The sequence below is a fragment of the Nesterenkonia sphaerica genome, from assembly GCF_005771565.1.
Lineage (GTDB): Bacteria > Actinomycetota > Actinomycetes > Actinomycetales > Micrococcaceae > Nesterenkonia > Nesterenkonia sphaerica.
Map to the genome: position 1 here is coordinate 115,344 of NZ_VAWA01000004.1, position 57,502 is coordinate 172,845.

General features: G+C 65.9%; 49 protein-coding genes and 5 tRNA genes (2 of these 54 only partly in view). 41 read left to right on the forward strand and 13 right to left on the reverse strand.

Going from position 1 to position 57,502, the window contains the following annotated elements:
* The 8 genes from serA to FEF27_RS04660 form a co-directional block, all read left to right on the forward strand.
* A protein-coding gene (gene serA, locus FEF27_RS04625; protein WP_138169686.1) for a phosphoglycerate dehydrogenase crosses the window boundary here: on the forward strand, positions 1-1,073 show its 3' portion. 523 nt of this gene lie to the left of the window's left edge; the window shows 1,073 of its 1,596 coding nt (coding positions 524-1,596); its start codon lies beyond the left edge, outside the window; the stop codon is at positions 1,071-1,073.
* 9 nt (positions 1,074-1,082) lie between these two features.
* Positions 1,083-2,696, forward strand: coding sequence for a methionine--tRNA ligase (gene metG / locus FEF27_RS04630; RefSeq protein ID WP_138169687.1), 1,614 nt, complete (start codon positions 1,083-1,085; stop codon positions 2,694-2,696).
* Positions 2,693-3,766, forward strand: coding sequence for a 3-isopropylmalate dehydrogenase (locus FEF27_RS04635; RefSeq protein WP_138169688.1), 1,074 nt, complete (start codon positions 2,693-2,695; stop codon positions 3,764-3,766). Before metG ends, FEF27_RS04635 begins: the two co-directional genes overlap by 4 nt.
* Before the next feature lie 12 nt (positions 3,767-3,778).
* Entirely contained in the window at positions 3,779-4,852 is a 1,074-nt protein-coding gene (locus tag FEF27_RS04640; RefSeq protein WP_138169689.1) for a branched-chain amino acid aminotransferase, read from the forward strand.
* 30 nt (positions 4,853-4,882) lie between these two features.
* Positions 4,883-5,656, forward strand: a complete 774-nt coding sequence (locus FEF27_RS04645) for a fumarylacetoacetate hydrolase family protein (RefSeq protein ID WP_138169690.1) — start codon at positions 4,883-4,885, stop codon at positions 5,654-5,656.
* 71 nt (positions 5,657-5,727) lie between these two features.
* Positions 5,728-7,263 carry a glutamate--tRNA ligase gene (gene gltX / locus FEF27_RS04650; RefSeq protein WP_138169691.1) on the forward strand — a complete coding sequence of 512 codons (1,536 nt, stop codon included), beginning with the start codon at positions 5,728-5,730 and terminating at the stop codon, positions 7,261-7,263.
* 65 nt (positions 7,264-7,328) lie between these two features.
* Positions 7,329-7,400 (forward strand) — tRNA-Gln (locus FEF27_RS04655).
* A 118-nt stretch (positions 7,401-7,518) separates the two neighbouring features.
* Positions 7,519-7,594: transfer RNA gene (locus tag FEF27_RS04660), tRNA-Glu, on the forward strand.
* Between the two features lie 66 nt (positions 7,595-7,660).
* Here FEF27_RS04660 and FEF27_RS04665 read toward each other — a convergent pair.
* The 3 genes from FEF27_RS04665 to FEF27_RS04675 are packed head-to-tail and all read right to left on the reverse strand — an operon-like array spanning position 7,661 to position 11,498.
* Positions 7,661-9,703 (reverse strand): PTS fructose transporter subunit IIABC, encoded by a 2,043-nt coding sequence (locus tag FEF27_RS04665; protein WP_138169692.1) that lies wholly within the window; start codon positions 9,701-9,703, stop codon positions 7,661-7,663.
* Positions 9,700-10,713 carry a 1-phosphofructokinase family hexose kinase gene (locus FEF27_RS04670; RefSeq protein WP_138169693.1) on the reverse strand — a complete coding sequence of 338 codons (1,014 nt, stop codon included), beginning with the start codon at positions 10,711-10,713 and terminating at the stop codon, positions 9,700-9,702. The genes FEF27_RS04665 and FEF27_RS04670 overlap by 4 nt, the downstream gene beginning before the upstream one ends.
* On the reverse strand, positions 10,710-11,498 hold the full coding sequence (locus tag FEF27_RS04675; protein WP_138169694.1) for a DeoR/GlpR family DNA-binding transcription regulator: 789 nt from the start codon (positions 11,496-11,498) through the stop codon (positions 10,710-10,712). The genes FEF27_RS04670 and FEF27_RS04675 overlap by 4 nt, the downstream gene beginning before the upstream one ends.
* A gap of 190 nt (positions 11,499-11,688) precedes the next feature.
* On the opposite strand from FEF27_RS04675, the gene FEF27_RS04680 reads away from it, so the two are divergent.
* The 4 genes from FEF27_RS04680 (at position 11,689) to FEF27_RS13300 (ending at position 18,319) form a co-directional block, all read left to right on the forward strand.
* Entirely contained in the window at positions 11,689-14,154 is a 2,466-nt protein-coding gene (locus FEF27_RS04680; protein ID WP_138169695.1) for a LuxR C-terminal-related transcriptional regulator, read from the forward strand.
* Positions 14,151-16,772: a LuxR C-terminal-related transcriptional regulator gene (locus FEF27_RS13465; protein ID WP_208009675.1), complete on the forward strand. Its 2,622-nt coding sequence runs from the start codon at positions 14,151-14,153 to the stop codon at positions 16,770-16,772. The genes FEF27_RS04680 and FEF27_RS13465 overlap by 4 nt, the downstream gene beginning before the upstream one ends.
* A 265-nt stretch (positions 16,773-17,037) precedes the next feature.
* Complete coding sequence (locus tag FEF27_RS04690) at positions 17,038-18,096, forward strand: glycosyltransferase family 2 protein (RefSeq protein ID WP_138169696.1); 1,059 nt, start codon at positions 17,038-17,040, stop codon at positions 18,094-18,096.
* Between the two features lie 61 nt (positions 18,097-18,157).
* The gene (locus tag FEF27_RS13300; protein WP_166429912.1) at positions 18,158-18,319 is read left to right on the forward strand and encodes a hypothetical protein; all 162 of its coding nucleotides are present in this window, start codon (positions 18,158-18,160) and stop codon (positions 18,317-18,319) included.
* Between the two features lie 59 nt (positions 18,320-18,378).
* On the opposite strand, the gene FEF27_RS04695 is transcribed toward FEF27_RS13300, so the two are convergent.
* Together FEF27_RS04695 and FEF27_RS04700 are read right to left on the reverse strand one after the other, a co-directional pair.
* Positions 18,379-19,554: a trans-sulfuration enzyme family protein gene (locus FEF27_RS04695; protein WP_341805673.1), complete on the reverse strand. Its 1,176-nt coding sequence runs from the start codon at positions 19,552-19,554 to the stop codon at positions 18,379-18,381.
* Between the two features lie 10 nt (positions 19,555-19,564).
* Positions 19,565-20,785, reverse strand: a complete 1,221-nt coding sequence (locus tag FEF27_RS04700) for an aminotransferase class I/II-fold pyridoxal phosphate-dependent enzyme (RefSeq protein ID WP_138169697.1) — start codon at positions 20,783-20,785, stop codon at positions 19,565-19,567.
* A gap of 59 nt (positions 20,786-20,844) precedes the next feature.
* On the opposite strand from FEF27_RS04700, the gene thiL reads away from it, so the two are divergent.
* On the forward strand, positions 20,845-22,020 hold the full coding sequence (thiL, locus tag FEF27_RS04705; RefSeq protein WP_166429913.1) for a thiamine-phosphate kinase: 1,176 nt from the start codon (positions 20,845-20,847) through the stop codon (positions 22,018-22,020).
* Positions 22,021-22,036: 16 nt separating this feature from the next.
* Here thiL and FEF27_RS04710 read toward each other — a convergent pair whose 3' ends face one another.
* Both FEF27_RS04710 and FEF27_RS04715 read right to left on the reverse strand, forming a co-directional pair.
* On the reverse strand, positions 22,037-23,386 hold the full coding sequence (locus FEF27_RS04710; RefSeq protein WP_138169699.1) for a UDP-glucose dehydrogenase family protein: 1,350 nt from the start codon (positions 23,384-23,386) through the stop codon (positions 22,037-22,039).
* A 64-nt stretch (positions 23,387-23,450) separates the two neighbouring features.
* Positions 23,451-24,254: an IclR family transcriptional regulator gene (locus tag FEF27_RS04715; protein WP_424991667.1), complete on the reverse strand. Its 804-nt coding sequence runs from the start codon at positions 24,252-24,254 to the stop codon at positions 23,451-23,453.
* A 166-nt stretch (positions 24,255-24,420) separates the two neighbouring features.
* Between FEF27_RS04715 and leuC the strand changes: the two genes are divergently transcribed.
* The 9 genes from leuC (at position 24,421) to FEF27_RS04760 (ending at position 34,540) form a co-directional block, all read left to right on the forward strand.
* Complete coding sequence (gene leuC, locus FEF27_RS04720) at positions 24,421-25,878, forward strand: 3-isopropylmalate dehydratase large subunit (protein WP_208009683.1); 1,458 nt, start codon at positions 24,421-24,423, stop codon at positions 25,876-25,878.
* Between the two features lie 77 nt (positions 25,879-25,955).
* A complete protein-coding gene (leuD, locus tag FEF27_RS04725; RefSeq protein WP_138169700.1) occupies positions 25,956-26,555 on the forward strand; it encodes a 3-isopropylmalate dehydratase small subunit in 600 nt (199 codons plus the stop codon).
* 105 nt (positions 26,556-26,660) lie between these two features.
* Complete coding sequence (murA, locus tag FEF27_RS04730) at positions 26,661-27,983, forward strand: UDP-N-acetylglucosamine 1-carboxyvinyltransferase (RefSeq protein WP_138169701.1); 1,323 nt, start codon at positions 26,661-26,663, stop codon at positions 27,981-27,983.
* Positions 27,984-28,011: 28 nt separating this feature from the next.
* Positions 28,012-28,773, forward strand: coding sequence for a lysophospholipid acyltransferase family protein (locus tag FEF27_RS04735; protein ID WP_138169702.1), 762 nt, complete (start codon positions 28,012-28,014; stop codon positions 28,771-28,773).
* On the forward strand, positions 28,770-29,831 hold the full coding sequence (locus FEF27_RS04740) for an NAD(P)H-dependent glycerol-3-phosphate dehydrogenase (protein ID WP_138169703.1): 1,062 nt from the start codon (positions 28,770-28,772) through the stop codon (positions 29,829-29,831). The genes FEF27_RS04735 and FEF27_RS04740 overlap by 4 nt, the downstream gene beginning before the upstream one ends.
* Positions 29,821-30,969 carry a D-alanine--D-alanine ligase family protein gene (locus FEF27_RS04745; RefSeq protein ID WP_138169704.1) on the forward strand — a complete coding sequence of 383 codons (1,149 nt, stop codon included), beginning with the start codon at positions 29,821-29,823 and terminating at the stop codon, positions 30,967-30,969. The genes FEF27_RS04740 and FEF27_RS04745 overlap by 11 nt, the downstream gene beginning before the upstream one ends.
* A gap of 9 nt (positions 30,970-30,978) precedes the next feature.
* Positions 30,979-31,317 (forward strand): DUF3039 domain-containing protein, encoded by a 339-nt coding sequence (locus FEF27_RS04750; protein ID WP_208009677.1) that lies wholly within the window; start codon positions 30,979-30,981, stop codon positions 31,315-31,317.
* 3 nt (positions 31,318-31,320) lie between these two features.
* A complete protein-coding gene (locus FEF27_RS04755; protein WP_243729094.1) occupies positions 31,321-33,102 on the forward strand; it encodes a DEAD/DEAH box helicase in 1,782 nt (593 codons plus the stop codon).
* A gap of 361 nt (positions 33,103-33,463) precedes the next feature.
* Positions 33,464-34,540 (forward strand): type IV toxin-antitoxin system AbiEi family antitoxin domain-containing protein, encoded by a 1,077-nt coding sequence (locus FEF27_RS04760; protein ID WP_138169705.1) that lies wholly within the window; start codon positions 33,464-33,466, stop codon positions 34,538-34,540.
* Positions 34,541-34,605: 65 nt separating this feature from the next.
* Here FEF27_RS04760 and FEF27_RS04765 read toward each other — a convergent pair whose 3' ends face one another.
* Positions 34,606-35,259, reverse strand: a complete 654-nt coding sequence (locus FEF27_RS04765; RefSeq protein WP_138169706.1) for an isochorismatase family protein — start codon at positions 35,257-35,259, stop codon at positions 34,606-34,608.
* Between the two features lie 140 nt (positions 35,260-35,399).
* Between FEF27_RS04765 and FEF27_RS04770 the strand changes: the two genes are divergently transcribed.
* The 7 genes from FEF27_RS04770 to FEF27_RS04800 all read left to right on the forward strand — a co-directional run bounded on the left by FEF27_RS04770 (position 35,400) and on the right by FEF27_RS04800 (position 41,036).
* Positions 35,400-36,677, forward strand: coding sequence for a nicotinate phosphoribosyltransferase (locus tag FEF27_RS04770; RefSeq protein WP_243729102.1), 1,278 nt, complete (start codon positions 35,400-35,402; stop codon positions 36,675-36,677).
* Positions 36,678-36,780: 103 nt separating this feature from the next.
* Complete coding sequence (clpS, locus tag FEF27_RS04775; RefSeq protein WP_138169707.1) at positions 36,781-37,086, forward strand: ATP-dependent Clp protease adapter ClpS; 306 nt, start codon at positions 36,781-36,783, stop codon at positions 37,084-37,086.
* A gap of 6 nt (positions 37,087-37,092) precedes the next feature.
* Positions 37,093-37,719, forward strand: a complete 627-nt coding sequence (locus FEF27_RS04780) for a DUF2017 family protein (protein WP_138169708.1) — start codon at positions 37,093-37,095, stop codon at positions 37,717-37,719.
* 18 nt (positions 37,720-37,737) lie between these two features.
* Complete coding sequence (locus FEF27_RS04785; RefSeq protein WP_138169709.1) at positions 37,738-38,523, forward strand: MBL fold metallo-hydrolase; 786 nt, start codon at positions 37,738-37,740, stop codon at positions 38,521-38,523.
* Between the two features lie 27 nt (positions 38,524-38,550).
* Positions 38,551-39,285, forward strand: a complete 735-nt coding sequence (gene rph / locus FEF27_RS04790; protein WP_138169777.1) for a ribonuclease PH — start codon at positions 38,551-38,553, stop codon at positions 39,283-39,285.
* Positions 39,282-39,917, forward strand: a complete 636-nt coding sequence (gene rdgB / locus FEF27_RS04795) for an RdgB/HAM1 family non-canonical purine NTP pyrophosphatase (RefSeq protein WP_138169710.1) — start codon at positions 39,282-39,284, stop codon at positions 39,915-39,917. The genes rph and rdgB overlap by 4 nt, the downstream gene beginning before the upstream one ends.
* Complete coding sequence (locus FEF27_RS04800) at positions 39,918-41,036, forward strand: exonuclease domain-containing protein (RefSeq protein ID WP_243729095.1); 1,119 nt, start codon at positions 39,918-39,920, stop codon at positions 41,034-41,036. It begins immediately after the preceding gene.
* Here the strand turns inward: FEF27_RS04800 and FEF27_RS04805 are convergent.
* A complete protein-coding gene (locus tag FEF27_RS04805; protein WP_138169711.1) occupies positions 41,017-41,769 on the reverse strand; it encodes a hypothetical protein in 753 nt (250 codons plus the stop codon). The two genes, FEF27_RS04800 and FEF27_RS04805, sit on opposite strands and share 20 nt — an antisense overlap.
* On the opposite strand from FEF27_RS04805, the gene FEF27_RS04810 reads away from it, so the two are divergent.
* The 3 genes from FEF27_RS04810 to FEF27_RS04820 are packed head-to-tail and all read left to right on the forward strand — an operon-like array spanning position 41,768 to position 46,517.
* A complete protein-coding gene (locus FEF27_RS04810) occupies positions 41,768-42,991 on the forward strand; it encodes an exonuclease SbcCD subunit D (protein WP_138169712.1) in 1,224 nt (407 codons plus the stop codon). The two genes, FEF27_RS04805 and FEF27_RS04810, sit on opposite strands and share 2 nt — an antisense overlap.
* Positions 42,988-46,014: an AAA family ATPase gene (locus FEF27_RS04815; RefSeq protein ID WP_138169713.1), complete on the forward strand. Its 3,027-nt coding sequence runs from the start codon at positions 42,988-42,990 to the stop codon at positions 46,012-46,014. Before FEF27_RS04810 ends, FEF27_RS04815 begins: the two co-directional genes overlap by 4 nt.
* Positions 46,011-46,517: a hypothetical protein gene (locus FEF27_RS04820; RefSeq protein ID WP_138169714.1), complete on the forward strand. Its 507-nt coding sequence runs from the start codon at positions 46,011-46,013 to the stop codon at positions 46,515-46,517. The genes FEF27_RS04815 and FEF27_RS04820 overlap by 4 nt, the downstream gene beginning before the upstream one ends.
* A 6-nt stretch (positions 46,518-46,523) precedes the next feature.
* On the opposite strand, the gene FEF27_RS04825 is transcribed toward FEF27_RS04820, so the two are convergent.
* The 4 genes from FEF27_RS04825 to bcp all read right to left on the reverse strand — a co-directional run bounded on the left by FEF27_RS04825 (position 46,524) and on the right by bcp (position 50,398).
* Complete coding sequence (locus FEF27_RS04825; RefSeq protein WP_138169715.1) at positions 46,524-48,020, reverse strand: malate:quinone oxidoreductase; 1,497 nt, start codon at positions 48,018-48,020, stop codon at positions 46,524-46,526.
* Positions 48,021-48,106: 86 nt separating this feature from the next.
* Positions 48,107-49,759: an ABC transporter substrate-binding protein gene (locus FEF27_RS04830; protein WP_138169716.1), complete on the reverse strand. Its 1,653-nt coding sequence runs from the start codon at positions 49,757-49,759 to the stop codon at positions 48,107-48,109.
* Position 49,760: 1 nt separating this feature from the next.
* A tRNA-Leu gene (locus FEF27_RS04835) sits at positions 49,761-49,842 on the reverse strand.
* 88 nt (positions 49,843-49,930) lie between these two features.
* On the reverse strand, positions 49,931-50,398 hold the full coding sequence (gene bcp / locus FEF27_RS04840) for a thioredoxin-dependent thiol peroxidase (RefSeq protein ID WP_138169717.1): 468 nt from the start codon (positions 50,396-50,398) through the stop codon (positions 49,931-49,933).
* Between the two features lie 55 nt (positions 50,399-50,453).
* Here bcp and FEF27_RS04845 point away from each other — a divergent pair, with 55 nt between their 5' ends.
* The 9 genes from FEF27_RS04845 to FEF27_RS04885 all read left to right on the forward strand — a co-directional run.
* Positions 50,454-50,996: a hypothetical protein gene (locus tag FEF27_RS04845; RefSeq protein WP_138169718.1), complete on the forward strand. Its 543-nt coding sequence runs from the start codon at positions 50,454-50,456 to the stop codon at positions 50,994-50,996.
* 112 nt (positions 50,997-51,108) lie between these two features.
* Positions 51,109-51,181, forward strand: a tRNA-Lys gene (locus FEF27_RS04850).
* Between the two features lie 183 nt (positions 51,182-51,364).
* Positions 51,365-51,438: transfer RNA gene (locus tag FEF27_RS04855), tRNA-Pro, on the forward strand.
* Positions 51,439-51,570: 132 nt separating this feature from the next.
* Positions 51,571-52,971, forward strand: coding sequence for a trigger factor (tig, locus tag FEF27_RS04860; RefSeq protein WP_138169719.1), 1,401 nt, complete (start codon positions 51,571-51,573; stop codon positions 52,969-52,971).
* Between the two features lie 177 nt (positions 52,972-53,148).
* Entirely contained in the window at positions 53,149-53,757 is a 609-nt protein-coding gene (locus FEF27_RS04865) for an ATP-dependent Clp protease proteolytic subunit (protein WP_138169720.1), read from the forward strand.
* Between the two features lie 46 nt (positions 53,758-53,803).
* A complete protein-coding gene (locus tag FEF27_RS04870; RefSeq protein WP_138169721.1) occupies positions 53,804-54,415 on the forward strand; it encodes an ATP-dependent Clp protease proteolytic subunit in 612 nt (203 codons plus the stop codon).
* A gap of 117 nt (positions 54,416-54,532) precedes the next feature.
* Positions 54,533-55,825, forward strand: a complete 1,293-nt coding sequence (clpX, locus tag FEF27_RS04875) for an ATP-dependent Clp protease ATP-binding subunit ClpX (protein ID WP_138169722.1) — start codon at positions 54,533-54,535, stop codon at positions 55,823-55,825.
* 140 nt (positions 55,826-55,965) lie between these two features.
* Positions 55,966-57,249 carry an extracellular solute-binding protein gene (locus tag FEF27_RS04880; RefSeq protein WP_208009692.1) on the forward strand — a complete coding sequence of 428 codons (1,284 nt, stop codon included), beginning with the start codon at positions 55,966-55,968 and terminating at the stop codon, positions 57,247-57,249.
* Positions 57,246-57,502: the 5' end (the start) of a carbohydrate ABC transporter permease gene (locus tag FEF27_RS04885; RefSeq protein ID WP_243729097.1), read on the forward strand. Its footprint extends 724 nt past the window's final position; the window shows 257 of its 981 coding nt (coding positions 1-257); the start codon lies at positions 57,246-57,248; its stop codon lies off the right edge, out of view. Before FEF27_RS04880 ends, FEF27_RS04885 begins: the two co-directional genes overlap by 4 nt.

The window sequence follows — 57,502 nt, forward strand, 5'->3', positions numbered from 1 at the left end:
TCACCTCAGCCAGGGCCCACCAGCTCGGCGCCAAACTGGTCTCCCTGGACGAGCTCTACGCCCGGGCCGATGTGGTCACCATCCACATGCCGAAGACCCCGGAGACCATCGGCATGCTCAACGCCGAGGCCTTCGCGAAGATGAAGGACTCGGTCTTCATCGTCAATGTCGCCCGCGGGGGACTTATCAACGAAGCCCACCTTGAAGACGCCCTGTCAGCGGGCACCATCGGCGGCGCCGCAGTGGACGTCTTCGCGTCAGAACCCGCCACTGATCTGCCCTTCTTCGCCCACGAGAACGTGGTGGTCACCCCGCATCTGGGTGCCTCGACACATGAGGCACAGGAGAAGGCCGGGGTCTCGGTGGCGCGGTCGGTCCGGCTCGCCCTGGACGGGGAACTGGTCCCCGACGCCGTCAACGTCGCCGGCGGGGCGATCGACGAACTGGTCCGTCCCGGTATTCCGCTGATGGAACGGCTCGGTCGGGTGCTGACCGCACTGTCCTCTGAGGCGCTGACCGACATCGAGACCGAAGCTGCCGGCGAGATCGCCGAGCTTAACGTCTCTGCTCTGCAACTGGCCGCGCTGAAGGGCATCTTCACCGATGTGGTCAATGACCCCGTCAGCTACGTCAACGCCCCAGTCCTGGCTGAGCAGCGGGGCATTTCCACCCGGCTGAGCACCACCACTGAGGTGGAGGACTACCGCAATGCACTGACCATCCGGGCCGCGACCTCTTCCGGGCAGCACCTCTCTGTCCGCGGGACGCTCACCGGCCCGAAGCAGATTCAAAAGATCGTAGGCATCAATGGCTACGACCTGGAGATCACCCTGACCGACCACCTGGTCGTCTTCGAATACGGGGACCGGCCCGGCGTGGTGGGGACCCTGGGCCGGATCCTGGGCGAGCACCAGGTCAACATCGCTGGTATGCAGGTCAGCCAGAACACCAAGGAAGGCCGCGCCCTGGCTGTGCTGGCAGTCGATGTGGCGCTGCCGTCCGGAGTGCTGCAAGCCATCGCCAGCGAGGTCGATGCCGCACTGGCCGCTGAAGTCGACCTGGAAGAGAGCTAGCGAGCACCCATGGCCCTCCGCCCGTCCTACTATCTGACCACCGCAATTACCTACCCCAACGGGGAACCGCACATCGGCCACGCCTATGAGTACATCTCGGCGGATGTGATGGCCCGTTTCAAACGCCTTGACGGATTCGACGTCCGGTTCCTCACCGGCACCGACGAGCACGGCCAGAAGGTGCAGCAGACTGCGCAGCGGGAGGGGCTGACCCCCTACGAACTGGCCACCCGCAACGCCTTGGCCATCAAGCGGGTCGATGATGAGGTGCTCGGCGTCTCCTACGACAGGTTCATCCGTACCACCGACCCGGACCATTACCTCGCCTCACAGGCCATCTGGCGCCGCATGGTGGAGGCCGGCGACATCTACCTGGACAAGTACGCCGGATGGTACTCGGTGCGCGATGAGCGGTTCTTCGCCGATGATGAGACCGAGGTCCGCGAGGACGGGCAGCGCTACGCAGCGGAAACCGGCACCCCGGTGACCTGGACGGAGGAAGAGAGCTACTTCTTCCGGCTCTCCGCCTACCAGCAGAAGCTGCTCGACCTCTACAGCAGTCACCCCGAATTCGCCGCACCGGCCAGCCGGTTCAACGAGGTCATCCGATTCGTCGAAAGCGGACTGGAGGACCTGTCCATTTCCCGCACCACGTTCGACTGGGGTGTCCCGGTGCCCAAAGAGCTCACCTCCGGTGAGACCGACCTCGACCACGTGATGTATGTCTGGGTGGACGCACTGACCAACTACCTCACAGGCGTGGGCTTCCCAGACACCGACTCCGAGGAGTTTCAGCGGCGGTGGCCGGCGGACCTGCACATCATCGGCAAGGACATCTCCCGCTTCCACTGCATCTTCTGGCCCGCCTTCCTGATGAGCGCCGGTCTGGAGCTTCCACGCCGAGTGATGATCCATGGGTTCCTGCACAACGCCGGGGAGAAGATGTCGAAGTCCGTGGGCAACGTGGTGGCCCCGGCCGCCTGGACCCAGACCTACGGGCTCGACGCGGTTCGCTTCTTCCTGCTGCGCGAATTCCCCTATGGACAGGACGGCTCCTACACCCATGACGCGGTAGTCGGCCGGAAGAACTCGGATCTGGCCAACAATCTGGGGAATCTGGCCCAGCGGTCACTGAGCATGATCGCGAAGAACTGTGCTGGAGCCATCCCGGAGCCGGGGGAGCTGCGGCAGGCTGATACGGAGATCCTTCAGCAGGCAGACTCCCTCTTGGAGGTCTCCCGTGAGGCCTACCAGGGCCAGCAGTTCCATCGGGCGTTGGAGCGCACCTGGTTCGCACTGGGTGAAGCCAACGCCTATTTCGCCGACCAGGCGCCCTGGCAGCTGAAGAAGACCGATGAAGCCCGAATGCGCACCGTGCTCTACGTCACCGCTGAGGTCCTGCGTCGGGTGGCGCTGCTGATCCAACCGGTGATGCCCGGCTCGGCCACACAGCTTCTCGACGCCCTAGGGGTCGCCCCCGGCGGTGACGCCGGAGCCACCAACGCCTCCAACACCGGCCCGCGTGCCTTCGCCGCCTTTGCGCAGAAGCTGGCCCCGGGCACGCCCATCAGCAAGCCCCAGCCCATCTTCCCCCGTCACGAAGATCCCCAGGAGACCACATGAGCCAGACATTCAGCATTGCCGTCATCGGCGGCGACGGGATCGGCCCTGAAGTGATCGCCGAGGCGCGCCGGGCGCTCAACGCCGCGTTGGCGCACGAGGACACCACGCTGCAGTACACCGACTACGAACTGGGCACCAGTCACTGGCTGAAGACAGGGGAGACCCTGCATGAGGAGACCCTGGAGAGCCTCCGCGCACACGACGCCATCCTCTTCGGCGCCGTCGGGGCTGATCCCCAGGACAAGCGGATTCCCTCCGGAGTGATTGAGCGCGATCTGCTGCTGAAGCTGCGCTTTGAGCTCGACCACTACATCAATCTGCGCCCGACCCGCACATATCCGGGAGTCCCCACACCCTTGGCGGCAGCTGAGGATTTCGACTTCGTGGTGGTGCGCGAAGGCACCGAAGGGCCCTATGTCGGCAACGGCGGAACTCTGCGCCGCGGCTCGGAGCACGAGATCGCCACCGAGGTCTCGGTCAACACCGCTCATGGTGTGCGGCGTGTGGTTGCCGACGCCTTCCGGCGCGCCGCCTCCCGCCGAGGCCGCCTGACGCTGGTGCACAAACACAACGTCCTCACCCACGCCGGAAACCTCTGGCGGCGGGCCGTCGAAGAGCATGCTGCGCAGTACCCGCAGGTCAGCTGGGACTACATGCACGTCGACGCCGCTACCATCCACATGGTGGCCGACCCGCAGCGCTTTGACGTCATCGTCACCGACAACCTCTTCGGCGACATTCTCACCGACCTGGCCGGGGCCGTCTCCGGTGGCATCGGCCAGGCTCCCTCGGCCTCCATCAATGGTGAAGGCACCGCACCGTCGATGTTCGAGCCTGTCCACGGCTCCGCCCCCGATATTGCCGGGCAAGGGATCGCCGATCCCACCGCTGCGGTGCTGTGCGCCGGACTGATGCTGGACCACCTGGGACTGGATCAAGCTGCGGCGCGCATCGAGCGGGCCGTGCACACCCAGCTCAGCCAATGGGCCGAACAGGACACGGGACAGGGCCTGAGCACCACCGAGCGCGGAGAGGCATACGTCAGTAGAATCAAGGCACTGACGGACTAGAAAGGGCCCCACATGCAGTTCGAGATCGTCGACCACCCCGCTCCACGTTCAGCTGAACAGATCAAGAGCATCTTGGCCGACCCAGGCTTCGGCACCAACTTCTCCGACCACACCGCAGTGATCGACTGGACCGAACAGCGCGGGTGGCACCACGCGCGGGTAGAGCCGTACGGTCCTATTGCTCTGGACCCGGCGGCCTCGGTACTGCACTATTCGCAGGAAGTCTTTGAGGGCATGAAGGCCTACCTGCACAGCGACGGCAGCATCTACACCTTCCGCCCCGAGGCCAACGCCGCGCGGTTGAACAAGTCAGCTCGCCGCATGGCGCTGCCCGAGCTCGATGAGCAGCTCTTCATCGCCTCACTGGAGCAGCTGGTGCGCGCAGACAAGGCATGGGTACCCGGCGGGGAAGGTGAGGCGCTGTACTTGCGTCCCTTCATGTTCGCCACCGAGGCGTTCCTCGGTGTCCGCGCGGCCAAAGAGGTCACCTACCGAGTCATCGCCTCACCTGCGGGCAATTATTTCGGCGGCGAGTTGAAACCGGTGCGCATCTGGGTCTCCCGGGACTATGTCCGCGCTGCCCCCGGTGGCACCGGCGAAGCAAAGACCGGCGGCAATTACGCCGGGTCACTCATCGCTCAGCAGCAGGCGGCAGAGCACGGCTGCCAGCAGGTGCTGTTCCTGGACCCGCTCCACGAGAACGCAGTCGAAGAACTGGGTGGAATGAACGTCTTCCTGGTCACCAACGACGGCCGACTGCTCACGCCTGAGCTGACCGGCACCATCCTCGAAGGCATCACCCGATCATCAGTGATCCAGCTGGCCAAGGATCGAGGGCTCACGGTGGAGGAACGGCGGATCACGCTGGACGAGTGGGACCGCGGTGTGCGCAGCGGGGAGATCACCGAGGCCTTCGCCTGTGGCACCGCCGCCGTCATCACACCGATCGGTGAACTGGTCGACGGCGACCACCGCATCGCCTCCACCGGCACCGGCGAGGTGACCCAGTCCCTGCGCGATGAACTGCTGGGCATCCAGACCGGTACCGTCGAGGACCGCCACGGCTGGCTCCACCGGTTGGCCTGAGGCGCAGCGCCCGACCGATAGAGTGTCTGCATGCGCATTGCACGATTTGTCACCGATTCTGACCCCGCCTACGGCCTCGTCACCGGAGAACCCGGCGAGGAGAAGATCATCCAGCTGGCTGGTGATCCCTTCTATCAGGGCATCCAGGAGACCGGCCAGACCCACCAGCTCGACGACGTTCGCCTCGTCGCGCCGATCATCCCGCGGTCAAAGATCATCGGCGTGGGCAAGAACTACGCTGATCACGCCGCCGAGATGGGCGGTGAGCTGCCGGCCAGCCCTCTGCTGTTCCTGATCCCCAACACTGCGGTCGTGGGACCCAATGAACCGGTGAAGCTGCCCAGCTTCTCCGACGAGGTCAGCTATGAGGCCGAGCTGGCCGTCGTCATCGGGCGGATCTGCAAGGACGTGCCCCTGGACCGCGTCCCGGAAGTGGTCTTCGGCTACACCGTGGCCAATGACGTCACCGCCCGGGACGCCCAGCGCACCGACAAACAGTGGGCCCGCGCCAAAGGCTTCGACGGCTCCGCCCCACTGGGCCCGTGGATCGAAACCGAACTGGACCCGGAGAACCTGCGGATCACCGGCACACACAACGGCAAGACCGTCCAGGACGGCAACACCTCACAAATGGTCTTCGGGGTCCCTGAGCTGGTCTCCTACATCTCGGAGGCGATGACCCTGCTGCCCGGAGACGTGATTCTCACCGGCACCCCCGCGGGTGTGGGACTGCTGGCCGACGGAGACAGCTTCGAGGCAGCGGTCGAGGGCATCGGCATCCTGCGAAACACCTTCCGGTCCTAGTTCGCGCCCCGACCGCAGCACCCCAGAGGTCTGCGGTCCGACATAATTCTCAAGGAGAGCACCACGACGTGATGAGCACACCTGCCGCCGGACCCTCAGAGATCCCCACCGTGGACCCCAGCACACAGGTGCGGGTGAGGTTCTGCCCTTCGCCGACCGGCACCCCCCATGTAGGGCTGATCCGCACTGCCCTGTTCAATTGGGCATATGCTCGGCACACGGGAGGCAAGCTTGTCTTCCGCATCGAGGACACCGACGCGCAGCGCGACTCTGAACAGTCCTACCAGCAGCTGCTGGAGGCGCTGCAATGGCTCGGAATCGACTGGGACGAGGGTGTGGAGACTGGCGGTCCGCACCAGCCGTACCGCCAGTCCCAGCGCATGGACATCTACCGCGATGTGCTCGATAAGCTCCGGGACGGTGGGTACGTCTATGAGTCATACTCCACCCCCGAAGAGGTGGAGCAGCGCCACCGCGCGGCCGGCCGGGATCCCAAACTGGGGTATGACAACTATGACCGGGACCTGACCGCGCAGCAGGTGGAGACCTTCCGGGCCGAGGGCCGCCAACCTGTGCTGCGTCTGCGAATGCCTGACGAGGACATCACCTTCACCGACCTCGTCCGCGGCGACATCACCTTCAAGGCCGGCTCTGCTCCGGACTTCGTGGTGGCGCGGGCCAACGGTCAGCCGCTCTACACCTTGGTCAACCCGGTCGATGACGCGCTGATGGACATCACCCATGTGCTGCGCGGTGAAGACCTGTTGTCGTCCACACCGCGCCAGATCGCTCTCTACCGTGCGCTGTACGCCGTAGGCGTGGCCCAGCGGATGCCCGCCTTCGGTCATCTGCCCTATGTGATGGGGGAGGGCAATAAGAAACTCTCCAAACGTGACCCCGAATCGAACCTCTTCCACCACCGCGAGCGTGGCTTCGTCCGCGAAGGACTGCTGAACTACCTGGCGCTGCTGGGCTGGTCACTGTCGGCAGATGAAGACATCTTCACCGTCGAGGAGCTTATTGAGAACTTCGACATCACTGACGTCCTCGGCAATCCGGCGAGGTTTGATGTCAAGAAGGCTGAGGCCATCAACGGAACTCACATCCGTATGCTCGCGCCCGAGGTGTTCCGCGATCGACTGGTGCCCTATCTGCAGGCCCTGAACCTGGTGGGGCAGGAGCTGAGCACACGGGAGCAGCAACTGCTGCACGGAGCCGCCCCCTTGGTACAGGAGCGTATTGCTCTGTTGGCTGAAGGCGCGGACATGATGGGCTTTCTCTTCGTCGCTGATGAGGAGCTCACAGTGGAGGACAAAGCCTTCAGCGGACTGGGAGACCAGGTCCTGGAAACCCTCGACGCCGCCACCGCAGCCTTGGAGACCATCGACGAGGCCTCCTGGAGCACCGAGCAGATCGAAGCCGCTCTGCGCCAGGCGCTCATTGAGGATATGGGGCTCAAACCGCGCAAGGCATTCGGAGCCGTCCGGTCGGCGATATCAGGTCGCAAGATCTCACCGCCCCTGTTCGAATCCATGGAGCTGTTGGGGAGAGAATCCTCACTGAAGCGGATGAGACGATTCCGCGCCATGGTGCTGGCCCAAAGCTGAGTTGTCGCTCCGGCTGGCTGTACTGTAATATTGAGTGCTGTTGCTCCGGCTAGGCCGGTAAGCATTGGGCTATGGTGTAATTGGCAACACGTCGGTTTCTGGTACCGTTATTCTAGGTTCGAGTCCTAGTAGCCCAGCGGTCTGATTTGAGGATCAGGCAAGCATCCTGCTAGGATGTAGTCGCCCTCGGCAACGAGGGCATTGTTGTGAGACGGGCAGTTCAGTCTCGCAGCTCAGCTCGACACAACTGCATAGGGCCCCATCGTATAGCGGCCTAGTACGCCGCCCTCTCACGGCGGTAACGCGGGTTCGAATCCCGCTGGGGTCACCAGGTGAAAAGCGGAGAAACCCCTTGTCAGATTGCTCTGACAAGGGGTTTCTTGCGTTCCTGGGGAACTCAGACCGTCGCCGGAACTGCCGGTGCGGCAGCGGCGTCGGCCGGCTGCTTCCGGACCCAGCGCTTCAGAGCGATTACCGTGACGGCGGTCACTGCCGCCCCGATCACCACCGCCAGCAGGAACAGGGGGAACCCGCCGATGGCGAACGGCACGAAGACCCCACCGTGCGGGGCGATGGAGGTCACTCCGAAGCTCATGGTCAGCGCACCGGTCACGGCGCCACCAGCCATGGACGCGGGCAGCACGCGCAGCGGGTCAGCTGCGGCGAATGGAATGGCGCCTTCAGAGATGAACGCAGCACCCAGCAGGACCGCAGTCTTGCCGTTCTCGCGTTCCACCACCGTGAAGAGCTTCCGGTCGAGGAACGTTGCCAGTGCCATGCCCAGGGGCGGGACCATGCCGGCGGCCATGACCGTGGCCATAATCATCAGCGGTGCTTCGCTCTCCGCGCCCACACCGGCAGAAATACCAGCCACGGCGAAGGAGTAGGCCACCTTGTTCACCGGGCCGCCGAGGTCGAAGCACATCATCAGGCCGAGGATCAGCCCCAGGAAGACCGCAGCGGTGCCAGTCATCGACTGCAGCCAGTTCTCCAAACCGGCCGTGAGCCCTGCGATGGGACCGCCCAGGAACACCACCATGATGCCGCCTGCAATCAGACTGGCGATCAGCGGGATGATGACCACCGGCATCAGCCCCGCCAGCCACCGCGGCACGTCCAGTTGACGGATCCAATACGCCACTGCACCGGCGAGGACACCACCGACGATGCCTCCGATGAAGCCGGCATCCATGGCCAGCGCGACCGCACCGGCAGTGAAACCGGGCGCAATCCCGGGCCTGTCCGCCATGCCGAAGGCGATGTACCCGGCAAGGGCGGGCACGAGGAAACTCATCGCTGTGGCGCCGACAACGAAGAAGACCGCACCCAGATATGCCCCGAGCATTCCGAAGCCGCGGAAGTCCTCTGGGAGGTCCGCCTCCGTGGGGAGGTTCCACAGTGCGCTGTTGAAGGCGATGTCATCGGCGACCTCGGTGATGCTGTAACCGCCGAAGAGGAACCCCAGCGCAATGAGCAGACCACCTGCGGCCACGAACGGAATCATGTAGCTCACACCGGTCATGAGCACTCGCTGGACTTTTCTGCCGAAGCTCTCCGCCTCCTGGTCAGCCTCCGGGAACGATGCGGTCTCGACGGAGACTGTCTGCGCAGTCGGGTCGTCGGCTGCCCGGAGAGCCTCCTCGATCATGCCTGCGGGGCCATTGATGGCGCGCTTGACGCGGGAGGCGACCACGGGTTTTCCGGCAAAACGGTGCTTTTCCCTGACGTCGACATCCGCGGCGAAGATCACCGCAGACGCAGCGCGGATCACGGCACTGGGCAGAGCGTCGGAACCGGTGGCGCCCTGTGTCTCGACGTGGATGGTGACGCCGCGCGCCTGGGCTGCCTGCTTCAGCGCATCAGCTGCCATGTAGGTATGGGCTATGCCGGTGGGGCAGGAGGTCACCGCCACCAAGGAGACGGTTTCTGCGGACTCCCGGGGCGCCGGCTCTGCGCTGGCGCTGACCGGAGCGTCAGCCACGGCCTGCTCGTCCGGAGCGACCGCCTCTTGGATCAGGCTCACTACCTGCTGGGCTGAGGCTGCCGCGCGCAAGGACTGCACAAACTCCTCACGCATCAGGTACGTCGCCAGGGCGGAGAGGATCTTGAGGTGATCCTGATTCGCCCCCGCAGGTGCGGCGATGAAGAACACCAGGTCTGCGGGCCCGTCGCTGGAGCCGAAATCCACCGGCGCAGCAAGGCGGGCGAACGCCAGTGTAGGGGTGTTGACCGCGGATGTGCGGCAGTGCGGAATCGCAAAGCCTCCCGGCATGCCGGTTGCCGACTCCTGTTCGCGATTCCACGCGTCTGTGAACAGTGCCCGCGGATCGTCCGCTCGGTCGGTGGTGGCGATGTGCTCGGCGAGAGCCTGGATCACCTCACGCGGTGTGGTGGCGCGAATCTGATCCAGACTGACAAGCTCGCTGGTGATGATACTCATGAGGCGTTGCCCTTCATAGTTGTGTGGAGCTCCTCGACGACCACGTCGGCGAGAGAGAGGTCGGCGGGGCCCGGCATGGCGGACCCCGGTAAGTAGGCAGCCGCTCGCCCTTGGGCGGTGGCTTGTCTGAGGCAGTCAGCAGGGGACTGTCCCCGCTGGTGGGCGATGAGGAAGCCGGCCAGGGCGGCGTCGCCGGCACCGACGGTGCTGCGCGCTGCCACAGGTGGTCCGTAAGCGAAGAGCAGCGGCTGCTCGGCGTCAGCGTCATCAGGGACGAACAGCGCCCCGCGAGCTCCGAGAGTCACCAGTGCCGCCCTGAGACCGAGGTGCTGCATCGAGCGCACCAGCTCGGCCGCCAGCTGATGGTCATTCTCGAGAGCTGCCCCCGATAATCCTGCGGTAGCGGCGGGACCGCAGTGGTGTCGGTGGAGCTCGATGAGTTCTTCTGCATTGGGCTTGATGAGGTCGGGCTCAGCAGCGATAGCGTGGGCGAGCGCCGCACCAGAGGCGTCCACAGCGATGCGTGCGCCCTGGCTGGAGTGACGTTGGCGAAGCTCACGGATCAGGGTGGCATAGAAGTCAGCCGGTGCGCCGGGGGGAAGTGACCCAGCAAGCGCCACCCATGAGGATGTGGGGCTGCAGGCGAGCACCAGGGAGGCCAGCGCTGTGGTGGTGGCGTCTGTGAACACGGGGCCCGGCTCGTTGATCTTGGTCGTGGTACCGGCAGGATCGGTAATCGTAATGTTGGTCCGCAGCGGAGCTCCCACTGGCACCGTGCGGTGCTGAAGCCCTTGGGCACTCAGTGCAGCCAGCAGCGCCTCGTTGGGGTCCCCGGGCAGTAGCGCAAGTGTCTGCTCCCCAGCCGCTGCCAAGGCTCGGGAGATGTTGACACCCTTTCCTCCGGGGTCGCTGAAGCTGCGGACGGCGCGGTGGACCTCCCCGGGGGTTAGTGGTCCGGGGAGCTCGATGGTGGTATCGAGGCTTGGGTTGGGGGTCACTGTGAGGATCACGCGATCACAACCTCTACTTCGGCCTCAGTCAGTGCCTCGGCCAGGTCGGGGGCGGGCTCGGCATCTGTGATGAGGACATCAAGCTCAGCCAAGGTCGCGAACTGCACCAGGGTGGTCTGGCCCAGTTTCGAGGAGTCCGCCAAGAGGATCCGGTGACGTGCCGCGCGAATGAGGGCCGCCTTCACCGCCGCCTCCGCGCTGTCAGGTGTGCTCAGACCGAAGGCGGCGTCCACCCCGTTGGTGCCGATAAAGGCCACGTCCGCTCGGCGCCTGGCCAGGGCATCGACGGTGTCTGACCCGACGGCCGCGCCAGTGACACCACGGACAGTCCCTCCGAGGATCTCGACCTGCGCACCGGGGCAGGAGGCAAGTCGTTGAGCAATGGGGACGGCATTGGTGATCAGATACCGCTGCTGACCCTCAGCTGAGGATGTATCGGCTACGAGGTTCGCCAGTGCTTCCGTGGTGGTGCCGGCGTCGAGGATCATGGAGCCACCATTAGCTGGGGGCAGGAACTGCTGTGCGGTATGAGCGATCCGCTGCTTCTGTGCAGTGTGCCGTCCGAGCCGGTCACTCAGCGTGGGCTCAACCCGGGAAGCAGCACCGGCCGGGACCGCCCCGCCGTGGACCCGCTGCAGACTTCCCTGACTCTGCAGCACATCCAAGTCACGGCGAATGGTCTCCTTACTGACCTGCAGTTGGTCGGCCAGGAACTGGACGGTGACTGGCCCCTCGTCCAGGCGAGCCAAGATGCTGTCATGCCGTTCGGGGGTGAGCTGCGCCATGCCGCCTCCAGAAAGTGATTCGGACCACATGTGTGGAAGTAGCACGACTTTATCTGTGTTTATCTGTCTTTGCAAGAGCTGTGGCCTGGAAGCAAAGAAATACGGGCATTGTGGCAGAGCGGCACGGCCTGCTGGGCGAGCGGCTCCGACATGCGCCGTTGCCGTCGCCGGCTCCTGGGTACGATGAGGTATGGGGCAAATTCAGACGGCGGCATCGGAGCCTCTCGATCTCGCTGCTGAACACCACCGCAGAACGAACAACCCCCTGATTATGATTGTGGGCCCCTTCGGTTCAGGGAAAGGGCGCCTCGTGGAGCGTCTGGAGACCAGCCTGGCCACCTCCTTCGAGGTGTGTCCCACGGAGGCTCAGGCTGGAACCCCGCTGCGCAGGCGGCTGAGAGCCCTCGGAGCTCAGTCTGTTGACACCCCGGATGATGCGGTTCGGTACCTCTTGGACTCACAAGGGGTCGCGCGCGGTGCTGAGGGTCTGCCCACGAGAACTCTGGTTTTCCGCGACGTCGACCTTTTTGATGAGGAGTCGCTGGAGACGCTGGAAATGACAATTGCCACCCAGCAGGTCGCGGTGGTGATGACGTGCTCGTCAGAGTCGCGAGTCAGCCGCCGATTTGGTCGCTTGCTTCGGGGTCACCGGGGGCTCCGCGTGGCGCTGACTGCACTTTCTGATGAGGAGGTGCGCCAAACCATCGCAGCGACCCTCAACGCAGAGCCGACAGCTGCTCTGTATGAGTACCTCCGCGGGGTCACCAACTGTTTCGCCCAGGACCTGCGCAGTGTGGCACGCACCGGGCGCGCAGAAGGATGGATCGCCCATACCAGCGGCCGCAGCGCGGTGCTGCGCTCACCTATGTGGCTGGACCGTACGGCAGCCGTGGCGTTCTGCCGCAAGTTGGAGGGCGTGCTCAGCGAGTCCACCGTGGACTTGTTGCGGCAGATTGCTCTAGCTGAGGCTCTGCCTACCCTGAATCTTTTTGCGGATCCGGCCACCCGGGACACCGTTGACTGGTGTGAGGAAGCGGGATTGGTGCGGATCGAGGGTGAGTTCGTCGTGATGGCACGGCACTGTCACCGACATCTGCTCATCCTCGCCCCGGGCCAGGAGTACCTGGCCGAGGCAGAGACCGCAGCAGATATTCTGCACGAACAATGCAGCTCGATTCCGCCAGGGCGCGACGCAGCTATTTGGGCAGCCAAGGAGCACCTCGAACGGGGAATGCTTGATCAGGCACGATTCCTGCTCAGCACTGTGCCGCGCAGTGACCCGCGTGCGTGCGGCGTAGAAGCCGGCATTTTGGCTGTCAGTGGGGCACCCAGGTCTGCCTTGAGGACCCTGCTGGCAGGCACTGCCGGTGCTGAGGTCCCGGTCGACGTCGCGGCACTGGAGACGTTCCTGCGCTCGGCGCTGCTCTACCGTCCCTCCGACGGCGGTGCCTCGAGTATGGATGAAGTGGCCCAGCGCCTGGAGGAGCTGGAAGATTTCGTGCCCCAGGGGTACCTGGAGAAGTTTCCAGCCCCCACCGGAACGTTGGCCGCCTACCGCCCCCACTCTGGTCACCGTCTCGGGTACCGCGAGCCCGCTGCCGATGCCGAACTGCTTGCCCGGTCAACCCGGGCCGCTCTGGACGCCTACGCCGCCGTCCTCGCTGGAAACTTTAGGCGCACCGCCTCCTCTCTTGCGGTGGTGACCAGCATCAGCGCCGCAGAGCTGCCCATCGTCGCTCTGGCGTGGATCATTGAGCGTGTCGGTCTCACCCGCATCCTGGCGTTCCCCAGCGAGGAAGTACTGCCTGAACACTGGACGGCCGGTGAGACGCCTGACCGTCGTCTGCTCCACGCCATGACAGAAGGCGCGCTGGGGGTGCTGAAAGGAATTTTCTGCGGTGTGGACGCCGGCACGCTGCGCGAGGACTTGGATGACCTCTGGCTGCAGTTTGAGGTGGGCCTGCCTTTGGGTAACCTCACCCGTAGGCTTTTCGAGGCCTTGGACTTCGTCGTCTCGGGCCGCCGGTCGGAGGAGATTTTCGGTCCCACAAGCCACGTACCCACCTCCCTGGACACCACCTTCAGAGATGTGTGCGTGGATGTGGTGGTACTCATGGGGCGGCTCCTGCATGCCCCAGCCCAGGAGCTGCTCCCCACCTTGGCTGAGAGCGCCGCCCAGCAGCCGCTGGCTCCCGGGATGCAACGCACAGCGTTGCGCTGCCTGCTGCTGCGCCGGACCAGCGAACTTCCCGCAGCCGTGCTGCATCCACTGGTGACTCTGGCCGCGGAGGCCGGAGTTGAGCCGGAGATTGTGGCGACGGTGCATGCGTACCTGAAGAGTCCCAGCTCCTCCGCGCGGGACCTGCTGTGCCGGGGCGTCCCAGGGCATCCTGCTTTTCGGTTCTGTCTGGTGGGTGCTGACGGGGAGGCCGGCGCCCGAATCCTGGATCACACCTTCACCGACCAGTTGTCGGTCAGGGAAGCTGACGTGGCGACTCGCCTCATCAACGGCGTGAGCGCTCAGGACGTGGCCGCCCAGCTAGACATTTCAGTGCGGACGGTCCAAGTGCACATCAGGAGCATCTACCGCAAACTCGGTGTCGGGTCCCGTCTGCAGCTGCTTGCGCTATCCCACAGCGGAGGTGAGCCAAAATGAGTCTGCATACCCGGATGGTGGAGTCCTCCGCCTTGGAGCCGGGCAAGGAACTAGCGGAGGCCATACTCGACGTCCCACAGAGTCAAAGCGTCGCGCTGACCCTGCCGGGCCTGTGGAGCGTGGACGAGGTCATCGAGCAGCTGAGCGAGCGTGCTCCGGTGCTGCACGTGAACTTCGCGAGCGCGACGGCTCACGAGGAATGCGTGCTGGGCACCGCACTGGCTCGCGCTGAGAACGCATCCTCCCTGCCAGAAGACCTGGGGCTGTCGGATCACTTGGCGCAATGGGCGCAGCGTTGCCGGACCCGCAGCGGAGTCGTCCCGTGGATAGTCGCAGAGGCTGCGCACAAGATGGGCGGGACGACCGCTGCGCTGCTGCTGACATTCGCACTGCAGGGAGCCCTGCGCCTGGTCCTGCCCAGCAGACGGGAGGCCGAGACCTCCGCCCTGGCCTCAGAGTTGGAACAGCGCGGCGGGCTCACCCAAGTCGGGCTGCGCCTGTTGCACATGCCGAGCATGGAGAGCGCCCTGCAATCCCACTTGGGCGCCGAGGCCTGCATCACCACTCGGCACCGGATCCTCGATCTCAGCGGGGGCCACGTGCCCCTGGCACAGCGAGTCGCCGATGTGGCGGTCGCCTATGGTGTGCTTCGCCGGCGCGCAGAGCTGTGGATGTGGGAACCGGACGAGTCCGCACTGCGGGAGGCTCTGGCAGGTGAGGGAGCGGACCTCTTCAGCGGACTCAGCGACGCGGAGCAGGACCTGCTCGTCATCACCGCTGTCGCTGGTCGGATTCCCGAGCAGTGGGCGGTGGAGGAATTCTCCGCCGACGTCGTGCTGAGCCTCAAGAACCAGTCCTTGCTGGCTCCCGACTACAAGTCACCACTGGGATCACTGGAGCTGCGAGTCTACCCCTCCGCGATTCGCGACGCCGCCAGGGAGGCCGTCCGGGACGCGGGGGAGAGACGGCTGTGGTTTGAATACGGAAAACGGATTCCGCTCAACGCTGGCGGTCCCCTTGCTGAGGCGTCGCTGGTGTGCTGGGCGGCGCGCTCCGGGGAGCGGATACGACTGGACTGTGCCGAATTCGCGGCCCGAGTGTGCATTGAACAAGGCTGGCACAATCAAATCCAGCACCTGAACCGGGGACTGGTGGCGGTGCCGCCGTCCATGCGGCTCCTGGCGGCACGTGCGGCTTGTGCGGAAGGCCATCACACGGAGGCTGCCCAGGAGCTGGAGCTGTTGGCCCGGCACGCCGAAGGGTCCGGCGGCACCGGGGTCGATGCGGCCACCCAGCGTGGTGCCGCCATCCTGCTCCGACGTCTCAGCATCTTTCACCCAGAGCTCGCCCTGCCCCTGCTGGAGCGGCTCCAGGGCGTCGGAGCCGCGGGGCTGACGCCGCACCTGGACTGCGCAGTGGAAGCCACCGAGTCTGGCGACACAGACGAATGGCTGCGGCAATTCGTGCGAGCGCGGCGCTACGGGGACTGGGAGGAAGCTGTTACTGCTCAGCTGTGGGTGGGTGTCCGGCTGGGACTGAGGCGGCACCCGGAGCTGGGCCGGTTGGTTCTGTCCTCTCTCTTGGATGACTTGGTCCGGGAGGGTGGGCAGCCCGATGTCGAGGAAATCGTGGTCGCCGTGCTCCTGATGATCATGATTGTGCAGGGTTGGCGAACCGATATGGTCAGAGTGGATTTTCACACCTGGCAGGGCCGAGAGGTGCGCGGGCCAGCGCTTCCCGGCGTGACCAATGTGGTAGCGGCGATCGTTGCGATGCAGCGAGGCAAGATGCACAGTGCGCTCCTGCACGCCTCAGCCGCCATTCGTGCCTTCGATATCAGTGACCCTTTTGGACTGGGCCCCTTCAGTGCGGCATTTGCGATGGCGGCCGCGGACTTCACCGACGAGCAGACCTCAGCGCAGACTCGCCGGGACTTCGCACCACGGGTCGGCACCGGCGCCGTCCGTTGCGGGTTCCCCTCCCTGCGCCTTGTCACGCAGGGCATGGCCCTGATCGGCAGCCGCCCCGCAGACGGGGACGTGGCCTCTAGGCTCGTGGTGCTGGCGGATCAGGCGGCGGAGGCAGAGGAGTGGATTCAAGAGCAGCAGTTGCTTCTGCTGGCCACCCTGGGCATGTCTTCAGCGGCCGCCGGTCGTGTCCTGAAGGCTCCGTGGGGCCAGCAGTCGGGTCGGCCTGGCATGATCTACATGCTCGCCGAAGCGCTGACCACCTCCGACGATCACGCCGCGCTGGAGACCGCACAGGTCTTCATCGGCGCCAAGTCAGAACACTTCGGACTGGTGATACTTTCCGCGATGTGGGCTCGTCGAGACGAGCTGGCGACTGAGGTGCGGGCCCGGTTGGCCAAGGTTGTCCTGGAGCAGCGCCAGACCACGACGGAACCGTCCTGGATCCTCGACACCTTTAGCGGCCTCACGCTATGCGACCGTGAACGCGCCATCCTGGAAGGCCTGCACCGGGGCGATTCGACACGGATGATCGCCCGGGCGCTGAACTTATCGCCGCGTACGGTGGAGGCCGCGATCTCCAAGATGTTGCACCGCTACGGCTGTGCCAGTCGCGTCGAGCTGACGGCACTTAACCTACTCGCCAGGTGAGCCCCGGCGGCCTCTGCGGTGTTCACTGCTGAGCGCAGTCGTATGTCTGCGGATGCCCACTGGAAGCTGTGTGCAGTGGATGCGTATTCCTGCGTGGTGCGTTTCGGAACAGGCTTGCCCTGGACGGAACGACGTCGCGCTAAGTGAGTATTATTATTTTATAACTGTCGTAGAAATACATATTACGCAGGCACAAATCCCCAAATAGTCTTGATTCAGCTTCATCTCATAGAAGCTTTTTAGGACTGTTTCAGGGGGAAACGTGATGAATAAAAGTGCCACGCGTGATCTCATGATCACCGCCGTGATTCCCGCACACAACGAGGCTGATGCGCTGCCGACCACCATAGCCAGCCTCCGCCGGCAGACCACCGCCCCGCAGGGGATTCTGGTGGTCTCGGACAACAGCACAGACGACACAGTGGCGGTGGCCCGCCAGTGCGGTGTGGCGGTCATGGAGACCATGGGCAACACGGCCCGTAAAGCCGGTGCGCTGAATCAGGCGCTGGCCACGCTGAACCGGACTGGCCTGGTCCTGATCATGGACGCAGACACCGAGTTGGTGCCCACTTGGATCGACACCGCACTGGGTGCACTAGAGAATCCGAAAGTGGGCGCGGCCGGGGCAGTCTTCAGAGGGCATCGGCCCACTAGTTATCTCGAGGTCTGCCAGTACCTGGAGTGGTCGCGGTACGGCGAGGAGGCCCGACGCAAGGGCAAGACGTTCGTTCTCTCCGGGACCGCTGCGCTGATTCGGTGGGAGGCGCTGGAGGACGTCCGTCGCGTCACAGGACGCTGGTACTCCGAGGACTCCATCACCGAAGACATGGAAATCACCCTGGCTCTGAAGTCTGCCGGCTGGGAGCTTCGCTCACCGGCGGGCTGCACCGCCGTCACAGAGATGATGCCCACGGTGAAGATGCTGTTCCTGCAGCGTCGACGCTGGAACCTCGGGGCGCTGCAGAACGTCTCCAGCTACTGGGGAAATCCCGTGGTACGGCCGTATGTGCGCCAGCAGATCATGTTGGCTCTCTCGGTGGTACTGCTGTGGGGGCTGATCGTGTTCACCCTCATTGGGCTTGCCCTGTATGGGGCGGTCACCCCCCAGCCCTTCTGGGTGGGTGTCGGTGCGATCTTCGTGGCCGAGAGGGTGCTCACCATCTGGGACGAACCTCTCCGTTACCGGCTGTTCGCTGCCCTGGTGCTGCCGGAACTTACCTACGCGGTGATTCTTCAATCCGCTTACGTGGCGGCCGTGTGGCAGAAGCTCACCGGGTCCGCTGGGACGTGGCACCACGTCACCCCCGAAAGGACCACCGTATGAGTCCCAGATAGATCAACAACAGACACCGTCACAGGGACCATACAGATTAGGGAGAAATGCAATGTACGGATCAGACCAATCACAAGCCGCTACCGTAGCTGCGCCCGGCGCCCTCTTGGGGTTCGGCTGGCAGTTCATCGCCTTCGGGGTGCTCCTGATGGCCGTGCTGGCGCTGCTGACTATCGCTTCCATCCTCTACTACCGGTCACGCGCTGACCGGTAACCTCCAGACCGCTCTCCGGCGGCGGGACCCCCTGCCTGCCGCCGGAGAGTCTTTTCCTGCTACGCGACCTGTGCGGTCGCGCGCAGCGCACCGAGCAGGTCAGCGTACAAGTCCTCAGGGTCCTCGATGCCGACCGAGAGCCGAATCAGCCCCTCAGGGACAGTGGCGGGCTCACCGGGGTGGCGGCGCCGTCGCTCAGCCAAGGACTCAACACCGCCGAGACTGGTGGCCGGAGTCCATACCTGCAGCTCTTCCAGCACCGCATCGGCCATAGCTTGGTCCTGCGTCACCAGGGTGATGATCGCGCCGAAGCCGCTCAGCTGCGCGGCCGCACGCTCATGCTGCGGATGATCCGGCAACCCGGGGTAGGAGACCCCGCTGAGTGGACTGTTCGGCTGACCGACGAGTTCGCTGAGTCGGGAGGCCAAGTAACCCGCATTGCGTTCGGCGGCATCCAACCGGACTGCCAGGGTCCGCACTCCACGCAGCGCCAGAAACACCTCCATGGGCCCGGGGATGGTCCCGTGCAGACTCCGGTGATCATGAAGTGCGGCATGGAGTTCCTCGTCCGAGGTGATCACTGCACCCATGACCACATCAGAGTGACCGGAGAGGAACTTGGTGACGGAGTGGACGACCACATCGGCGCCGGCCCGCAGCGGATTCTGTCGCAGGGGAGTGGCGAATGTGTTGTCCACCGCAGTGCGCACCCCGAGTCGGTTCGCCTCGGCGATCAGCACCGGCATATCGGCAACTTCCAGCATGGGGTTGGTCGGTGACTCGATCCACAGCATTGCCCCGGTCCCAGCGCCAGAAGCCTCAGCTGCGACCTGTTCCACACACGCCAGCACCTGCTCAGTGTTGGCGATCTCCACCCGGTGCAGGGAAAACAGCCCCTTGTCAGCCAGCTGGGTCGCCATGGAGGAGAAACCCATATAGGCGTGCTGGGGGATGATCAGGTGCCCACCCAGGGGCAGTTGGCTCATCATCGCAGAGATCGCCGCCTGGCCGGAGGAAAACAGCAGGCCGTGGGCCCCGCCCTCCAGCTCGGCCAGCAGCCGCTCCAGCGGCTCGAAGCTCGGTATGCCCTCGCGTGCGTACACCTGTGCCGACTCCACACTCGGGCGGTACCGGTAGGTAGAGGTGAAATCCACCGGAGGGTTCACCGGCGAGTTCGGTTCATGCGGGCGTCCGGCGGCGACCACCCGAGTGCGTTGCTGTTGATTCATGGCCATGGGGTTCAGATTAGCGAATCCACTGACCCAGTCGGCTCATCGCGCGCTCCAGGACCTGCTCATCCTTGCAGAAGGCAAAGCGCAGCAGGTGATTGAGTTCGCTGGCGGCATCCCGCTGGGTACTCGGCAGGGTGAGGGTCGAGACGGGTATGGCACCGACGCCGGCGTGCTGGATCAGTTCCGCCGCATAATCCGCAGCGCTCTTCGCGGTCACAGCAGACACATCAGCGAGGACGAAGTACCCGGCAGCGGGGCGGTACGCGCGCAGGCCTGCTGCCTCCAGTCCCGCCATCACCAGCTCACGGGAGTTTTCCAGCTGCACCTGGTTGGCAGCGAAGAACCCCCGGTCATCGCGCAGGCCCTCAGCGGTGGCCCACTGATACGCCGGTGCCGAGGTATAGGACAGGAACTGCTTGACCCCGCGGACCCGATTGACCAGCTCCGCACTGCCAGTGACCCAGCCGACCTTCCACCCGGTCATGGAGAACGACTTGCCCACCGAACTGACCGCCACAGCGACCTCTTCCGCACCCGGAACGGAAAGAACCGGAGTGTGGACGGACTCATCAAAGACCAGATGCTCATAGACTTCATCACTCATCACCACAGCACCGGCTTCCCGGGCGATTTCTACGATCTCAGTGATCTCCTCCGCCGTGAAGACCGTGCCAGTGGGATTGTGCGGTGAATTCAGCAGGATCATCGAGGTCCGGTCACTGACCTGAGCCCGCAGCGCGGCCACATCCGGACGGAAGTTCGGTGCCGTCAATGGCACGGTGTGCAGCGCCGCGCCAGCCAGCGCGACCATCGCCCCGTAGGAGTCGTACCACGGTTCGAACGTGACCACCTCGCTTCCGGGATCGGCGAACGCCAAGATGCTGGCGGCGATCCCTTCAGTGGCGCCAGTGGTGAACAACACCTGCTGCTGCGGATCCAGGGTCAGACCGTAATGCATCTGCTGATGCTCAGCCACCGCCTCGCGGAACGCCGGAAGTCCGATTCCCGGAGGATACTGGTTGGTTGGGCCCACCTCGGAGGTGATCGCCGCCGCAGCCGTCTGCCGCATCCAGTGCGGGCCCTCGGCGTCGGGGAAGCCCTGCCCGAGGTTGATGGCTCCGGCCGCCTGGGAGGCGGCGGTGGTGCGCTCATAGACAGTGGGCAGCACACGCGCTGCTGCGTGATCATACGTGTTGGCCCCGGCAGCTGAGCGGGCCCAAGGAGGGGTAGGCATGAGTTCATCGTAATCGCGGACAACGCCGTAGCTCCGACGACCATGGCAGGATGACGTTCATGACCGACGATGTGCGACCGGTGTCTCAGGCGGGGGAGGATGCCGTACTGGCCGCGATCAGGGAGATCATCGACGCCCACCAGCGGGACCACCCTCGCCTGCTGCTGGGACCTGGCGACGACGCCGCGGTGCTCGCCTGCACCAGCGGCCAGCAGGTCCTTACCACCGACACTCTCAGCGCCGGGCAGGACTTCCGTCCTCACTGGTGGCAGGGCCGCCCCAGCGCAGAGTGGCCGATGGACATCGGGACCAAAGCAGCAGCCCAGAACCTCTCCGACCTCAACGCGATGGCCGCGACCCCGACCGCGCTGCTGGTCAGCCTGACAGTGCCGGCGGACCGCACCGTGCAATGGGTCACCGACTTCTACGCCGGCGTCCTGCGGGCGTGCAGCCAGCCGGGAGCTGCACACTGCGCGGTGGCTGGCGGGGACCTCGGGACAGGACCCGACGTGTCAGTCACCATCACCGCCGTGGGGGAACCCCAGGAGCCCGGCCGGCTGCTCACCCGGACGGGCGCAGGCGCTGGCGAGGTGCTCGCCGTCTGCGGAAGGCTCGGCTACGCGGCGGCCGGTCTGGCCCTGCTGGAGCAGTCCGGCGCTGGCCCGAGGGGGAGTCGGGCGGTCAAGGACCAGGAGGCAGAACCGGACCAGCAGGCCGGGTTGGCCGCTGAGTGCCGGGCTGCTGAGTGCCGGGCTGCTGAGTGCCGGGCCGCTGAGTGCCGGGCCGCTCAGCTACGGCCGCAGCCGCCGCTGACCGCCGGCGGCCAGGCGCTGCGCGCCGGCGCCACCGCGGGAATGGACCTCAGCGACGGTCTTCTCCGGGATGCGGCCCGGCTCGCTGAGGCGTCACAGGTACAGATTCTGCTGGACCCCACCGCGCTGCGCGACGCGGCCCGGGAACTGGAACCTGTGGCGGAGCACTGCCTGGGTGCCGGACCCGCACTGGCGTGGGACTGGGTGCTCAGCGGAGGTGAGGACTTTGGGCTGCTGGCCACATTTGATTCCGCGGCTGAGCTTCCCACCGGGTTCCGGGTGATCGGCCACCTGCTGGCGGTCAGCCCCGGGGCCGGCCCCAGTGGCAGCGTGCCCGGTGTCAGCGTGGACGGTGTCGGTGTGCCGGGTGTGAGTGTGCCCGGTGCTGGTGCTTCACACGGCTGGGACTCGCTGCGGGAGTAGCGGCTCAGGTGCTGACTCAGTCGCGCTGCACCTTGCGGCCGAGTTGGGTGAAGGTCCAGTCGTGGGCTTCCCAGTGTGGGGGGTGGAGCACGTTGCGGGCATCGATGATGCGCCGGGTGGTGACCTGGTGGTTGAGGTCCTCAGGTGTCAGGGCGCGGAACTCTTCCCATTCGGTGGTGAGGATGACCAGTTCGGCCTCGGTGACGGCGTCGTCGAGGGTGTCGGTGTAGGTGATGCGGGGGTAGCGTTTGGCGGCGTTGCGGCTGCCTTGGGGGTCGTAGACGTGGACATCGGCTCCGGCGTTGAACAGCCGGGCGGCGACGTCGAGTCCGGGGGAGTCCCGGACGTCGTCGGAGAGGGGTTTGAACGTGATCCCGAGTACGGCGATCTTTTTGCCGATGACGTCTTGGCTGAGCAGGTCGAAGGCCAGGGCGACGGCCTTCTTGCGCCGGCGCAGGTTGATCTGGTCGACCTCGTCGAGGAAGCGCATGGAGTGATCCAGGCCCAGTTCCGCGACCCGGGTCTGCAGGGCGCGGATGTCTTTGGGCAGGCAGCCGCCGCCGAAGCCGACCCCGGCGTTGAGGAACTTGCGTCCGATGCGGGTGTCGTGGCCGATGGCATCGGCCAGGGTGGTGATGTTCCCGCCGACGGTTTCGGTGACTTCGGCGAAAGCGTTGATGAAGCTGATCTTGGTGGCCAGGAACGCGTTGGCGGCGACTTTGACCAGTTCGGCAGTCTGGAAGTCGGTGGCGATCCAGGGGGTGTTGCGGTTCAGGGCCTCGGCGTAGACACGGCGCAGCACCGCCTCGTCAGCCTGGCTGGTGGTGCCGACCACCAGCCGGTCGGGGGTCAGGGTGTCTTTGACCGCGAAGCCTTCGCGCAGGAATTCCGGGTTCCACGCTAAGGAGACGTCGACGTCGGGGTTCTTCTGCTCGGCGACCAGGTCAGCTAACCGGGCGGCGGTGCCCACCGGGACGGTGGACTTGCCCACGATCAGGGAATCTTTGGTGATCGCCCGGGCCAGGCTGGCGGTGGCGGTGTCCACATATGTCATATCCGCCCCGGTGCCTCCGCGCACCTGGGGGGTGCCGACGGCGATGAAGTGCACATCGGCCCAGGCGCCGACTTCATCGAGGTCGGTGGTGAAGCGCAGCCGGCCGGTGGTGACGTGCTTACGGATCAGCTCCGGCAGGCCGGGTTCGTGGAAGGGCAGATCCCCGGCTGAGAGGGAGGCGATCTTCCCGGGGTCGATATCGACACCCACCACGTTGAACCCGAGCTCCGCCATACAGGCGGCGTGGGTCGCGCCCAGATAACCGGTACCGATGACACTGATATTCTCCACAATCACACTCACACCAGCCATCCTAAGCGGGATCACTCTCCCGCGAGGCTCCGCCGCGGAACTGCGCCCTCAGGCACGCAGTCCCTCAGTCATCGAGGTCCTTGAGCCCGTGATCGGCCTCGGGGTTGGCCCGCACCATCTCGGTCAGCTGGTGGGCCGCCGCCACCACCACCCCGGCGAACTTCCGGCCCGGCTGGCGGGAGAGGCGCTCTATGGGCCCGGAGATGGAGACGGCAGCGATCACCCGGCCGGAGGGCCCCCGCACCGGCGCCGAGACGGAGGCCACCCCGGGTTCCCGCTCACCCAGCGACTCGCCCCAACCGCGGCGGCGCACACCGGCCAACACGGTGGGGGTGAACCGAGCACCGCGGAGGCCTTCGACCAGACGCTCGTGGTCCTCCCACGCCAGCAGGACCTGGGCAGCAGAGCCCGCCTTCATGGACAGCTGCGTACCCACCGGAATCGAGTCACGCAGACCGATCGGCCGTTCCGCCGAGGCCACGCAGACCCGTGCCTCCCCCTGGCGGCGGAAGATCTGGGTGGATTCCCCAGTGACATCGCGCAGCTTCAGCAGAATGGGGCCTGCGGCGGAGACCAGCTGATCGTCTCCGGCCGCCGCGGCCAACTCTGCCAGGCGCGAACCGATCACATACCTGCCGCGCACATCCCGGGACAGGAATCGATGATGGACCAGGGCGGAGGCCAGCCGGTGGACCGTCGGGCGGGCCAGGCCAGTGCATTCGACCAGCTGCGCCAAGGCGGCTGGCCCAGCCTCCAGCGCGTCCATGATCATCACGGACTTGTCGATCACCCCGATCCCGGAGGGGGAGTGCAGTGGGCGGGGCGAGTCGGGGCTCAGACCCCCGGAGGACGCAGATTTCTCGGCCATACACCCAGTCTAGCGCGGGTCTCACATAATGAGACCTGGACTGGCGGCTGTAGAGGCTCCGCGGCAACAGTGGTTCCCTAGGAGAGCGAAGCCCTACCGGGCCGGCGTCGTCGTCCCTCACCACCCTGATTCCGACGGCGACGCCCACAGATTTCTGGAGGAACTGATGGTGGAGAACGCCAGCGACAAGCCGCTGACTTTAGCCGAAAAGGTGTGGCGTGACCACGTGGTGGTCCGCGGGGAGGACAATGAGGGCCAGCGCTCTCCGGACCTGCTCTACATTGACCTGCACCTGATCCACGAGGTCACCAGTCCGCAGGCGTTCGAGGGCCTCCGGCTGGCTGGCCGGCAGGTGCGCCGGCCTGATCTCACCATCGCCACTGAGGACCACAACACCCCGACCCTGGAGATCCACAAGCCGATCGCCGACCCGGTCAGCCGCATCCAGGTGGACACCCTGCGCGCCAACTGCGAGGAGTTCGGTATCCGGCTGCACTCCCTGGGGGATGCCAATCAGGGCATTGTTCACGTGGTCGGACCCCAGCTGGGCCTCACCCAGCCGGGTATGACGGTGGTCTGCGGCGACTCCCACACCTCCACCCACGGGGCCTTCGGCTCCCTGGCCATGGGCATCGGCACCAGCGAGGTTGAGCATGTCCTGGCCACGCAGACACTGTCGCTGAAACCGTTCAAGACCATGGCCGTCACGGTGAACGGCACCCTGCGGCCAGGGGTGAGCTCCAAGGACATCATCCTGGCGGTGATCGCTAAGATCGGCACCGGCGGCGGACAGGGCTACGTGCTCGAATACCGCGGCACTGCGATCGAGCAGCTGTCCATGGAAGCCCGCATGACCATCTGCAATATGAGCATCGAGGCCGGGGCCCGGGCGGGGATGGTGGCCCCTGATGAGACCACTTTCGACTACGTCAAGGGGCGTCCGCACGCTCCCACCGGCGCGGAGTGGGACTCCGCTGTGGAGTACTGGCGTTCGCTGCGCACCGATGCGGGTGCCGAGTTCGACGCCGAGGTCGTCATTGACGCTGACCAGCTTGAGCCGTTCGTCACCTGGGGCACCAACCCCGGACAGGGCGTCTCCCTGAGTGAGTCGGTTCCCGCGCCGACCGACTTCGACGACCCCGTGGACCGCGAATCCGCTGAACGTGCCCTGGAGTACATGGATCTGCAGCCCGGCACACCCATGAAGGACATCCGGGTGGACACCGTCTTCCTGGGGTCCTGCACCAACTCCCGGCTGGAGGACCTGCGCAGTGCTGCGGAGATCCTCCGGGGCCGGGAGAAGGATCCGCAGGTGCGCATGATCGTGGTTCCCGGTTCCGCCCAGGTCAGGCTGGAGGCTGAGGCGGAAGGCCTGGACCAGGTCTTCAAGGACTTCGGTGCCGAGTGGCGCTTCGCCGGCTGTTCCATGTGCTTAGGCATGAACCCGGACCAGCTGGCTCCGGGGGAGCGGTGCGCCTCCACCTCGAACCGCAACTTCGAAGGCCGTCAGGGCAAAGGGGGACGCACTCACCTGGTCTCCCCGGTGGTCGCCGCCGCCACTGCCATTCGCGGCACCCTCTCGGCACCGGCCGACGTCCTTCTCCCCGAACCGACCCCCGCCTAGTTCGCGGCGTGCGGGCCGGCGCGCACCGGCCCCGAGCGGAATTCGCCCCGTCGGACGACACAGCACAGGAGCATCCCATGGAACCCTTCATCACCCACACCGGCACCGGTGTCCCGCTCAGACAGTCCAATGTGGACACCGACCAGATCATCCCCGCAGTCTTCCTCAAACGCATCACCAAGACCGGGTTCGAAGACGCCCTGTTCTACGCCTGGCGGAAGAACCCGGACTTCGTGCTCAACCAGGAGGCCTACAAGAACGGAACCGTCCTGGTCGCCGGCCCGGACTTCGGGACCGGCTCCTCCCGGGAGCACGCGGTCTGGGCGCTGCGCGACTATGGATTCAAGGTGGTCATCTCCTCGCGCTTCGCCGACATCTTCTACAGCAACGCAGCCAAGCAGGGTCTGCTGGCGGCCAAGGTGGCTCAGCCCGACGTCGAACTGATCTGGAAAGAGCTGGAGACTGACCCCACCACGGAGATCTCCGTGGACCTCGAATCCAGAACCGTGCGCTGCGGAACGGTGGACACCACCTTTGACATTGACAACTACACCCGGTGGCGGCTGATGGAAGGGCTGGATGATATCTCCCTCACCCTGCGGCAGGACGAGGCCATCACCGCATTCGAAGCCCACCGTCCCGGCCTGAAGCCCACCACCCTGCCGGCCAAGGTGTAATTGACCTCACGCTCCGTTCGGGCGCTGCAAGGGAACCCGAATCTTGATCGGGTACAGTGGCAACGCTGAGAATCAGCTGACCTGACGAAGGGACCTCTCAACTCCATGGCAAAGCTGCTCACCATCCAAGGTGGTAAGCCCCTGCGCGGCGAAGTGCACGTCCGGGGCGCCAAGAACCTGGTCCCCAAATCCATGGTTGCCTCCCTGCTGGGCAGCGAACCCTCGGAACTGCGTAACGTCCCGGAGATCAAGGACGTGGAGATTGTCACCAACCTGCTGAGCATCCACGGGGTCAAGGTGGACCGTGATGCGGCCTCCGGGGTGATGACGCTGGACCCGCGCGAAACCTACTCGGCCGAACACACCGAGATCGACACCCACGCAGGTGACTCGCGCATACCTATCCTGTTCTGCGGACCCCTGATGCACAAGAACGGGGAGGCGTTCATCCCTGACCTCGGTGGTTGCCGCATCGGAGACCGGCCCATCAACTACCACCTCGAGGTGCTGCGCAACTTCGGCGCCGTGGTGGACAAGCGGCCTACCGGCATTCACATCTCCGCACCCAAAGGTCTGCGCGGAGCGAAGCTGGAACTTCCCTTCCCGTCGGTGGGCGCCACGGAGCAGGTGCTGCTGACCGCGGTGCTCGCCGAAGGCATCACCGAGCTGAAGAACTCCGCGGTGGAACCGGAGATCCACGATCTCATCGCCATCCTGCAGCAGATGGGCGCGATCATCACCGTCTACACGGACCGGACCATCCGCATTGAAGGGGTCTCCCGGCTCTCCGGCTTCCGGCACCGTTCCATACCGGACCGGAATGAGACCGCCTCCTGGGCCTCTGCAGCGCTGGTCACCGAAGGGGACATCTACGTCCGCGGGGCCGCCCAGCGGGACCTGACCGCCTTCCTCAACACCTACCGCAAGATCGGCGGAGAGTTCGAGGTCGACGACGACGGCATGCGCTTCTGGCACGCCGGAGGACCACTGAATCCGCTCGTGCTGGAAACGGATGTGCACCCGGGGTTCATGACAGACTGGCAGCAGCCCATGGTGGTGGCACTGACCCAGGCCAACGGGGTCTCCATCGTCCACGAGACCGTCTACGAGAACCGGTTCGGCTTCACCGAAGCGCTGACCCGGATGGGATCCTCCATCCAGCTCCACCGGGAATGTCTGGGCTCCAACCCCTGCCGGTTCGGACAGCGGAACTTCCTGCACTCAGCGGTGATCTCCGGGCCCGTCACACTGCATGGAGCTGATATTGACGTCCCGGACCTGCGCGGAGGCTTCTCCCATCTGATCGCGGCCCTGGCCGCCAACGGCACTTCCAACGTCACCGGCATCGAGATCATCTCCCGGGGCTATGAGCACTTCATCGACAAGATCGCCGGACTGGGCGCCGACATCTCGATCTCCGAACGCTGATCCCCCCTGCCCGGTAGGGTCTACAGATATGACACGACGACGCCGCCTCCCGCTGGGGATCCGCGCCACGGCCCACCTGGTCCGGCCGATGATGAACCTGCTGATCGGCAAGGAATGGCGGGGCCTGGAGACCCTGCCGGAGAGCGGGTTCATCGCAGTGACCAACCACGTCAGCAAGATCGACCCCCTGGCAGTCGGTCTGGCAGTGGTGAGGACCGGCACCATTCCGCACTTCCTGGCCAAGGACTCCCTGTTCCGGCTGCCGGTGGTGGGTCCCGCACTGACCAGGCTCCAGCAGGTCCCGGTGGCCCGGGCCGACCGACAGGCCGCCAAGCAGTCACTGCAGGTGGCCCAGAGCGCCCTGGACCGGGGCGGGGCCATCATGATCTACCCCGAGGGCACGCTCACCCGAGACCCCGAGCTGTGGCCCATGCGGGCCAAGACCGGAGCCGCTCGGCTGGCGCTGAACACCGGCGCACCGCTGATACCGTTCGTCCACTGGGGCCTCCAGGATGTCTTGGCCCCCTACGCGAAGCTGCCCAAACCGTGGCCGCGGAAGAAGTACGTCCTGCAGGTCGGAGACCCCATCGACCTGTCTGATCTGCGCCAGCGCCCGCTGACCCGGACCGTGCTCGCCGAGGCCACCGAGCGCGTCGAGGCGGCGCTGACCGAAGGGGTGGCCCAGTTGCGCGGCGAGCCGGCTCCTGAGCTCATCTGGGACCGGGCGCTGAATCAGCGTGTGCCGCGCCACCAGCTGCGCGCCCGCGGCGGAGACGAGGTTGCCTCATGAGCTCCACCGCGCACAAGGAAAAGATTGCGGTCCTCGGGGCTGGGTCCTGGGGCACCACCTTCGCTAAGGTGCTTGCCGACGCCGCCGCCGGTGATGCCGAGGGCGCACCGGGGCAGATCGTACTCTGGGCGCGGCGCCCGGAGGTCGCTGACGAGATCAGCCAGCGCCACACCAACACCACCTATCTGGACCAGCTCACGCTCCCCGAGCTGATTACCGCCACAGACCAGCTCTCCGCGGCAGTCAGCGGAGCCGGCGTCGTCGTCCTGGCCCTGCCGGCCCAGAGCCTCCGCGATCATCTGCCTGAGGTCCGGCAAGCACTGGCCCCCGGTGCCGTGGTGGTCTCCCTGATCAAGGGACTGGAGCGCGGCACCCACCTGCGCATGTCCGAGGTCATTGCCGCTGAGCTGGGGGTGGCCGATGACCACATTGCGGTGCTCTCCGGACCGAACCTGGCCATGGAGATCGCCCGCGAAGAGCCCACCGCCTCCGTGGTGGCATGCCGGGATGCCGCGGTGGCCGAACGCATTGCGGGACTGTGCAGTGCGCGGTACTTCCGGCCCTACACCAACACGGATGTCACCGGGGTGGAGATCGCCGGGATTGTGAAGAATGTCATCGCGCTGGCGGTGGGAATGTGTGACGGTCAGCAGCTGGGGGACAACTCCAAGGCCTCCGTCATCACCCGCGGGCTGGCCGAGACCACACGGCTCGCCGTCGCCCTGGGCGGACGGCTGGAAACGCTGTCCGGGCTGGCTGGCCTGGGCGATCTGGTGGCCACCTGCGCCTCCCCGCTGTCCCGGAACCGCAGCGCCGGCCGGCTGCTGGGTCAGGGCTACAGCCCTGAGGAGACCGCCCAGCAGATGACGCAGACCGCGGAGGGCATCAAGTCCGCCGGCGCGGTGCTGGAACTGGCTCACCAGCACCAGGTGGAGATGCCGATCACCGAAGCGGTGGTCGCGGTGCTCACCGGGAAGCTCGCGGTGGAGAACATCGCCACGCTGCTGCTGGCCCGGGAGCTGAAGGCCGAGCGGGAAGGACTGACTCATGACCGCTGACATCACCCCTGACAAGCCGCGGGTGCTGGTGCTCTACGGGGGCCAATCCTCCGAACATGCCGTCTCCTGCGTCACCGCAGCCGGGGTGCTCAACGCCATCGACACCGACAGGTTCGACGTCGTTGAGGTGGGGATCACCGCAGACGGGCAGTGGACCAACCCCAGGGTGGATCCGCGGACCCACGCTTTCGGGGGCGAGGAGCTGCCCCGGGTGCTGCCCACAGATGCCAGTGTCCAGCTGGTCCCCGGAGCCTCCGGCTCCGCGGCCCGCAGCGCCGAGCTGGTGGAGATCGGTCCTGAGCTGGAGGTCACCCCGCTGGGCCGGGTGGACGTGGTGCTGCCGCTGCTGCACGGGCCCTTCGGTGAGGACGGTACCCTGCAGGGGATGCTGGAGATGGCCGGTGTGCCGTACGTGGGAGCGGGAGTGCTCACCAGCGCTGTCGGGATGGACAAGCACTTCATGAAACTGGCCTTCCAGGCCGCCGGTCTCAGCGTCGGCCCCTGGGAAACCATCACCGCCCGCCAATGGGCTGCCGACCCCCAAGGCTCCATGGAGCGGCTGCGGCAGCTGCAGCCGCCCGTCTTCGTCAAACCGGCACGCGCCGGCTCCTCCACCGGCATCACCCGGGTCGACACCCTCGACCAGCTTGACCAGGCGCTGCAGACCGCGCGCAAGTTCGACCCCAAGGTGATCGTGGAGCAGGGGATTGACGGCCGCGAGATCGAATGCGGTGTGCTGGGCGGCGCGAACGGGTCTGCGGCGCGGACATCCCTGCTGGGGGAGATCGTGGTCGGTGACGGCTCTGAGGCACACCAGTTCTACGACTTCAACGCCAAGTACACCGACGCCGCGGCAGCACAACTGTCCTGCCCCGCAGACCTCCCCGACGAGGTCAGCGCCGAGATCCGCCGCCAGGCTGCGCTGGCCTTCGACTCGGTGGACGGTGAGGGCATCGCCCGGGTGGACTTCTTCTACACCACCACTGGGTCTGTGGTCATCAACGAGATCAACACCATGCCGGGGTTCACCCCCATCAGCATGTACCCGCAGATGTGGAAGGCCACCGGGATGGGTTACACCGAGCTCATCACCGAGCTGATCGAGCTGGCCCTGCAACGGCCGGTGGGCCTCCGCTAAAATGGCCACATGATGTCCTTCACCGACCACGACTCCCGGATGCACACTGCCGATCCCGCAGCCGCTCCCGGCGGAGCAGCCACCATTGAGCGGGAACGGGTCGAGCAGCCTGCCGAACCCGGTGATCACGAGCGCTTCTCGCACTATGTGAAGAAAGACAAGATCATGGAGTCCGCCCTTGAGGGCGGGGCCGTGGTGGCGCTATGCGGCAAGGTCTGGGTGCCCTCGCGGGACCCCAAGAAGTTCCCGGTCTGCCCCGAATGCAAAGAGATCTACGAGGGCATCAGCTCCGGTGACGACCAAGGCTCCGGCAAGGGCCGCGGGTTCTTCGGCTTCGGTAAGAACTGAGGCGTGACCGAACCCACACTGTTCGACGTCGGCACCGACGTCGGCTCACAGCTTCCCCCTGCCTACCCGCACCGGGCTGCTCACGGCACCGCCGGAACCCTGCGCCAATGGCAGCAGGAGGCCCTGGACCTCTACATCCAGAAACGGCCCAAGGACTTCATGGCCGTGGCCACCCCCGGGGCGGGCAAGACCACCTTCGCGCTGCGGGTGGCAAAACTCCTGGTCGAATCCGGTGAGGTCAACCGCATCTACCTGGTGGTGCCCACCGAACACTTGAAGCGGCAATGGGCCGACGCCGCCGCGCGGGTCGGGCTGGCCGTGGACCCGAACTTCAAGAACAGCGACGGCCGCCACGGCTCCCAGTTCATCGGAGTGGCGGTCACCTACGCGCAGGTGGCCAATAAACCGGCCCTGCACCGGAACAAGACCGAGGCAGGGCGGACCCTGGTGATCTTCGACGAGATCCATCACGCCGGCGATTCACTCAGCTGGGGCGACGGGGTGCGGGAGGCCTTTGACCCCGCTGTGCGCCGACTGGCGCTGACCGGCACACCCTTCCGGTCCGACACTTCACCGATCCCTTTCGTCACCTATGCCGAAGGACCCGATGGGGTGCCCCGGTCCCGGGCCGACTACTCCTACGGGTACGGTCCGGCCCTGAAGGACCTGGTGGTCCGCCCGGTGGTCTTCATGGCCTACTCGGGCAATATGCGCTGGCGCACCGCCTCGGGTGAGGAGATGGAGGCCCAGCTCGGCGGTGCCGCCACCAAGGACATCACCCAGCACGCCTGGCGGACTGCGCTGAACCCGGAGGGGGAGTGGATCCCGGCGGTGCTGCGCGCGGCCCACCAGCGGCTGATGAAAGTCCGGGACCGGATACACGATGCCGGGGGACTGGTCATCGCCACTGACCATGAAGCCGCCCGTGCCTATGCCGCGCAGCTGGACCGCCTCACCGGGCAGCCGACCACGGTGGTGCTTTCTGATGACAAGGACGCCTCACGCAAGATCGAGCAGTTCAGCCAGGATGAGTCCAGGTACTGGATGGTGGCGGTGCGAATGGTCTCCGAGGGGGTCGACGTCCCCCGGCTCTGCGTCGGGGTGTACGCCACCTCCACCTCGACGCCGCTGTTCTTCGCCCAGGCGGTGGGCCGTTTTGTGCGTCTGCGCAAGAAGGCTGAGGTCGCCAGTGTCTTCCTGCCCTCAGTGCCGGTGCTGACCGATCTGGCCAATGCCATGGAGGCTGAACGCGATCACGCGCTGGCCGCCCCAGACGCCGATGACCCTGAGGACGGGGAGATCCCGGAGGCTGACCTGCTGCAGCAGGCAGAGCAGGAGGAGCGAGCCAGCGCGGAGCTCGCCAAGGGTGAGTTCGCCGCTCTGGGCTCCAGTGCGGCCTTCGACCGGGTGATGTTCGACGGCGAAGAGTTCGGCCTCGGCGGAGCGATCGGCTCCGAGGATGAGATGGACTTCCTGGGGATCCCGGGGCTGCTGGAGCCCGAACAGGTCTCGCAGCTGCTGCGCCGCCAGCAGGCCGAACAGCTCCGACGTCGGCCCAAGGGCACCGACGGCGCCGGCGACGTCGTCGACCACCGGCAGTTGAAGGCGCTGCGCAGCAAGCTGAACAAATCGGTCTCCGCCTATTCCGCCAAGACCGGAATGCACCAGGGCAGCATCCACACCAAGCTCCGGGACAAGTGCGGCGGCCCCCCGGTGGGCCAGGCCACCCAGACTCAGCTCGAGGCCCGGTTGAAGCAGCTGCAGCTCTGGTTCGTCAGCAAGTAGGTCCGTCCCCGGGTCGCCAGTGACGTGGATCTGCTGCGTCCGACCCACTTCTGGCTCGCGATCGCACCGGTTCACCCGGCCGGAGGGCCACCTCGCCGGCCCGGCCACCCGAATCCCACCCGAATCATCGGCACACCGGGCCCTGAACCCTCGGGGCGCAACATTCGATGGGACACCTCCCCGGAAATCGGCCATGTATCCCATCGGATGTCCCACAACAGGCCGCTCCTGAGGCACAAACGCAACATTCGTGGGGATTCAGGGGCAGACAAGCGGCCAGTGTCCCACTGAATGTTGCAGCAGGCTGCGTTATCCACAGGCGGGGGCGGACGCTCTGCACCGATTCCGTTGCTCTGCCAGGATGAGCACTATGCCACGCCGGTCAGCAGCGACAGGGACCATCGAGCTGCTGCGCGCCGGGAAGAGGCGAGGCCGTTCCCGCTCGGCGCTGAGCCGGGCAGTCCACAGCGGCGAGCTACACAGGCTACGCCAAGGGGTATTCGTACGCGCGGAGCAGTGGGCGCAAGCGCGGCTGAGTCAGCGGCACCGGGCGTTCACCGCGGCGGTGGGGCTGACCTCCGCCTCGGCGGTTTTCTGCGGCCGTACCGCCTTGTCTCTCTATGGACTCCCGCTGCTGAGCTGGCCGCAGCAGGTGCACTGCCGAACCCGGCATCACAGCCGCGTCGGAGTCAGCGACGCTGGATTCTTCACAGTCCGCACCTCCTTTCCGCTAAAGCACGCCTCACTGTCACGGCAGGAGGCACAGCTGCGGCTCCGTCGCGCGGACCTCGCGCTTCCGTACATGAATGTGCCGGTCCCGGGTGTGAGCTTAGAAGACGGCAGCCGCATTGAGGTAAGGGTGGAGCCCCTGCCAAGCGTCCTGGTGGACACGCTGCCCCGGCTGTCCCGGCAGGAGGCGATCGTGGTGCTGGACGCGGCGCTGACCGGGAAGTACGACTACGGGGTCAGAGTCACTGACCGGGACCTGCACACTGCAGAGTCATTCCTCAGTCCTGGCCACACAGCTGCGTGGCGCCAGCTGCGCGACTTCGCCGATGCGCGGTCGGAGAGTCCGGGGGAATCCCGTTCACGTGTGCTCTTCGACGAGCTGGGCTTCGAGGCCCCACAGCTGCAGGTGGAGCTGCACCTGGCCGGTGTGGGACGAGTCCGCGTGGACTTCTGGTGGGAAGGTCTGGTCTGCGAATTCGACGGCATGATCAAGTACACACGCCAGTTCACCGACCGCGACGCGGAGGACGTCGTGAAACAGGAGAAGCTGCGGGAGGACGCGCTGCGGATGCACGGCTACCGGGTGGTGCGAATCACCTGGAGCGACCTCGACGACCCGCAGACGTTGGGGCGCAAGCTGCTCCTTGCAGGAGCCCCGCACCGCGCCACCAGGTGGCATGGGGGCGCGAGTTGGTCAGCGGCAAGTTAGACAAAGCGCCTGAAGGCTGCCGGGTTTGACCGGGAGTTCAGCCCCCGGTCCCGAGGCAGTACCACTCAGTCGGCGGGCAGCTCGTCGCTGGTGAGCAGCTCGATCCCGGCCTCGCGCAGCTCCTGGTAGGTCTGCTCGATCTTCTGCTGGTTCACACCCACGGTGAGGTCGGTCAGCACCCGCACCGCGTAGTCGTTCTCGGCGGCATCCAGTGCGGTGGCCCGCACACAGTGGTCGGTGGCGATCCCCACAATGACCACAGAATCGATCTCGCGCTCCTGCAGCCAGGAGTCCAGGTCCGGAGCGTCGGGGGAGACCACGTCCTCCGGCTCCACCTTGATGCCCTTCTCGCCCTCGAGGATGCCGACCCGCTCCGGGTCCCCCAGGCGGCCCTCGAATCCGGAGTAGCCGTCGTCGTACAGTCCTTTCAGGAACCGGGCCTGGACGTAGTCAGTGTCCAGGTCCTCGTGCAGTTCCGCCCCCGGAGAACCTGCGAGGCAGTGCACCGGCCAGGTGTGCTCAAAGTCGGGTTCGGTCGAGAAGTGTCCACCGGGGTCCATATGCCAGTCCTGGGTGCTGACCACAGCGTCGAACTCAGCGTGGTGGTCCTCCAGGAACTCGCTCAGTTCCGCGGAGAGCCGTGCCCCGCCCTCCACTGCGAGCGCCCCACCTTCGCAGAAATCGTGCTGAACATCCACGATGATCAGTGCCTGAGCCATGAGCCTCTCCTCTGCAACGGTGGCGGCGGTGTACGTGCTCCAACGGTACTACTGGTCTGGCCTCAGCGGTACAGGCACGGGCATAGGATTGACCCGTGACGTTCTCCACCGCACTGCTGACCGACCAATATGAACTGACCATGCTGCAGGCAGCCCTGCGCTCCGGGGCGGCCCACCGCCGCTGCACCTTCGAGGTCTTCGCACGCAGACTTCCCCAGGGGCGCAGGTTCGGGGTGGTGGCAGGAACCGGCCGGCTGCTGGAGGGCTTGGAGACGTTCCGGTTCCGGCGCAATGAGCTGGACTTCCTGGCTGAGCGTGGCATCGGCGACGACGACACCCTCGACTTCCTCTCCAGCTACCGCTTCAGTGGGGACATCAGCGGCTACGCCGAAGGCGAGATCTACCTGCCGCACTCTCCGGTGCTGCAGGTCAGCGCCACGTTCGCCGAGGCCTGCCTGCTGGAGACCTTTGTGCTCTCTGTACTCAACCACGACTCCGCCGTGGCCTCCGCCGCTGCGCGGATGGTGATCGCCGCAGGGGGCGCTCCCGAATCCGGTGGCCGGCCCTGTGTGGAAATGGGCTCGCGGCGGACCCACGAGTTCTCCGCCACAGCGGCCGCCCGCGCAGCAGGGGTCGTGGGCTTCGCTGCCACGTCGAACCTGGAGGCCGGCCGCAGCTGGGGGGTCCCCACACTGGGCACCGCCGCCCACGCCTTCACCCTGCTGCACGACTCCGAAGAGGACGCCTTCGCCGCCCAGGTGGAGACGTTCGGTCCCGGCACCACGCTGCTGGTGGACACCTACGACGTCGAGGCGGCAGTGCGCAAAGCCGTCGAGATCGCCGGCTCCACACTCGGGGCGGTGCGGTTGGACTCCGGGGACTTGGTGGCCCAGGCGCACGAGGTCCGGAAGCTGCTGGACTCCCTGGGCAACAGTGCCACCCGGATCATCGTCTCCTCAGACCTTGACGAGTACGCGATCGCCGGACTGGCCGCTGCGCCGGTGGACGCCTACGGGGTGGGCACACGACTGGTCACCGGCTCCGGCGCGCCCACTGCCTCCATGGTCTACAAACTGGTCCAGCGCCAGGACAGCAAGGGTGCCGAGGTGCCGGTGGAGAAAGCCTCCCCGAACAAGGCCAGCGCGGGCGGGAAGAAGCAGGCCCTGCGCAACCTCGACGCCGACGGGCGGGCGGCAGCAGAGATCATCTCCACCGATGCCACCCCGGAGCACTCCGGCTACTCCGGCCGCAACCTGCACGTCCCGCTGGTGGTCAGCGGCAGCGTGACGCCCGGCACCACAGGTCCGGAAGGCGTCCGGGCAGCGGCGCAGCGGCACCGCGCCTCAGTGGAGGAGCTGCCCGCCGCCGCCCAGCGGCTCTCCGAGGGCGAACCGGTGATCCCCACGGTCTTCGTCTGAGGCGCAGCAGGTTCGGCGACCCAGTGCCGGTCTGTCGACCCAGTGCCGGTCTGTCGACTCAGTGCCGGTTCGTCGACCCAACGCCGGTTCGTAGAATAGAGCTATGACTTCAGCTGCCGGATCAACGCTGACCCAGGAGGGCACCGAGCTCGACCTGCAGCGCAGCGTGCTGCACAGCCGCCCCTACCAGGTGGTGGTGTGGAACGACCCCGTGAACCTGATGTCCTATGTGGCGTGGGTGTTCCGCAGCTACTTCGGCTACTCCCGGGACAAAGCACACCAGCTGATGCTCCAGGTCCACCACGAGGGCCGGTCCGTGGTAGCTTCCGGGCCGCGGGAGAAGGCCGAGCAGGATGTCACCGCCATGCACAGCTACGGGCTGCAGGCCACCGTCGAGGAAGCGGAGTAGACCGCCATGGCCCGTGCCTTCCGCGCCACCACCCGTGGCTACCGAGCGGATATGGAAACCTATGAGAGGCGACTGCTGTCGCATCTGTGCGCCGATGTCATCTCCATGCTGGAGGCCCGTGGCCAGGCATCGGGCGACGACGCCGCCACCGCACCGGAGGACGGATTCGCCCACTTCCGCCGCGAACTGGCCGGCCTGGGCGTGGACATCGACGGTGAGACCGAGGAGTCCGGGCTGGAGCCTCCGGCTGATGCGGCGCTGGCTCGCCTGCTGCCCGACGCCTCGGGCGACCCAGCGGAGGCGGCCCAGCTCCGCAGGCTCTCCGAGGCTTCGCTGCGGGAGTCGAAGATCGCCGACCTGCGGGCGGCGCGTATGGCTCTGGAATCTGACCCGGTCTCGCTGTCGGAGGAGCAGGCCCCGGTGTTCGGCCGCGCACTCAATGCGGTGCGTCTGACCTTGGCGGCACGGCTGGAGATCGACGATGAGGACGACGCCGAACGGGTCCACCAGATGGCTTCTGGGTCCAAGGCTTCCACCACGGAGGAGTTCATGGCCGAGCTCTACACCTTCACCACGTGGCTGCAGGAGTCACTTTTCAGCGCGATGCTCGATGTCATGCCAGACGACCAGTGACGCTATGCTGAACGCCATATGAAACTGACGATCATCGGGTGCAGCGGCTCCTTTCCGGGGCCGCACTCCTCTGCCAGCTGCTACCTGGTCAGCCAGGAGTATCAGGGCCGCACCTGGCGCATCGCTCTCGACCTCGGCAGCGGGGCGCTGGGCCCGCTGCAGCGCCACATGGCGCTGGAGGACCTGGATGCGGTGTGCCTGAGCCACCTGCACCCGGACCACTACATGGACCTGACCGGCCTGCACATCGCGGTGAAGTGGCGTCCCGGCGGCTGGCCCAGTGAACGCATCCCGGTCCACGGGCCGGTCGGCACCGATATGCGTATCGCAGCAGCTCACGGGATCGACCCGGTCCCGGGGATGCACCAGGAGTTTGAGTTTCACCACTGGTCTCCAGGCCAGCCCACCATGATCGGCCCCTTCACCATCACCCCGATCACCGTGCGGCATCCGGTGGAGGAGCCCTACGCGCTGCGCATTGAGGCCCCGGGGACCAACGGAGACACCCGGGTGCTGACGTATTCCGGGGACACCGACAGCTGCTCCGGTCTGGTCGAGGCCGCCCGCGGCTCCGATGTGTTTCTGTGCGAAGCCGCCTACCAGGACGGCCGCGATGACGACATTGAGGGGATCCACCTCAACGGCGACCGGGCAGGGATGACAGCCGAACAGGCAGGAGTGGGTCGACTGCTGCTGACGCACATGCCGGCGTGGACCGATGCCAATGTGGTGCGCGAACACGCCGCCCGCCGCTACTCAGGAAACATTGCTGTGGCCGCCGACGGGGTCACCTACCAGATCTGAAATACGCTACAGGGAGGGTCAATGACTATGACGATTGTCCGTGCTGATGGCCGCGCCGTCGATCAGATGCGCGAAGTCACCATCACCCGCGAATGGTCGGCGCACGCCGAGGGAAGTGCACTGATCGAGTTTGGTGACACCAAGGTGCTGTGCACCGCCAGTGTCGAGTCCGATGTTCCGCGCTGGCTGCGCGGGCAGGGCCGGGGGTGGGTCACCGCCGAATACGCCATGCTCCCGCGCGCCACCAACACCCGCAACGCACGCGAGTCCATTAAGGGCAAAGTCGGCGGGCGCACCCATGAGATTTCTCGGCTGATCGGACGTTCCCTCCGCGCGGTGGTCGACCTGGAGTCGCTGGGCGAAAATATGATCACGCTGGACTGCGATGTGCTGCAAGCAGACGGCGGCACCCGGACCGCTGCGGTGACCGGAGCGTTCGTGGCTCTGGCCGATGCCATCGAATGGGCTCGCGGCGAAGGCAAGATTCGCAAGCGGGCAGAGGTCCTGCGGGACTCCGTGGCTGCGGTGTCGGTAGGGGTGCTGCCAGAGGGAACCGCCGTGCTGGACCTGCCCTACGGGGAGGACTCCACCGCGGGGACGGATATGAACGTCGTGGTCACCGGCAGCGGCGAGTTCGTCGAGGTGCAGGGCACCGCTGAGGGTGCACCGTTCAGCCGGGAGCAGCTCAACGCCCTGCTGGACCTGTCCCTCACCGGCTGCCAGCGCCTGGCGGACCTGCAGAGGATGGCACTGGCCCAGTGAGCGGCCAGATCGTCCTCGCCACCGCCAATCAGGGCAAGCTCCGCGAGTTCCGAGCCCTGCTGGCCGCCCAGCCGGCCCTGCGTCACCTGGACCTGGACACCGCAGTGGTCGACGCCGCCACCGCCGGGGCCCCAGCGGTCCCCGAGACAGGGGTGACGTTCGCTGAGAATTCCCTGCTGAAAGCTCGCGCCGTGGCCGCCCACACCGGTCTGCCGGCAGTCGCCGATGACTCCGGCCTGGCCGTGGACGTCCTCGGCGGCGCGCCCGGGTTTCTCTCCGCCCGCTGGGCCGGAGCGCAGTCCAGCGACATCAACAACCGCCGACTGCTGCTGGAGCAGCTGAGCGACGTTCCCGCCCGCCACCGGGGGGCGGCCTTCGTCTGCGTGGCCAGCCTGGTGACCCCCAGCTCCCACCGCGCGGGCCCGGGGGAGCACACCGCAGAAGGACGGTTGGAAGGCACCCTGCTGACCCAGGAGCGGGGAACAGGGGGCTTCGGCTACGACCCCATCCTGCAGCCGGCCGGGGAGACCCGCTCCTGTGCTGAGCTGACCATGGAAGAGAAGAACGCGATCTCACACCGCGGCCAGGCCTTCGCCGCGCTGGCTGAGCGCATCGTGGAGGTACTGGCCTAAATGTCACTGTCAGCACTTGGCTCCCTGGCTGATCTGCGCCCACCACGAGTGAAGGGCCTGAACTTCACCGCTGTGGACTTCGAAACCGCCAACGGCTTCCGCGGCTCACCCTGCGCGATCGGGATGGTGCGCGTGCGCGACGGCAACGTCGACGAGCTGTTCTTCAAACGCATGCGGCCACCAGAAGGGTTCGACCGCTTCGACCCGCGCAATGTCCACATCCACGGCATCACCGCCGAGCGAGTGGCCCAGCAGCCGCGCTTCGGGGAGCTCTTCGCAGACATCGCAGACTTCATCGGGTCAGACACGCTCATCGCGCACAACGCAGGCTTCGACCTCGAGGTCTTCGAATCCGCCTTGGAGGTCTCCGGGCTGGACTCACCGGGTCTGCGCGCACTGTGTTCGCTGCGCCTGGCGCGGGCGGTCTACCAGCTCGACTCCCACGCCCTGCCGCGCTCCGCCGCAGCGGCCGGTTTCCACCTCAAGCACCACCACCACGCCCTGTGGGACGCTCGCGCGGCGGCCGCAATCGTGGTGGACATCGCCGAGCGTGAGCGGCAGAAGCAGCTGCACCCGCTCTTTGCCGCCCACGGCATTGAGCTGGAGGAGCTCCAGTCCTGGTCCGGGCCCCGTGACTACGAATCCCGGGCCACCCGGCAGGCCCGCGGCTGTGCGGCACTGCTGGACGCCCGGACTCCCGACGTCACCGAGGACATGCTCCCGGACCTGATGCGCTGGCAGGACGAGGGCCGGAACCTACCGGCCAACCCTCAAGCCGACCCCAGCCACCCGCTCTGTGGTGAGCACATCGTCTTCAGCGGCAACCTCGCCGTCCCCCGCGCCGACGCCAAGGCGCTCGCGGCCGAGCACGGGGCCACCACGGCCTCGAAAGTCACCAGTGCGACCACACTGCTGGTGGTCGGCGACGGGGTCAGCAGCCAGGATCTGCAGGCAGAGCGCACGGTGCCGCCGCTGCGGGCACGCAAGGTCGTGGAAGCCCTGGACCGCCGCAGCCAGGGCCAGCAGCTCCGGCTCGTGACGGAGGACGGCTTCCGGCAGCTGCTCGGCGATGCATGGCCGCTGCCGGACTCCTCGGCGGTCAGCGCCGCGGCAGAGTAGTCTCCCGCCACCGCCGGCCCAGATCCTCCACCACCAGCTGCAGCAGCTCATGCTTCGGCCCCGGCGCGGGGGCACCAGGTGGCTGCCCCGCCCGCTGCTGCGCATCGCGGACCAGCCGGGGGTGGCCGTGGGTGAGGCAGATGGCCTGGGCCGCCCAGTCCTGCTTCATCGGGGTCTCCACGTAGGGCAGCGCACTGATGGGCACAATACGCAGCAGGGCGGCGTCGTCCTCAGCCTCCGGCTGCGCCGGAGCCCGGGGTGAGCCCATGTCACCGGAGGCGAGTCCGGCCAGCGAGGTCCCTGCGCTGCCGGGCACCAGCTCCACCGCGGCGGCATCCACAATCCGGCGCAGCGCGTGGGAGGTGGGCCGCGGCGGCGGCTGGGGCGCCCCAGGGGGAAACCGCCCGGTGATCACGTGGTGCCAGCGCAGAGCGGCCAGCCACATGCTCGCCGCCGGGTCAGCCCCGGTGCCCTCACTGGACCATTCAAGGACTTCCAGCAGCCCATCACCCATACACAGCGCCAGCAGCGCTTCGGCGTGGACTGCCTCGCCGGGGGCCGGAAGCAGGCTGAGCATCACGGGTTCGAAGGAGTCGATGAGCTGCAGGTCTGCTGGATCCGGCGCGGAGGAGGTCACGAACGGCAAGAATACCGACATTTTCGCGTCCGGCGGAGTCCATGTGGGTGCCCCGCCGTAGGCTGGTGGCAGTGACAAGAGAAGTGAGTCGATCATGAAGCTGCTGCACACCTCGGACTGGCACCTGGGCCGCGGGTTCCACGGCGCGGATCTGCGTGAGACCCAGCTGGAGATGATGCGGACCGTCTGCACGGCGGTGACCGAGCATCAGGTGGATGTGGTGCTGGTCTCCGGAGACGTCTTTGACCGCGCGCTGCCCCCCGAGTGGGCTGTCCGGGAGCTGGGCGCGTGCCTGCGTCAGATCCGCGAGGCCGGGGCGCTGGTGGTGATGACCAGTGGCAACCATGACTCGGCGGTCCGGCTCGGCTTCAACCGTGAACTGGTGGCACACTCCGGGGTCCACATCCGGTCCGGGCTTGAGGATGCCTGGACACCGGTGGAGGTCACCTCGCACCAGGAACGGGTGCTGATCTACGGAGTCCCGTACTTGGAGCCGCAGATCTACGCGGCGGAACTGGGCCTGGACCGGGCGCACCACTCGGCGGTGATGTCAGAGGTGGTCCGCCGCATCCGTGCAGATGTGGCGGCGCGGACTGATCCGGAGCACGACGCCGCGCCCCGGGTGATCGTGATGGCCCACCTGTTTGCCCACCGCGGCCAGGCCAGTGAATCCGAACGCAGCATCGGCGCCCCGGCGGTCCCGGAGGCCACCCTGGAACACCACCAGAACAGCGTCGGAGGGCTAGCGGTGGTCCCGCTGGAGATTTTTGAAGGCTTCGACTATGTGGCCCTGGGCCACCTGCACGGGCGCCAGCGGCTCGCCGACCGGATCCGCTACTCCGGATCACCCCTGCGCTACTCGTTCTCCGAGGAGCACCACCATAAGGGGGCCTGGCTGGTGGACACCCAGGCGCTGCAGGACCCGGCAGCAGCGGTGACTGCGGTGGACTGGAGTCTGGGCCGCGAGGTCGCCCGTCTGCAGGGCACACTGGAGACGATGCTGGCTCCGGAGACAGTGCAGGCCCACCAGGAGGCGTTTGTGCAGATCACGCTGACTGATGATGAACGCCCCGCGCGGGCCTACCACCGTCTCAGCGAGGCGTACCCCCTCCTAATGCAGTACCGGTACGCAGGGCGGGGGCTGCAGCAGCCTGAGCACAGTTTCAGTCAGCGGCTGCACACCGCGCAGAGCGAGCTCGAGGTGGTCACCGGGTTCCTCGAACATGTGCGCAACCGGAGCGCCACCGGTGAGGAGCTGGCGGAGGTGGCCTCCGCGCTGGAGGCAGTGCGCACCACAGAAGCCGGGGAGCCGGCATGAAGTTCCACTCGCTGACCGTCTGCGCGTTCGGTCCCTTTGCCGGGACTGAGAGGGTGGACTTCGACGCGCTCAGCGCGGACGGGTTGTTTCTGCTGCGCGGCCAGACTGGGGCCGGAAAGACCTCGGTGCTGGATGCCATCACCTTTGCCCTCTACGGCGACGTGCCGGGGCACCGGCGCGCTGAGGGGTTGAAGTCCCAGCACGCACCGCTGGAACGTCAGCCCTATGTCGAGTTGGAATTTTCCACCGGGCAGGACCGCATGTGGGTTCGGCGGGAGGCCACCTATTACCGCCCTGCCAAACGCCGCGGGGCCGCCCCCCAGCGGGTAGGTTCCGCCCTCTACATCAAGCGTCTGCAGCAGGGTGAGTGGAAGCCGCTGCCGGTGCACAAGATCGATGAGGGCGCCGCTGAGCTCCAACGCCTGCTGGGGCTGAGCATGGGGGAGTTCACCAAGGTGATCATGCTCCCGCAGGGCTCGTTCGCCCAACTGCTCCACGCCTCAAACGATGATCGGCGCAAGATTCTCGAGCAGCTTTTCGACATCCGGGTCTATGAGCAGTTGGAACAGCACCTGGAAGAGTGCAAACAGCAGTCCGCAGCCCAGCGCAAAGAGCTGGAATCCCAGATAACTCTGCACACCCGCCAGCTGACCAACTGTGCGGCCGCGCTGCTGACCGATGCGATGCCCCAGACAGCGGACCTGCTACCAGAACAGCTCAGCGAGCCAGTGCTGCACCACCTGTGGCAGCAACAGGCCGCGCTGCAGACCGCCGCAGCCGAAGCCCAGGACGCCGCAGCGCAGGCACAGGACAGATGGACGGAGCTGACGGCCCGGCGCCGGGAGCTTCAGCGCTGGAGTGAGCATCAGGAACTCAGACGCCTGCACGAGCAGGCCCGAGGCGACGCCGAACAGGCCGACCAGCTGCTCTCCCATCACCAGCGGGCACTAGCAGTCCAGCAGTGGCTCACCCGCGCTGACCAGGACACCGACACCGCCCACCAAGAGCAGGAGCGCGCCACGGCCATCCAGCAGCAGGCCCAGGAACTGCTGCGTGAGCAGCCAGAACTGGCAGCGGAGTCAGTGGCTGCGGCAGCCGAAGAGCTCGTGGAGCTGCGCGCCCGGCTCACCGACCCGGAGGTCAGTCAGCTCGAACAGCGCTGGGCGGAGCTCACTGAGGCGGCGCACACGGCAGACCACGCCGCAGCGCAGGCCCGGACGCTGATCCAGGCGCGCGCAGCCGAGATCACCACGGTCTCGGAGGAGCTGGAGTCGGGGCAGGCTCAACTGGTGCCCGCAGAGGAGATCGACCAGGAGATCGACGAGACCCAGCAGGCTGCAACAGAGGCACAGAGGCGCACCGAGCTCCACCAGCAGCGTGAGTCCGCCGCCGCACGGCTGGAGGAGCTGGAACGGCAGGAGGTGGCAGCACAGGTCGAGCAGCGGGAGGCGGAGCAGACCTACCGGCTCCGCTTCGCAGATTCGCTCCAGCAGGCCGCCGCCCAGGTGGCCGCTGAGCTTTCTCCCGGGGAGCCGTGCCTGGCCTGCGGCTCTCGAGACCACCCTGAGCCGCTGGAGCAGCAGGCTCATGCCGTCTCGGCTGCCGACTGTGAGTCCGCACTGGAACACTGGCAGCAGACGCGCCTGAACTGCGCCGACCTGGCTCAGCGCCGGCGCAGCACCGAGGCCGAGCTGGAGCACATCCGCAGCGCCCTCGGTGATGAGGCAGACGTGCCGGCCGAGCAAGCCCACCGAGAGCACCGCAGCGCCGAGGAGCGGGTCCGTGTGGCGCGGCAGCGCCGCCAGGAGCAACGGGCTCTGCTGAACGAGGTGGAGAAGCTGCGCCAGCGGCTGGCAGACCTGCAGACGCAGCGCACTGCCGCCGAGCACACCGCCGAGCGCGAGGGCGCCGACGCTGCACGTCTGCGCAGTGAGGCGGAGGCCGCACGCCAGCGGCTGAGTGCACTGCGCGGCGGATACCCCAGTGTGACTGAGCGCATCGCGGACCTGGATCAGTGGCACCAGAAGTTCACCGCCGCCCAGCAGGCTGCCCAGCGCGCGGCCCAGGCACAGGAGACCGCCAGGCGCAGCGCAGCAGAGGCTGCGCAGCAGGTGGCGGACTCCCCATTCCCCAGTCCACAAGCCGTGCTGGAGGCTCAGCTCCCGGCCGAGCGGCTGAGTCAGTTGAACCAGCAGGTGGCCGACTTCAGAGACCGGGAGACCAAACTGGCGTTTGAGGCGGAGCTGGAGGAGATCATCGCCGGCCGAGAGCGCGCCGCCCGCGGAGAGCAGTCCCCGTCGCAGCAGGAACTGGACCTAGCCGAGCAGGATGCGCGCCAGGCTGACCAGGAAGTGGAGACGGCGGCACGCCGACTGACGGAGTACGTGGCGGAGGCCAAAGCGGTGCAGCGTGCGGCTCAGGACCTCCAGGAAGCGCTCAGTTCCCGCGACCAGCAGGCGGCGGCGGCGCAGCTTCGCGCTGAGCTGGCCGATGCGGTGCTGGCCCGCGGAGGTGATAACGAGAAGGGCATGCGCCTGACCACCTACGTGCTGGCCGCCCGGCTGGAACGGGTCACCGAGGCCGCCACCCGGCATCTGAGCATTATGACCGACGGGCGCTACCAGCTTCTGCTGGACCCGGAGCGCACCGGCACCAGGCAGCGGCTGCGCGGCCTGGATCTGAAAGTCTTCGACGAACACGCGGAGCAGGAGCGGCCCGCCCAGTCGCTCTCCGGGGGCGAGACCTTCATGGCGTCACTGGCACTGGCCCTGGGACTCGCCGAGGTGGTGCAGTCTGAAGCAGGCGGGGTGGGGCTGGATAGCCTGTTCATTGACGAAGGGTTCGGTTCCTTGGACGATCACACCTTGGAAGCGGTGATGTCAGCGCTGCACACTCTGCAGGGCGAGGGCAGAAGGATCGGGGTGGTCAGTCATGTCACAGAGATGCACCAGCAGATCCCGGTGCAGCTGAAAGTCACCAAGACTCACACCGGCTCCGCGCTCGAACTTGTCGGTGTCCAGTGAGTCGCGCGCTGGAGCTGCTGGCCCGCCTTCCCGGGACCCTGCTGCCATTCGCAGTGGGGCTGAGTCTGGTCAGCGCACCCGGAGTGAGGTGGTGGACGGCTCTGGCCGGCGGCGTCGTCGCACTTGTAGGGTATCTGCTCTCTCCAGTGGTGGCGCGGCTGGCAGTGCGCTGGTGGGGCAGCTGGAAGAATCTGCTGCTGGGTCAGGCGGTGCTGTATGTGGTGCTGGTGGTGCTGCTCCTCGCCGCCGCTGAGCAGCAGCGGCAGTGGGTGGTGCTGCCGTTGGGTCTGCTGGCCGGGGCTGCTGCTCCTGCCGAGCGGGTGTGCTCACCCAATCCTCGCCTTGATCGCACCGCTCTGGGCCTCAGTGCGCTCATCGCCCTGGGCAGCGGATTCGCCGCCGCATGGGCGCTGCCGCTGGCGGCCTGCGGGGTCGCAGCAGCAGCCGCCGTTCCGGCGCTGGTGATGCGCCGGTACCGGGTCAGGCCCGTCGACTCCCCGTAGGGGCGCTCAGGAGCCCAGCTGCAACGTCGCGGAGGTCGCGGCGCTGACTTCGTGGAGCAGCTTCGGTTCCTCATTGAGCACCCGCCCAAAGGAAGGCACCATGTTCTCCAGCTGGGGCTTCCACGACTCGATCTGTCCGGGGAAGCAGCGCTCCAAGAGTTTGAACATGATGCTGGGTGCCGTGGAGGCCCCAGGGGAGGCGCCCAGCAGGCCAGCGATGGAACCGTCGGCGGAGGCGATCAGCTCGGTGCCGAACTGCAGCACACCCTTGCCCTTCTCATTGCGCTTCATGACCTGCACCCGCTGGCCTGCGGTGATCAGCTCCCACTGATCGGGGTGCGCCTCTGGGTAGAAGTCCCGCAGTGCCTCCACCTTCTTCTTGTGGGTCTTGGCCACTTCCTTCATCAGGTAGGTCACCAGGGAGGTGTTGGCCGCCCCGACCTGCAGCATGGGGATGAGGTTGTGTCCGCGGACTGAGAGTGGAAGGTCAAAATAGGAGCCAGCTTTGAGGAAGTTCGTGGAGAATCCGGCGAAGGGGCCGAACATCAGCGACCGTCGCCCCTCCACGAACCGGGTGTCCAGGTGCGGCACAGACATTGGCGGAGCGCCCACTGAGGCCAGACCGTAGACCTTGGCGTGGTGCTCCTCCGTGATGGCCGACTCTGTGGTGCGCAGGAACTGACCAGAGACCGGGAAGCCGCCGAACCCCTTGATCTCTTCGATGCCGCTGGACTGCAGCAGGCTCAACGCCCCGCCGCCGGCCCCCACAAAGACAAAGCGCGCGCTGGCGGAGAACTTCTCACCGGCAGCAGTGTCCTTCACCTTCATGTCCCAGCGTCCGTCGGTTCCGCGGCTCAGGCCCGAGACCTCATGGTTGTAGCGCATCGCGACTCCCTGGGCGCCGAGGTGGCCGGCCAGTTGGCGGGAGATGGAGCCGAAGTCGACGTCGGTGCCGTCCTCGAACCGTGAGGCGGCCACCGGGGTGGTGTCGGCGCGCCCGCGACCCAGCAGCGGAGCCCAGCCGGCGACGGTGTCGAGGTCCTCAGTGTGCTCGATGTGGGAAAAGAGCGGCTCCGCCCGCATCGCGTGGTAGCGGTCCCGCAGATACTGGGTGTTCTTCGGCCCCCACACGAAGCTGATATGCGGCAGCGCGTTGATGAAGGTGCGCGGCGTACCCAGCACGCCTTCCTTCACCCAGTGTGACCACAGCTGACGGGAGACGTGGAACTGATCAGCGATACCGCAGGCCTTGGCGGTGGAGATCGAGCCGTCTGTCCCGCGGGGGGTGTAGTTCAGCTCGCAGTAGGCGGTGTGGCCGGTCCCGGCGTTGTTCCACGGATCCGAGGACTCTTTGCCCACGCCGTCGAGCTTCTCGAACAGCGCGATGTTCCAGTCGGGCTGGAGCTCCTTCAGAATGGCTCCCAGCGTGGTGGACATGATGCCACCGCCGATGAGAATCACATCGAATCGCTGGGTGGAGTGGGTCGACGCTGACTCGCTCACGGCAAGGCTCCTCTAATGGCAGATGTGCGACGGATCGGATAAGACTTTACCGCCGGGCCTGCACGGCAAGAAATTGAGCTCCCTCGTCATCCCTGGCGCAGGCGGATCTTCTTGAAACGTTCATTCAGTACCGGGGACATGGGATAGTCAGTCACCCGGGAGTTCAGCGCCAGCCCGGAGATCGGGTATGCCAGGGGCAGGGCGGGCAGCTGTTCCTGGATGAGGTCTGCCGCCTCACGGTACAGCTCCGCGCGCGGCTCCTCCTCAGATTCGGCGCGGGCTTCGTTGAGCAGATCCGTGATGTCGGCGTCGTGGAAGTTGAACTCGCGGGTCTGCTGGCCGAACAGCGGGCCGAGGAAGGCGTGCGGCGAGCGGAAACCGCCGTTGCGTCCCAGCAGGTGCAGCGCGCGGGAGGAATCACCCATGACCTGCTCGAGGTACCCCTCATCCCAGCGGATGGGCCTGGGTCGGATGGTGAAGCCCGCCGCGGTGAGATCAGCAGCGATCGCGGCGAAGACCGCCTCCGGCTGCGGCAGGTAGCTGCGGGTGGTCCGGATCGGGTAATAGAAGTCCAGGGGCTCACCGTCATAGTCGGACTCCGCCAGCAGCTCCTGGGCTTCGGAGAGGTCATAGTCGTAGCGCAGCGCGGTCTCGGAGTGGACAGACAAAGCCGCCGGGGTGAACTGGTAGGCCGGGCGGGAACCCTCCAGAAACAGCCGCTCCACCAGTTGAGGGCGATTCACCGCCCGGGCTGCCGCCTCCCGAACGAGGATGTCGGACATCACCGGGTGGTCGAGATTGAACCCCATGTAGAGCACCGAGAAAGGGTCCCGCTGGAGGATCATGCGGCCTGACTGGACCAGTGAGCGCAGGTTGTCCGCAGTGATCAGGTCATAGACGTCGGCCTGGCCCCGCTGCAGCTCGCGCAGTCGATCAAAGCTGCGCGGCAGCGGGCGCACGATCACTTCCCCGGGACCCTCGGTGGCCCCCCAATACTGGTCGAATGCCCGAAGCCGCACCTGAGAGTCGCCCTCCGTGTCCGTTTCGACCAGCCGGTAGGGGCCGGTCCCGGCAGGGGAGCGTGAGACAAGACCGGGGTCCCTGTCGACCAACACCTCACCCGAGGCGATACCGAAGGCGGGGAGTGTCAGAGCCTGCAGCAGGTAGACCACCGGCTCACGCAGAGTCAGCACCATCGTTCGGTCGTCCTGCGCCTCCACCGACTCCAGCACACACTCCGGGTCTGACATGAATCCGCCGAAGACGGTGGGGAACGCCAAGGGGACCGACTGGCTGAGGTTACCGGCACCGTAGAGGTCATCCAGGCGTCCCCACCGCTGGAAATTCTGCACCACAGTCTCAGCGCTGAGTGCCGACTCATCGTGGAAGACCACACCTCGGCGCAGGGTGAACGTGTAGGTCAGCTCGTCCTCGCTGACCTCCCACTCCTGGGCAAGCAGCGGCTCCAGGGACCCCGTGTGATCAATGCCCACCAGCGGTTCGAAGATCTGGCGGACGATCCGTTCGGTCTCCGAGTCGGTGGCCACACCAGGATCCAGGGACTTCGGGCGGTGGATGCCAGCAACGGTGACCCGTCCGGCGCCGGGGTCAGCAGCGGCGTCGTCCGGGTCTTGAGGAAAATCTGGAGCCTGAGCGTGGTGGGCTGCGGTCGTCAGAGCGGCCACTGCTCCCGCAGCCGACGAGGCGCCCAAGAACCTGCGTCGGGAGAGCGATGTCACGTGCGCGAGGGGGGACTTGAACCCCCACGTCCTAAGACACTGGAACCTAAATCCAGCGCGTCTACCAATTCCGCCACTCGCGCGAGGCGCTGACCAGCGCGCTCTTCGCACGTGGCAGCAGCACACCAGTGTACCGGTGCTTCAGCAGCTCCGGCTCCCGCGGACTCAGCGCTAGACCCCCAACTCTTTGCGCAGGCGGGCTACATGTCCGGTGGCCTTGACGTTGTACTGCGCCAGCGTCACGGTTCCGGCAGCGTCCACCACCACTGTAGAGCGGATGAGACCTTCATAGACCTTTCCGTAGTTCTTCTTCTCTCCCCAGGCGCCATAGGCTGCGGCCACGGAATGATCCTCATCAGACAGCAGCGGAAAGCTCAACTGCTCCTGCTCGGCGAAACTCTGCAGCGCAGAGACCGGATCCGGAGAGATGCCCAAGACCTGGTACCCGGCGGCGTTCAGGGACTCCAGCGAATCCCGGAAGTCGCATGCCTGGGTGGTGCATCCGGGGGTGGCGGCCTTCGGATAGAAGTAGATGACCACCTGCTGGCCCCGGTAGTCCTCCAAGGACACGGGGCGTTCCTCATGGGAGGTCAGGGTAAACGAGGGTGCGTTATCACCGGGGGAGAGGTGGTCAGTCATGGAAGGTGTTCTCCTTGTCAGGTGGGGGTTTCACTGCTCCCCGTAGACTATCGCCATGGTGATTCACTCGGAGCGCAGTCCGGCGGAGGAGCAGCTGGTGGCCGCCTTCCGAGCGGTCTTTGACGCCTCGGTGATGAATTTTGGTTCCTACAACCTGCTCTACGCGGAGAACATTTTCGGCCGCGAGGAACACCCGGAGCTGCTGCTGGCAAGCAGAGGTGCCCCCTCCGCCGACCTCTCCGCGCAGGAAGCGGTCGAGGCTGCCCGCCACCTGCTGGTGGGGTACCGGCGGGAGCCTGCAGAAATGGTGCTGTGCCCCATTGACCCAGCTGCCATGTTTCCCCCGACGGAAACCGCGGAGGCGGTCTCGCCGCGGGTGCCAGCGCTGGTGAATCTGACGAATCTGGCCGGGATGGCCTCCGAGGGCACGACGGTGGAAATCGCCATGTCGACCGGACGCCGGATCAAGCTGGACATCCGCACACCTGTCACGTTTGAACAGATCCCGGAGGTGCCGTTGCACCAGGAGCTCGATATCGAGGACTTCTACACGTTTCTGGACCACTTCATGGATGTCATTGAGCGTAAGGGCAGCTGAGACGAACATCACCGCACCAGGGATTAGCGCGAACTGGTCAGCGGTGCTAGCATAGTGTGTCGTTGCCCACCGGCTGGGCGACTTTCTTTGTGTCCTTTGTTCTGCCGAATCAGGGCCTCTAGCTCAACTGGCAGAGCATCAGACTCTTAATCTGCAGGTTGCGGGTTCAAGTCCCGCGGGGCCCACGGAACAAAGAGCACAAAGGAGAAAGCCGCTGGTCCTGACGATCAGCGGCTTTTCTGCTGAAAAGAGCAGTGTGGTGTGCAGGTGGCGGACGGATTCGCCGCTGACGGCACAAACACGGTACTGTTGACCGGTCCGTGTCCGGGTACAGTGAGGCTGCTGTCCCCGCAAGCACAGGATTGTGACGGGATGTAGTTCAGTTTGGTAGAGCGCTCGCTTTGGGAGCGAGAGGTCGCAGGTTCAAATCCTGTCATCCCGACAGTGCCCGGGGCCGGCCGCATGCAGCGGCCGCACCCCGGCCTGAAGCGTCAGGCACCTGCAGCTTCCCGGCAGGCGGCTCTGACCTTGATACCAAGTCAAGTTTTGCAATCGCAGCAACAGGAGCCCATACGTGGTCAAGAGCACCGTCGAAGAACTGAACCCGACTCGAGTCAAGCTCACCGTAGAGGTGTCCGGCGAAGAGCTCGAGCCGAAGATCAAAGCTGCCTATAAGAGCATTGCCAACCAGGTTCAGATCCCCGGCTTCCGCAAGGGCAAGGTCCCCGCCCCCATCATCGACCAGCGGTTCGGCCGCGAAGCGGTCATCCAGCAGGCCATCAACGACGGCCTCCAGGAGTTCTACCAGCAGGGTCTGGCCGAAGCGGAGATCACGCCGCTGTCCCGGCCCGAGGTGGAGGTCGAAGAGATCCCCGACGTCGCGACCAACGAGGGCACGCTGAAGTTCTCCGGTGAGCTCGACGTCAAGCCCACTGTGGAGCTGCCCGAGTACTCCGGCCTCGAGGTCGAAGTCGAGGCTGTCGAGGTTGACGACGAAGCTGTCCAGGAGGAACTCGACGCGCTGCGTTCACGCTTCGGCACGCTGAAGGACGTGGAGCGCCCCGCCACCACGGACGACTTCGTCACCATTGACCTCACCGCCACCATCGGCGAGGAAGAAGTCGACAACGCCACCGGTCTGAGCTACCAGGTGGGCGCCGGCACCATGCTTGACGGGCTCGACGAGGCGTTGGAGGGTCTCTCGGCCGGCGAGGACGCCACCTTCAACACCACCCTGGCCGGGGGAGAGCACTCCGGTGAAGAGGCCACCGCGAAGGTCACCCTCACCGCGGTCAAGGAGCGCGAACTCCCCGAGGCGGATGACGACTTCGCCCAGATGGCCTCCGAGTTCGACACCATCGAGGAGCTCAAAGAGGACCTCCGCGGCAAGGCCGCCTCCACCGGGCTGGAGAAGCAGGGTGTCGAGGCGCGGGACAAGGTGCTGGAGAAGCTGATGAGCCTGGTCGAGGTTCCGGTGCCGGAATCAGTGATCGAGGAGCAGATCGGCCAGCACTTCAGCTCCCAGGGACACAGTGAGGGCGACTCCCACGACACCGACGATCACCGCGCCGAGATTCGCGAGCAGACCGAAGAGGCCTTCCGCAATGAGATAGTTCTGGACCTCATCGCGGAGAAGGAAGAGATCGGGGTGGACCAGGGCGAGATCATCGAGTACATCGTCGCCACCGCCCAGCAGTACGGCATGGAGCCCAATCAGTTCGCTCAGATGCTCGACCAGGCCGGCCAGGTCCCCATGATCATGGGCGAGGTCCGCCGCCGCAAGGCCCTTGCGAAGGTCTTGGAACTGGCCACTGTGACAGACACCGCTGGCGAGACCGTCGACCTCTCGGCATTCGTGACCCCCGCAGAGGAGCAGGAGGACGACGAGGCTGCCGAGGCAGTCGAGGCCGCCTCGGCGGACTCCACTGTGGCCGAAGCCGCAGAGACCGCTGAGGATGCCGGCGAGACGAAGTAAATGAGAGTGTGATGTGCAATGCGCCCCGTCCGTCGCCGGACCGGGGCGTTTTGCATATTCGCCACCGGAAAACGGTGGTGTGCCATCGGCGAACAGTGCCGCCGAAGCCGTGGCGTCGTCGCCGGTCTCCAGTAATGTCATAAGCCGAACCACTCACCAGACGTATGGAGGAACTTGATGTCTGAGCAGCTGCCCACTGCCTCGAGCGTGGACACGGCATCGCAGGAGAACTACATCTACAACCGGCTCCTGAAGGAGCGGATCATCTGGCTGGGGTCGGAGGTGCGTGACGACAACGCCAACACGCTGTGCTCCCAGATGCTGCTGCTCTCCGCTGAAGATCCCGAGCGCGACATCTATCTCTACATCAACTCACCGGGCGGTTCGGTGACTGCCGGGATGGCCATCTACGACACCATGCAGTTCATCCCCAATGACGTGGTGACCGTCGCCACCGGTCTGGCCGCCTCCATGGGCCAGTTCCTGCTCTCCTCCGGCACCCCTGGCAAACGCTTCGCCACCCCCAACGCCCGGATCCTGATGCACCAGCCCTCCGGTGGCATCGGCGGCACCGAATCGGATGTGCGCATCCAAGCGGAGCTGATCAAGCACATGAAGCAGGTCATGGCCGAGCTCACTGCCGAGCAGACCGGACAGAGCGTGGAGACCATCCTCAGCGACAATGCCCGCGACAAGTGGTTCACCGCAGAGGAGGGCCTGGAGTATGGGTTCTTCGACAAGATCGCCCAGCGTTCCTCCACCGTCTCCGGCGGCGGCGGAGTCTGAGCCCTTACGACGCCGCGGAACACAGGACTTCACAGGAGACATTGAGATGAATTTTGAAGCACGCTATATCCTCCCCTCCTTCGAGGAGCGGACCCCTTACGGGTTCAAGCGCCAGGACCCCTACGCCAAGCTCTTCGAAGACCGGATCGTCTTCCTCGGCGCCCAGGTCGACGACGCCAGCGCCGATGACATCATGGCCCAGCTGCTGGTGCTGGAGTCGATGGACTCCGAGCGGGACATCACCCTCTACATCAACTCCCCAGGTGGCTCTTTCACCGCAATGACCGCCATCTACGACACCATGCAGTTCATCCGCCCGCATGTGCAGACGGTTTGCCTGGGTCAGGCGGCCTCTGCCGCAGCGGTGCTGCTGGCCGCCGGGACCCCGGGCAAGCGCCTGGCGCTGCCGAACGCGCGTGTACTGATCCACCAGCCAGCCATGGGCGGAGCCCGCGGCACCGCCACCGACCTGGCCATTCAGGCTGACGAGATCCGCCGGATCCGGACCTGGATGGAAGAGGTGCTGGCCCAGCACACCGACAAGAGCCCGGAGCAGATCAAAGAGGATATTGACCGCGACAAGTTCCTCTCGGCCGAAGGTGCGAAGGACTACGGGCTGGTCGATGAAGTGCTCAGCTCCCGTAAGCTCCCCGTCTGAGTGCGGCGAATCGCCACGGGCGCAGGGGCCCCGTGGCGGTTTGGGGGCAGGTCCGTGCTCTGAAGTACGCTTGAGACAGTCCCATAACGATCTGCACGGCGAGAGGGTTGCCCACACATGGCCCGAATAGGTGAGAGCTCAGACTTATTGAAGTGCTCTTTCTGCGGCAAGTCCCAGAAGCAGGTCCGGTACAAGCTGATCGCAGGTCCCGGAGTATACATCTGTGACGAGTGCATCGAGCTGTGCAACGAGATCATCGAAGAGTACCTCAACGAGGTCCAGGAGACCTCAGAGGTGGAGCTGCCGACCCCCAAAGAGATCAAAGACTTCCTCGACGAATACGTGGTGGGCCAGAACAAGGCCAAGCGGTCGCTGGCGGTGGCGGTCTACAACCACTACAAGCGAATCCAGGCCACCGGATCAGCCTCCAAGACCGCCTCGCTGGAGAAGGGGCCCTTGGACGAGGTGGAGATCGGTAAGTCCAATATCCTCATGGTCGGCCCCACCGGATCCGGCAAGACCTACCTGGCGCAGTCGCTGGCCAGAAAGCTGCAGGTGCCGTTCATCGTCGCCGATGCCACCAGCCTCACCGAGGCCGGGTATGTGGGCGAGGATGTGGAGAACATCCTGCTGAAGCTCATTCAGGCTGCCGACGGTGACGTCAAGAAAGCCGAACAGGGCATCGTCTATATCGACGAGATCGACAAGATCTCTCGAAAATCAGAAAACCCCTCCATCACCCGGGACGTCTCCGGGGAAGGTGTCCAGCAGGCGCTGCTGAAGATCCTGGAGGGCACCACCGCCTCGGTGGCGCCCCAGGGCGGCAGAAAGCACCCGCAGCAGGAATTCATTCAGATCGACACCTCCAATGTCCTCTTCATCGTCGCCGGTGCCTTCGCCGGGCTGGAGGACATCATCGAGTCCCGCGCCGGCCGCAAGGGCATCGGGTTCGGCGCCCCGCTGTCCACCATCGTGCCCGGTGAGGCCAGCTATGCAGACGTGGAGCCGGAGGACCTGCACAAGTTCGGTCTGATCCCGGAGTTCATCGGCCGTCTGCCGGTGGTCGCCACAGTGGAGGAACTGGACGAGGCGGCGCTGAAGGAGATCCTCAGCAAACCCAGAAATGCCCTGCTGAAGCAGTATCAGAAGATGTTCGCCATCGATGACGTGGAGCTGGAGTTCGACGACGACGCCATCCAGGCCGTGGTGGAGCTCGCCCAGCAGCGCGGCACCGGTGCCCGCGGGCTGCGCTCAATCCTGGAGAACGTGCTCAACCCCATGATGTTCGATCTCCCCGGAAGAGATGACATCGCCATGGTCACCATCACCGGCGAGGTGGTGCGCGAAGGAGCTGAACCCCTTCTCACCACCCGCGATGAGGCAAAAAAACTGCGCAAGAAGTCCGCGTAACACCCCCGGCGGGAGGGCCGATTCAGTCAAGTACGGCCGTGTCGGAAACGTGATGACGTGGGGCTTCCGTTAACCTGCAACTAAGACTACTGTTCAGTCCAGGGACGTGACACGTGTCACCTCGATCAGGAGGTGTAGTACTGGTGAAAGCACGATCAGCAGGGGCGGCCGCGGCCGCAGCGGTTCTGCTCCTATCAGGCTGCGGGGGTCAGGACGAAGTCCCCACGCTGACCTGGTACATCAACCCCGACGACGGCGGGCAGGAGGCACTGGCGGAAAAGTGCACCGAGGAGGCCGACGGCGCCTACCGCATCCAAACCTCCCTGCTGCCCATGGACGCTCCCGCCCAGCGCGAACAACTCGCCCGCAGGCTCGCCGCAGGCGACTCCTCGCTGGACATTATGAGCATTGACCCGCCCTTCATCCCCGAACTCGCCACCCCCGGCTTCCTGGCGCCGGTGCCGGAAGACGTGGCAGAGCGCACCACCGAGGACACCCTGGAGGGCGCCCTGGCCGGAGCCATGTGGGGCGACGAGCTGGTCACCGTGCCGTTCTGGGCGAACACCCAGCTCCTCTGGTACCGCGAATCCGTGGTGGAGGAGGCTGGGCTCGATATGGACGAACCAGTCACCTGGGACGAAATCATGGACGTCGCTGCCGAGCAGGACAAATATCTGGGTGTCCAAGGCATCCGGGCTGAGTCCATGACCGTATGGGTCAATGCGCTGGTGGAGTCGCAGGACGAGTCCATCCTCGTCGACCCCTCAGCGTCAGCAGACGAGCTGGAGACCAACCTCGACTCCGAGGCCGGGGCTCGGGCCGCAAGCATCATGTCGCGCATCGGCCAGGAGGGCCTCGGCGGGCCCGGTGTCGCCTCCATGGATGAGAACCAGTCCATGTTGCTGTTCCAGCGTGAGAACGGCTCCTTCATGGTCAACTGGCCCTTTGTGTGGCCAGCCACCCTCGGTGCCGCGGATGAGGGCAGCATCGATGCCGACATTCCCGACGACATCGGCTGGACCCTCTACCCACGGGTGGATGCCGACACTCCTACGGCGCCCCCGCTGGGCGGGATCAACCTCGGAGTCGGCGCCGAATCCGAGCACCCGGAGCTGGCCTACGAGGCCATCGAATGCATCGTCACTCCGGAGAACCAGGCCGAATACTTTGTGACCAACGGCAATCCGCCCTCTTCGGAATCCGCATTTGACGACCCCACGGTGGAGGAGGAGTTCCCGATGGCTGATGTCATCCGTGAGTCGCTCGACATGGCCGCTCCGCGTCCGCAGACCCCGTTCTACAACGAAATATCTGAATCCATCCAGGGTCGGTTCACTCCACTCTCCGGAGTCGATGAGGACACCACGCCAGCGCGAACTGACTCCTACATCATGGAAGTCCTGCGAGGGGAGCGTCTGCTGTGACCGCCACCGCTGAAAGCACACGCAAGCAACGCCGCTCCTCCAAGAAGCCGCGCAGATCCGACCGCACCAAAGCCGAGATCCGCCTCGGCTGGCTGCTGGCCGGTCCGGCGTTCTTCGTGATGCTGGCGGTGACTGCCTACCCCATTGCCCAAGCCACCTTCGACTCGCTCTTCTCGTTCCGGCTCACCGCTCCCGACGAACGCTCGTTCGTCTTTCTCGACAACTACATTCTGCTGTTCTCCGACGGACTGTT

Excerpts from the sequence above, each read along its gene's own strand:
- metG (WP_138169687.1), top strand. The coding sequence starts at position 1,083 with ATGGCCCTCCGCCCGTCCTACTATCTGACCACCGCAATTACCTACCCC.
- FEF27_RS04635 (WP_138169688.1), top strand. The coding sequence starts at position 2,693 with ATGAGCCAGACATTCAGCATTGCCGTCATCGGCGGCGACGGGATCGGC.
- FEF27_RS04640 (WP_138169689.1), top strand. The coding sequence starts at position 3,779 with ATGCAGTTCGAGATCGTCGACCACCCCGCTCCACGTTCAGCTGAACAG.
- FEF27_RS04645 (WP_138169690.1), top strand. The coding sequence starts at position 4,883 with ATGCGCATTGCACGATTTGTCACCGATTCTGACCCCGCCTACGGCCTC.
- gltX (WP_138169691.1), top strand. The coding sequence starts at position 5,728 with ATGAGCACACCTGCCGCCGGACCCTCAGAGATCCCCACCGTGGACCCC.
- FEF27_RS04665 (WP_138169692.1), bottom strand. The coding sequence starts at position 9,703 with ATGAGTATCATCACCAGCGAGCTTGTCAGTCTGGATCAGATTCGCGCC.
- FEF27_RS04675 (WP_138169694.1), bottom strand. The coding sequence starts at position 11,498 with ATGGCGCAGCTCACCCCCGAACGGCATGACAGCATCTTGGCTCGCCTG.
- FEF27_RS04680 (WP_138169695.1), top strand. The coding sequence starts at position 11,689 with ATGGGGCAAATTCAGACGGCGGCATCGGAGCCTCTCGATCTCGCTGCT.
- FEF27_RS13465 (WP_208009675.1), top strand. The coding sequence starts at position 14,151 with ATGAGTCTGCATACCCGGATGGTGGAGTCCTCCGCCTTGGAGCCGGGC.
- FEF27_RS04690 (WP_138169696.1), top strand. The coding sequence starts at position 17,038 with ATGAATAAAAGTGCCACGCGTGATCTCATGATCACCGCCGTGATTCCC.
- FEF27_RS13300 (WP_166429912.1), top strand. The coding sequence starts at position 18,158 with ATGTACGGATCAGACCAATCACAAGCCGCTACCGTAGCTGCGCCCGGC.
- FEF27_RS04695 (WP_341805673.1), bottom strand. The coding sequence starts at position 19,554 with ATGGCCATGAATCAACAGCAACGCACTCGGGTGGTCGCCGCCGGACGC.
- FEF27_RS04700 (WP_138169697.1), bottom strand. The coding sequence starts at position 20,785 with ATGCCTACCCCTCCTTGGGCCCGCTCAGCTGCCGGGGCCAACACGTAT.
- thiL (WP_166429913.1), top strand. The coding sequence starts at position 20,845 with ATGACCGACGATGTGCGACCGGTGTCTCAGGCGGGGGAGGATGCCGTA.
- FEF27_RS04710 (WP_138169699.1), bottom strand. The coding sequence starts at position 23,386 with ATGGCTGGTGTGAGTGTGATTGTGGAGAATATCAGTGTCATCGGTACC.
- FEF27_RS04715 (WP_424991667.1), bottom strand. The coding sequence starts at position 24,254 with ATGGCCGAGAAATCTGCGTCCTCCGGGGGTCTGAGCCCCGACTCGCCC.
- leuC (WP_208009683.1), top strand. The coding sequence starts at position 24,421 with ATGGTGGAGAACGCCAGCGACAAGCCGCTGACTTTAGCCGAAAAGGTG.
- leuD (WP_138169700.1), top strand. The coding sequence starts at position 25,956 with ATGGAACCCTTCATCACCCACACCGGCACCGGTGTCCCGCTCAGACAG.
- murA (WP_138169701.1), top strand. The coding sequence starts at position 26,661 with ATGGCAAAGCTGCTCACCATCCAAGGTGGTAAGCCCCTGCGCGGCGAA.
- FEF27_RS04735 (WP_138169702.1), top strand. The coding sequence starts at position 28,012 with ATGACACGACGACGCCGCCTCCCGCTGGGGATCCGCGCCACGGCCCAC.
- FEF27_RS04740 (WP_138169703.1), top strand. The coding sequence starts at position 28,770 with ATGAGCTCCACCGCGCACAAGGAAAAGATTGCGGTCCTCGGGGCTGGG.
- FEF27_RS04745 (WP_138169704.1), top strand. The coding sequence starts at position 29,821 with ATGACCGCTGACATCACCCCTGACAAGCCGCGGGTGCTGGTGCTCTAC.
- FEF27_RS04750 (WP_208009677.1), top strand. The coding sequence starts at position 30,979 with ATGATGTCCTTCACCGACCACGACTCCCGGATGCACACTGCCGATCCC.
- FEF27_RS04760 (WP_138169705.1), top strand. The coding sequence starts at position 33,464 with ATGAGCACTATGCCACGCCGGTCAGCAGCGACAGGGACCATCGAGCTG.
- FEF27_RS04765 (WP_138169706.1), bottom strand. The coding sequence starts at position 35,259 with ATGGCTCAGGCACTGATCATCGTGGATGTTCAGCACGATTTCTGCGAA.
- FEF27_RS04770 (WP_243729102.1), top strand. The coding sequence starts at position 35,400 with ATGCTGCAGGCAGCCCTGCGCTCCGGGGCGGCCCACCGCCGCTGCACC.
- clpS (WP_138169707.1), top strand. The coding sequence starts at position 36,781 with ATGACTTCAGCTGCCGGATCAACGCTGACCCAGGAGGGCACCGAGCTC.
- FEF27_RS04780 (WP_138169708.1), top strand. The coding sequence starts at position 37,093 with ATGGCCCGTGCCTTCCGCGCCACCACCCGTGGCTACCGAGCGGATATG.
- FEF27_RS04785 (WP_138169709.1), top strand. The coding sequence starts at position 37,738 with ATGAAACTGACGATCATCGGGTGCAGCGGCTCCTTTCCGGGGCCGCAC.
- rph (WP_138169777.1), top strand. The coding sequence starts at position 38,551 with ATGACGATTGTCCGTGCTGATGGCCGCGCCGTCGATCAGATGCGCGAA.
- FEF27_RS04800 (WP_243729095.1), top strand. The coding sequence starts at position 39,918 with ATGTCACTGTCAGCACTTGGCTCCCTGGCTGATCTGCGCCCACCACGA.
- FEF27_RS04810 (WP_138169712.1), top strand. The coding sequence starts at position 41,768 with ATGAAGCTGCTGCACACCTCGGACTGGCACCTGGGCCGCGGGTTCCAC.
- FEF27_RS04805 (WP_138169711.1), bottom strand. The coding sequence starts at position 41,769 with ATGATCGACTCACTTCTCTTGTCACTGCCACCAGCCTACGGCGGGGCA.
- FEF27_RS04815 (WP_138169713.1), top strand. The coding sequence starts at position 42,988 with ATGAAGTTCCACTCGCTGACCGTCTGCGCGTTCGGTCCCTTTGCCGGG.
- bcp (WP_138169717.1), bottom strand. The coding sequence starts at position 50,398 with ATGACTGACCACCTCTCCCCCGGTGATAACGCACCCTCGTTTACCCTG.
- FEF27_RS04845 (WP_138169718.1), top strand. The coding sequence starts at position 50,454 with ATGGTGATTCACTCGGAGCGCAGTCCGGCGGAGGAGCAGCTGGTGGCC.
- FEF27_RS04865 (WP_138169720.1), top strand. The coding sequence starts at position 53,149 with ATGTCTGAGCAGCTGCCCACTGCCTCGAGCGTGGACACGGCATCGCAG.
- FEF27_RS04870 (WP_138169721.1), top strand. The coding sequence starts at position 53,804 with ATGAATTTTGAAGCACGCTATATCCTCCCCTCCTTCGAGGAGCGGACC.
- clpX (WP_138169722.1), top strand. The coding sequence starts at position 54,533 with ATGGCCCGAATAGGTGAGAGCTCAGACTTATTGAAGTGCTCTTTCTGC.